This is a genomic window from Pseudomonas chlororaphis subsp. piscium, assembly GCF_003850345.1.
GTDB lineage: Bacteria > Pseudomonadota > Gammaproteobacteria > Pseudomonadales > Pseudomonadaceae > Aquipseudomonas > Aquipseudomonas piscium.
This window is the reverse complement of sequence record NZ_CP027707.1, coordinates 457,785-515,455: the sequence shown is the minus strand read 5'-3', so window position 1 is coordinate 515,455 and position 57,671 is coordinate 457,785. Positions and strand designations below refer to the sequence as shown.

52 protein-coding genes and 1 pseudogene (1 of these 53 only partly in view) are annotated in these 57,671 nt (G+C 62.8%); 22 read left to right on the top strand and 31 right to left on the bottom strand.

Annotated elements, in window-relative coordinates:
- Positions 1–64: 64 nt before the first annotated feature.
- The 6 genes from aroK to C4K38_RS02310 are packed head-to-tail and all read right to left on the bottom strand — an operon-like array spanning position 65 to position 5,430.
- Positions 65–583: a shikimate kinase AroK gene (gene aroK / locus C4K38_RS02335; RefSeq protein WP_009041824.1), complete on the bottom strand. Its 519-nt coding sequence runs from the start codon at positions 581–583 to the stop codon at positions 65–67.
- Between the two features lie 4 nt (positions 584–587).
- Positions 588–2,660, bottom strand: a complete 2,073-nt coding sequence (locus tag C4K38_RS02330; protein ID WP_053277123.1) for a type IV pilus secretin PilQ — start codon at positions 2,658–2,660, stop codon at positions 588–590.
- A 13-nt stretch (positions 2,661–2,673) separates the two neighbouring features.
- The gene (locus tag C4K38_RS02325) at positions 2,674–3,201 is read right to left on the bottom strand and encodes a pilus assembly protein PilP (RefSeq protein ID WP_053277122.1); all 528 of its coding nucleotides are present in this window, start codon (positions 3,199–3,201) and stop codon (positions 2,674–2,676) included.
- Positions 3,198–3,815 carry a type IV pilus inner membrane component PilO gene (locus tag C4K38_RS02320; protein WP_053277121.1) on the bottom strand — a complete coding sequence of 206 codons (618 nt, stop codon included), beginning with the start codon at positions 3,813–3,815 and terminating at the stop codon, positions 3,198–3,200. Before C4K38_RS02320 ends, C4K38_RS02325 begins: the two co-directional genes overlap by 4 nt.
- On the bottom strand, positions 3,812–4,378 hold the full coding sequence (locus C4K38_RS02315; RefSeq protein ID WP_053277120.1) for a PilN domain-containing protein: 567 nt from the start codon (positions 4,376–4,378) through the stop codon (positions 3,812–3,814). Before C4K38_RS02315 ends, C4K38_RS02320 begins: the two co-directional genes overlap by 4 nt.
- Positions 4,378–5,430: a pilus assembly protein PilM gene (locus C4K38_RS02310; RefSeq protein ID WP_053277119.1), complete on the bottom strand. Its 1,053-nt coding sequence runs from the start codon at positions 5,428–5,430 to the stop codon at positions 4,378–4,380. Before C4K38_RS02310 ends, C4K38_RS02315 begins: the two co-directional genes overlap by 1 nt.
- Before the next feature lie 216 nt (positions 5,431–5,646).
- Between C4K38_RS02310 and C4K38_RS02305 the strand changes: the two genes are divergently transcribed.
- Positions 5,647–8,082 carry a penicillin-binding protein 1A gene (locus C4K38_RS02305; RefSeq protein WP_164487031.1) on the top strand — a complete coding sequence of 812 codons (2,436 nt, stop codon included), beginning with the start codon at positions 5,647–5,649 and terminating at the stop codon, positions 8,080–8,082.
- Positions 8,083–8,204: 122 nt separating this feature from the next.
- On the opposite strand, the gene C4K38_RS02300 is transcribed toward C4K38_RS02305, so the two are convergent.
- The 3 genes from C4K38_RS02300 to rpmE all read right to left on the bottom strand — a co-directional run bounded on the left by C4K38_RS02300 (position 8,205) and on the right by rpmE (position 10,700).
- Positions 8,205–9,473: a malic enzyme-like NAD(P)-binding protein gene (locus C4K38_RS02300; RefSeq protein WP_053277117.1), complete on the bottom strand. Its 1,269-nt coding sequence runs from the start codon at positions 9,471–9,473 to the stop codon at positions 8,205–8,207.
- Positions 9,474–9,657: 184 nt separating this feature from the next.
- Complete coding sequence (locus tag C4K38_RS02295) at positions 9,658–10,440, bottom strand: thermonuclease family protein (RefSeq protein WP_053277116.1); 783 nt, start codon at positions 10,438–10,440, stop codon at positions 9,658–9,660.
- 41 nt (positions 10,441–10,481) lie between these two features.
- Positions 10,482–10,700: a 50S ribosomal protein L31 gene (gene rpmE / locus C4K38_RS02290; protein ID WP_009046593.1), complete on the bottom strand. Its 219-nt coding sequence runs from the start codon at positions 10,698–10,700 to the stop codon at positions 10,482–10,484.
- 169 nt (positions 10,701–10,869) lie between these two features.
- Here rpmE and C4K38_RS02285 point away from each other — a divergent pair, with 169 nt between their 5' ends.
- The 10 genes from C4K38_RS02285 to C4K38_RS02240 all read left to right on the top strand — a co-directional run bounded on the left by C4K38_RS02285 (position 10,870) and on the right by C4K38_RS02240 (position 23,684).
- On the top strand, positions 10,870–13,089 hold the full coding sequence (locus tag C4K38_RS02285; protein ID WP_053277115.1) for a primosomal protein N': 2,220 nt from the start codon (positions 10,870–10,872) through the stop codon (positions 13,087–13,089).
- Positions 13,090–13,280: 191 nt separating this feature from the next.
- Positions 13,281–15,017 carry an arginine--tRNA ligase gene (gene argS / locus C4K38_RS02280; RefSeq protein WP_053277114.1) on the top strand — a complete coding sequence of 579 codons (1,737 nt, stop codon included), beginning with the start codon at positions 13,281–13,283 and terminating at the stop codon, positions 15,015–15,017.
- A gap of 1 nt (position 15,018) precedes the next feature.
- A complete protein-coding gene (locus C4K38_RS02275; protein WP_053277113.1) occupies positions 15,019–15,738 on the top strand; it encodes an SPOR domain-containing protein in 720 nt (239 codons plus the stop codon).
- Between the two features lie 200 nt (positions 15,739–15,938).
- A complete protein-coding gene (gene hslV / locus C4K38_RS02270; protein ID WP_053277112.1) occupies positions 15,939–16,469 on the top strand; it encodes an ATP-dependent protease subunit HslV in 531 nt (176 codons plus the stop codon).
- A 57-nt stretch (positions 16,470–16,526) separates the two neighbouring features.
- Entirely contained in the window at positions 16,527–17,867 is a 1,341-nt protein-coding gene (hslU, locus tag C4K38_RS02265; RefSeq protein ID WP_053277111.1) for an ATP-dependent protease ATPase subunit HslU, read from the top strand.
- 75 nt (positions 17,868–17,942) lie between these two features.
- Positions 17,943–18,323, top strand: a complete 381-nt coding sequence (locus C4K38_RS02260; protein ID WP_053277110.1) for a gamma-butyrobetaine hydroxylase family protein — start codon at positions 17,943–17,945, stop codon at positions 18,321–18,323.
- A 258-nt stretch (positions 18,324–18,581) separates the two neighbouring features.
- Positions 18,582–20,261, top strand: a complete 1,680-nt coding sequence (gene phaC, locus C4K38_RS02255) for a class II poly(R)-hydroxyalkanoic acid synthase (RefSeq protein ID WP_053277109.1) — start codon at positions 18,582–18,584, stop codon at positions 20,259–20,261.
- Between the two features lie 96 nt (positions 20,262–20,357).
- Positions 20,358–21,215, top strand: coding sequence for a poly(3-hydroxyalkanoate) depolymerase (gene phaZ / locus C4K38_RS02250; RefSeq protein ID WP_053277108.1), 858 nt, complete (start codon positions 20,358–20,360; stop codon positions 21,213–21,215).
- 108 nt (positions 21,216–21,323) lie between these two features.
- The gene (phaC, locus tag C4K38_RS02245; protein WP_053277107.1) at positions 21,324–23,006 is read left to right on the top strand and encodes a class II poly(R)-hydroxyalkanoic acid synthase; all 1,683 of its coding nucleotides are present in this window, start codon (positions 21,324–21,326) and stop codon (positions 23,004–23,006) included.
- A 57-nt stretch (positions 23,007–23,063) separates the two neighbouring features.
- On the top strand, positions 23,064–23,684 hold the full coding sequence (locus tag C4K38_RS02240) for a TetR/AcrR family transcriptional regulator (protein ID WP_053277106.1): 621 nt from the start codon (positions 23,064–23,066) through the stop codon (positions 23,682–23,684).
- Positions 23,685–23,757: 73 nt separating this feature from the next.
- On the opposite strand, the gene C4K38_RS02235 is transcribed toward C4K38_RS02240, so the two are convergent.
- The 3 genes from C4K38_RS02235 to C4K38_RS02225 form a co-directional block, all read right to left on the bottom strand.
- Complete coding sequence (locus C4K38_RS02235) at positions 23,758–24,573, bottom strand: phasin family protein (RefSeq protein ID WP_053277105.1); 816 nt, start codon at positions 24,571–24,573, stop codon at positions 23,758–23,760.
- Positions 24,574–24,583: 10 nt separating this feature from the next.
- Positions 24,584–25,006 (bottom strand): phasin family protein, encoded by a 423-nt coding sequence (locus tag C4K38_RS02230; RefSeq protein WP_053277104.1) that lies wholly within the window; start codon positions 25,004–25,006, stop codon positions 24,584–24,586.
- A 209-nt stretch (positions 25,007–25,215) separates the two neighbouring features.
- Positions 25,216–25,491, bottom strand: coding sequence for a polyhydroxyalkanoic acid system family protein (locus C4K38_RS02225; protein WP_053277103.1), 276 nt, complete (start codon positions 25,489–25,491; stop codon positions 25,216–25,218).
- A 155-nt stretch (positions 25,492–25,646) separates the two neighbouring features.
- Between C4K38_RS02225 and ubiE the strand changes: the two genes are divergently transcribed.
- From ubiE to C4K38_RS32800, 11 genes and pseudogenes are all read left to right on the top strand, one after another.
- Positions 25,647–26,417 (top strand): bifunctional demethylmenaquinone methyltransferase/2-methoxy-6-polyprenyl-1,4-benzoquinol methylase UbiE, encoded by a 771-nt coding sequence (ubiE, locus tag C4K38_RS02220; RefSeq protein ID WP_007925879.1) that lies wholly within the window; start codon positions 25,647–25,649, stop codon positions 26,415–26,417.
- On the top strand, positions 26,417–27,040 hold the full coding sequence (locus C4K38_RS02215; protein WP_025808213.1) for a ubiquinone biosynthesis accessory factor UbiJ: 624 nt from the start codon (positions 26,417–26,419) through the stop codon (positions 27,038–27,040). The genes ubiE and C4K38_RS02215 overlap by 1 nt, the downstream gene beginning before the upstream one ends.
- Positions 27,037–28,641, top strand: a complete 1,605-nt coding sequence (gene ubiB, locus C4K38_RS02210) for a ubiquinone biosynthesis regulatory protein kinase UbiB (RefSeq protein ID WP_053277102.1) — start codon at positions 27,037–27,039, stop codon at positions 28,639–28,641. Before C4K38_RS02215 ends, ubiB begins: the two co-directional genes overlap by 4 nt.
- Positions 28,642–28,722: 81 nt before the next feature.
- Positions 28,723–29,115 carry a phosphoribosyl-AMP cyclohydrolase gene (gene hisI, locus C4K38_RS02205; protein WP_007925882.1) on the top strand — a complete coding sequence of 131 codons (393 nt, stop codon included), beginning with the start codon at positions 28,723–28,725 and terminating at the stop codon, positions 29,113–29,115.
- 2 nt (positions 29,116–29,117) lie between these two features.
- Positions 29,118–29,450, top strand: coding sequence for a phosphoribosyl-ATP diphosphatase (locus C4K38_RS02200; RefSeq protein WP_007925883.1), 333 nt, complete (start codon positions 29,118–29,120; stop codon positions 29,448–29,450).
- Positions 29,451–29,475: 25 nt separating this feature from the next.
- A complete protein-coding gene (locus C4K38_RS02195; protein WP_053277101.1) occupies positions 29,476–29,754 on the top strand; it encodes a twin-arginine translocase TatA/TatE family subunit in 279 nt (92 codons plus the stop codon).
- Between the two features lie 10 nt (positions 29,755–29,764).
- Positions 29,765–30,205: a Sec-independent protein translocase protein TatB gene (gene tatB, locus C4K38_RS02190; protein ID WP_053277100.1), complete on the top strand. Its 441-nt coding sequence runs from the start codon at positions 29,765–29,767 to the stop codon at positions 30,203–30,205.
- Entirely contained in the window at positions 30,202–30,996 is a 795-nt protein-coding gene (gene tatC, locus C4K38_RS02185; RefSeq protein WP_053277099.1) for a twin-arginine translocase subunit TatC, read from the top strand. The genes tatB and tatC overlap by 4 nt, the downstream gene beginning before the upstream one ends.
- A complete protein-coding gene (locus C4K38_RS02180) occupies positions 30,993–31,700 on the top strand; it encodes a 16S rRNA (uracil(1498)-N(3))-methyltransferase (protein WP_053277098.1) in 708 nt (235 codons plus the stop codon). The genes tatC and C4K38_RS02180 overlap by 4 nt, the downstream gene beginning before the upstream one ends.
- A gap of 166 nt (positions 31,701–31,866) precedes the next feature.
- Positions 31,867–32,880 (top strand): annotated as a pseudogene (locus C4K38_RS32805) (methyl-accepting chemotaxis protein); the annotation flags it as partial.
- 30 nt (positions 32,881–32,910) lie between these two features.
- Positions 32,911–33,783 carry a methyl-accepting chemotaxis protein gene (locus C4K38_RS32800; RefSeq protein WP_414860333.1) on the top strand — a complete coding sequence of 291 codons (873 nt, stop codon included), beginning with the start codon at positions 32,911–32,913 and terminating at the stop codon, positions 33,781–33,783.
- Between the two features lie 119 nt (positions 33,784–33,902).
- Here C4K38_RS32800 and C4K38_RS02170 read toward each other — a convergent pair whose 3' ends face one another.
- The 19 genes from C4K38_RS02170 to hutC all read right to left on the bottom strand — a co-directional run.
- Positions 33,903–34,637 (bottom strand): amino acid ABC transporter ATP-binding protein, encoded by a 735-nt coding sequence (locus C4K38_RS02170; RefSeq protein WP_053277096.1) that lies wholly within the window; start codon positions 34,635–34,637, stop codon positions 33,903–33,905.
- Positions 34,630–35,589 carry an amino acid ABC transporter permease gene (locus tag C4K38_RS02165; RefSeq protein WP_371860260.1) on the bottom strand — a complete coding sequence of 320 codons (960 nt, stop codon included), beginning with the start codon at positions 35,587–35,589 and terminating at the stop codon, positions 34,630–34,632. The genes C4K38_RS02170 and C4K38_RS02165 overlap by 8 nt, the downstream gene beginning before the upstream one ends.
- A 152-nt stretch (positions 35,590–35,741) precedes the next feature.
- Positions 35,742–36,539, bottom strand: a complete 798-nt coding sequence (locus tag C4K38_RS02160) for a transporter substrate-binding domain-containing protein (protein ID WP_053277094.1) — start codon at positions 36,537–36,539, stop codon at positions 35,742–35,744.
- Between the two features lie 339 nt (positions 36,540–36,878).
- Positions 36,879–39,449, bottom strand: coding sequence for a glucans biosynthesis glucosyltransferase MdoH (mdoH, locus tag C4K38_RS02155; RefSeq protein ID WP_053277093.1), 2,571 nt, complete (start codon positions 39,447–39,449; stop codon positions 36,879–36,881).
- Entirely contained in the window at positions 39,442–41,235 is a 1,794-nt protein-coding gene (locus C4K38_RS02150) for a glucan biosynthesis protein G (RefSeq protein WP_053277207.1), read from the bottom strand. The genes mdoH and C4K38_RS02150 overlap by 8 nt, the downstream gene beginning before the upstream one ends.
- Positions 41,236–41,512: 277 nt before the next feature.
- Positions 41,513–41,950 carry a D-aminoacyl-tRNA deacylase gene (dtd, locus tag C4K38_RS02145; protein WP_007925900.1) on the bottom strand — a complete coding sequence of 146 codons (438 nt, stop codon included), beginning with the start codon at positions 41,948–41,950 and terminating at the stop codon, positions 41,513–41,515.
- On the bottom strand, positions 41,947–42,918 hold the full coding sequence (pip, locus tag C4K38_RS02140; protein ID WP_053277092.1) for a prolyl aminopeptidase: 972 nt from the start codon (positions 42,916–42,918) through the stop codon (positions 41,947–41,949). The genes dtd and pip overlap by 4 nt, the downstream gene beginning before the upstream one ends.
- 255 nt (positions 42,919–43,173) lie before the next feature.
- Entirely contained in the window at positions 43,174–43,977 is an 804-nt protein-coding gene (gene hutG / locus C4K38_RS02135; RefSeq protein ID WP_053277091.1) for an N-formylglutamate deformylase, read from the bottom strand.
- Between the two features lie 10 nt (positions 43,978–43,987).
- Positions 43,988–45,193 carry an imidazolonepropionase gene (gene hutI, locus C4K38_RS02130; RefSeq protein WP_053277090.1) on the bottom strand — a complete coding sequence of 402 codons (1,206 nt, stop codon included), beginning with the start codon at positions 45,191–45,193 and terminating at the stop codon, positions 43,988–43,990.
- Positions 45,194–45,210: 17 nt separating this feature from the next.
- Positions 45,211–46,620 (bottom strand): amino acid permease, encoded by a 1,410-nt coding sequence (locus C4K38_RS02125; RefSeq protein ID WP_053277089.1) that lies wholly within the window; start codon positions 46,618–46,620, stop codon positions 45,211–45,213.
- Between the two features lie 154 nt (positions 46,621–46,774).
- The gene (hutH, locus tag C4K38_RS02120; protein ID WP_053277088.1) at positions 46,775–48,307 is read right to left on the bottom strand and encodes a histidine ammonia-lyase; all 1,533 of its coding nucleotides are present in this window, start codon (positions 48,305–48,307) and stop codon (positions 46,775–46,777) included.
- A gap of 158 nt (positions 48,308–48,465) precedes the next feature.
- The gene (gene hutH / locus C4K38_RS02115; RefSeq protein WP_053277087.1) at positions 48,466–49,989 is read right to left on the bottom strand and encodes a histidine ammonia-lyase; all 1,524 of its coding nucleotides are present in this window, start codon (positions 49,987–49,989) and stop codon (positions 48,466–48,468) included.
- A 98-nt stretch (positions 49,990–50,087) separates the two neighbouring features.
- Positions 50,088–50,918, bottom strand: a complete 831-nt coding sequence (locus tag C4K38_RS02110; protein WP_053277086.1) for a quaternary amine ABC transporter ATP-binding protein — start codon at positions 50,916–50,918, stop codon at positions 50,088–50,090.
- Positions 50,915–51,766: an ABC transporter permease gene (locus C4K38_RS02105; protein ID WP_053277085.1), complete on the bottom strand. Its 852-nt coding sequence runs from the start codon at positions 51,764–51,766 to the stop codon at positions 50,915–50,917. Before C4K38_RS02105 ends, C4K38_RS02110 begins: the two co-directional genes overlap by 4 nt.
- Before the next feature lie 71 nt (positions 51,767–51,837).
- On the bottom strand, positions 51,838–52,806 hold the full coding sequence (locus C4K38_RS02100) for an ABC transporter substrate-binding protein (protein WP_007925914.1): 969 nt from the start codon (positions 52,804–52,806) through the stop codon (positions 51,838–51,840).
- Positions 52,807–52,880: 74 nt separating this feature from the next.
- Positions 52,881–54,344: a purine-cytosine permease family protein gene (locus C4K38_RS02095; RefSeq protein ID WP_053277084.1), complete on the bottom strand. Its 1,464-nt coding sequence runs from the start codon at positions 54,342–54,344 to the stop codon at positions 52,881–52,883.
- Between the two features lie 117 nt (positions 54,345–54,461).
- Complete coding sequence (hutU, locus tag C4K38_RS02090; protein ID WP_009046561.1) at positions 54,462–56,144, bottom strand: urocanate hydratase; 1,683 nt, start codon at positions 56,142–56,144, stop codon at positions 54,462–54,464.
- Positions 56,145–56,616: 472 nt separating this feature from the next.
- Positions 56,617–57,189, bottom strand: coding sequence for a HutD/Ves family protein (locus C4K38_RS02085; protein ID WP_053277083.1), 573 nt, complete (start codon positions 57,187–57,189; stop codon positions 56,617–56,619).
- Between the two features lie 9 nt (positions 57,190–57,198).
- A protein-coding gene (gene hutC / locus C4K38_RS02080; protein WP_231103210.1) for a histidine utilization transcriptional repressor HutC crosses the window boundary here: on the bottom strand, positions 57,199–57,671 show its 3' portion. The gene runs 196 nt beyond the window's last position; the window shows 473 of its 669 coding nt (coding positions 197–669); its start codon lies beyond the right edge, outside the window — the gene reads right to left on this strand; the stop codon is at positions 57,199–57,201.

The window sequence follows — 57,671 nt, the reverse complement described above, 5'->3', positions numbered from 1 at the left end:
CCATGCGCCACAACCGCAAGCGATCATGGCAAGGCGCCGAGGATAGCGCATTTCGCGCTGCGCATTAACGGGGAGGCAGTTGCTGCAGGCGGTCCAGTATGTCCAGCACCACCATACGCGGTGGCCGCTCATCGGTTTCAACCACCAGGTCGGCGATTTCCCGATAAAGCGGATCGCGAATCGCCAGCAGGTCCCGCAGGGTCTTCGCCGGATCGGCCGTGCGCAGCAGCGGTCGATTGCGATCCCGGGCGGTACGACCGACCTGCTGCTCCACCGAGGCATGCAGATAGACCACGCGCCCCCCGGCATGCAGCGCCAGACGGTTGGCTTCACGCATCACCGCGCCGCCGCCGGTCGCCAGGACCACGCCATCGGCGGAGCACAGCTCGGCGATCATGGCCTGTTCCCGATCACGAAAGCCCGGTTCGCCTTCCTTATCGAAGATCCACGGGATATTGGCGCCCGTGCGCAACTCAATTTCCTTATCGGAATCTTTGAATGGCAGACGCAGCTCTTTGGCCAGCAAGCGACCAATGGTGCTTTTTCCAGCCCCCATTGGCCCAACAAGAATCAAATTTCGCACAGAATCAATGACTCACAGCAATCGCCTGGTTGTTCATGATACGCGGAGTGAGAAATACCAGCAGCTCGGATTTTTTCTCCGACACCACGTCACGCCGGAAAAGTCGGCCAAGATACGGCACATCGCCGAGAAATGGCACCTTATCTACAACCTTGCTTTGCGTATTGGAGAAAACCCCACCGATAACGATGGTTTCTCCGTCGTTGATCAGGACCTTGGCGTTGACCTCGTTTTTCTTGATCGGCGGCACGTCCTGGACCTTGTTCAGGTAGTCCGGCTCGTCCTTGGTGACCTTGACCTCCATGATGATGCGGTTATCCGGGGTGATCTGCGGCGTCACCTCCAGGGACAGCGAGGCCTCCTTGAAGGACACCGAGGTCGCCCCACTGGAAGCGGCTTCCTGATAGGGGATTTCCGTACCCTTGAGGATCTTCGCCGTCTCCTTGTCGGACGTGACGACCTTGGGCTGGGAGACGATTTCACCGTTACCGGTCTTTTCCATGGCCGTCAGTTCAAGGTCCAGCAACACGTTGTCGGTGATGAAGGCGATACCCAGGCCGGAGGTATTGGCGGTGGCGCCCAGGTCGACGAAGGGTGAATTGCTGCTGGTACTGCCCGGCGTACCTATGGTGGAAGAGCCGTTGGTGCCGTTGCTGACCCCCGAGGCATTCCAGTTGCCCTGGTTCTGGATCGAACCTCCCCAGCGCACGCCCAGACTTTTGTCGTAGTCGACGTTAGCCTCGACGATCCGCGCCTCGATCATCACCTGGCGCACTGGGATATCCAGCTGGCTGACAATCCGCCGCAGCTCGTCCAGGCGCTCCCGGGTCTGGTAGGCAATGATGTTGTTGGTCCGTTCATCGACGGTAATCGAACCACGCTCGTCTGACTTGTCCTCGGCGCGGGTGACCGACTGGAACAACTTGGCGATTTCTGCGGCCTTGGCGTAGTTGACCTGCAGCAGTTCGCGCCGCAGCGGCTCCAGGTCGGCGATCTGCTTCTGTGACTCCAGTTCCTGGCGTTCGCGGGCGGCGATTTCATCGGCCGGCGCCACCAGCAACACATTGCCCACCTTGCGCTTGTCCAGCCCCTTGGTCTTGAGCACCAGATCGAGGGCCTGGTCCCACGGCACATTCTGCAGGCGCAAGGTAATGCCGCCCTGCACCGTATCGCTGGCCACCAGGTTGAGGTTGGTGAAGTCGGCGATCAGTTGCAGCACCGAGCGAACCTCGATGTCCTGGAAGTTCAGCGAGAGCTTCTCGCCGTTATAGGCCGAGCGCTCGGCGTTGCGTTTCTGCAGATCGCCCGAAGTCATCGGCCTGACGCTCACCGTGAGCTTGTTGTCCGTCTGGTAGGTCGAGTAATCGAAGGTGCCGCCGGGCTCGATGGTGATGATGGCCTTGCCGGACTCCGCCCGGGCACTGACGAACTGCACCGGGGTGGCGAAATCCTTGACGTCGAGCCTGACCCGCAAGGGCTCTGGCAGGCGAGCCTTGGCGAAGGTGAGAACGAGCTTGCCGTCGCGCTCCTGTATATCCGGGCTCATTCCCGAATCGGAGAGGTCGATCAGTACATTGCCCTCGCCCTGCTCGCCGCGCTGGAAATCCACGCTGCGAATCGACCGCCCCGCGGAAGCCGCGGCCTTGGCCCGCCCAGGCGCGACATCAGGCAGCCCCGGCGCACTCTGCGCCGCCGTCGCCCCCTGGCCGATCACCACAAACAGTTGATTACCGACAACCCTGGTGCTGTAGGGCGCCAACGCCACCAGGTTGACCACCACCCGGGTACGCTGCCCCGATTCGACCACCGTCACGCTGCGCGCATTGCCATTGCCCAGATCGCGGCTCTTGCTCACCAGCTGGCTGGCGACACCCGGCAGATCGAGGGCGATCCGCGCCGGCTGGTCGGTGGTATAACCCCGCGGTTCGGGCACCGGCCCATCGAAGGTGAGTTTCAACTCCAGGCGATCCCCCGGCAGTGCCGCGACATCCAGGGCCTTGAGGCTGGCCGCCATGACCATCGGTGAAAGCAACGCCATCCATAGCGCAATACCGAAGGCTGAAAAGATCCTGTTCATGATGCGAGTTCCACTATGAATGCTCTTTTAATGGAATGGTCCGTGGTCGCTCCAGCCACGCTCCCGCTCCATCGGGAACAATCTCGACCACGTCGACCTGTGAATCGCTGATCGCGACAATCCGCCCATCGTTTCGGCCCAGGTAGTCGCCGACCTTCAGCCGATGCACGCCACCGGCACCGCGCAACAGCGCAAAGAAGCCGGAGGCGTTGGAAAGAGTGCCCACCATCTCGAACTGCTCGATGCTGAAGCCCTCGAGATACTGCTTGCTGCGGTTCGGATCCGGCTTGACCCCGGGCAAGCCTGCCCCGCGTCCCGCCAGGTCCACCCGGACCGCCGGCTGAAACGGGCTGCGCAAGGGTGCGGCGTTATAAGTGAACGTTGGGTAAGACCTGAATGCCGGCATTGGTTCAATCTCACCGGGCGGCCGTAACCGCACCTCGTTCATATAGGCATCCAGATCGCTGAAGTCGTCATCGCCGCCACAGCCGGCCAGCCCGACAAGGATCAGCCCAAGCAGCAAGCCGCGAAGGCGCTTCATGGACGGGGCACCTTGTAGCGGTAAGTCCGGGCCAGAATGTTCATGCGTAGCTTCGAGCCAACCTCCGGCGTGACCGGTTTGATCTCGAAATCATGCAGGGTGACGATTCGCGGCAAGCCGGCCACGCCGCTGACGAAAGTCGCCAGCTCGTGATAGCCGCCGGTGACCGTGATCTGGATCGGCAATTCGACGTAAAACGGCTGGACCACCTCCGGCAACAACTTGATCTCTTCGAACTCCAGCCCGCTGCCAAGCCCGGTGCGACTGATGTCCTCAAGCAGGCCCGGCACCTCGGTATCGCTGGGCAGCTGGCGCAGCATAAGGTCAAAGGCAGTTTCCATGGCCTTCATCTGTTCGGTGTAAGGCCCCAGGTTGGCCACCAGGCGCGCCTTGCTGGCGAACTGCTGTTTCAGTACGGCCTCATCTGCACGACGCTGGTCGAGTTGTAGCAACAGATCCTTGAGGTACAGGTTGTAGCCGAGGGTCAGCACCAGCAGCATGACCAGCGCCGCGATCACGCCTTTGACCAGCGCCGGCCACGCCCCCATGTTGCTCATTTCCAGCTCGCCGAGATCGATCCGGCACATCTGCACCCACCCGCCGGACAGGCTCATTGCCCGCCCTCGCCCATGGCGGGCCGGGCCTGATGGACGGTCAACTGAAACACATTGACCTGGTCGGCGTTGTCCGCCCCGGCGGCCTTGACCTCCGTCAAGCTCGGCGCGTCGAACCAGTCGGAGGCGTCCAGGTTGCGCATCAGGTCCGAAACACGGTGGTTCGATTCAGCCGCCCCGGTGATGGAAAGAATCTGCCCGCTCATCCTCACATCGGTGAAATACACCCCGTCCGGCAAGGTGCGGGCCAACTGGTCGAACACCCGCGCGCTGGTGGAGCGATTGCCTTGCAGGTCCTGGATGATCTTCATCCGCTCCACCAGTTGCTCGCGATGCAGCTTCAGCTCGCCGATCTTGGCGATTCGCTGATCGAGCAAGGTGATCTGCGCCCCAACGTGGTTGTTGCGTGCCAGCTGCCTGTCGATCGCCCGGTCGATGATCCTGTCGCCCGCAAACAGCGCACCCAGGGCCACCGCAGCAGCAGCAGCCAGGGCCAGGAGAAAGTGGCGACGCCGCTGTTCACGCCGCGCCTCGCGCCAAGGAAGAAGATTGATCCGCGCCATCAGTCGAAACTCCGCAAGGCCAGGCCACAGGCGATCATCAGGGACGGAGCCTCGCTGGCCAGGGCCGCGGCGTCGACCTTGCCGCCGATGCTCATGCCGACGAAGGGATTGGAGATCAACACGGGCAAGCCCAGGCGCTGCTCGATCAATGGCGCAAGCCCCGGAACCGAGGCGCTGCCGCCCGCCAACAGGATGGAGTCGACCTGGCGCTGCGGACCGGAGGCCTGGAGAAACTGCAACGAGCGCGAAACCTGCTGTACGACCGCCTCCTGAAAGGGTTGCAGCACCTCACTGACGTAGTCGTCCGGCAGGCCGCCCTGCTTTTTCGCCAGGTCGGCCTCTTCTATCGACAGCCCGTAACGACGCTGGATGTGCTCGGTCAGTTGGTGCCCGCCAAACAGCTGCTCGCGGGAATAGATGATCTGCCCTTCATGCACAACGCTCAGAGTGGTCAGGGTGGCTCCGATATCGACCAGCGCCACGGTCCGGTCAACCGGCGACCCGGCCGCCAGGGCGAATGAGCGCTCCAGCGCGCAGGCTTCCAGGTCCACTACCCGCGCCGTCAGCCCGGCGAACTCGAGCGCCGCCTCGCGAACTTCGATGTGCTCCTTGCGACAGGCCGCCAACAGCACATCGACCCGTTCGGGATTGCGGGCCGAATAGCCGAGGACGTCGAAATCGATGGAGGCCTCGTCCAGCGGATAGGGAATGTACTGGTCGGCGTCAACCTTGAGCTGGCTCTCCCGATCGTCATCGGAAAGTCCGGCCTCCATCTCGATGACCTTGCTGATCACCGCCGAACCGGCCAGCGCCAGCGCCGCGTGCTTCGCTCCCGGCCGGACCCTGGCCAGCAGGCGAGACAGGGCATGCCCCACCCCTTCGGGTTCGACGATGTTTTTCTCGACCACGGCGCTGGCCGGCAACGACTCCACCCCATAGGCCTCGACCCGAAAGCGGTTGCCGACCCGGCTCAACTCAAGAAGCTTGACCGAGGTGGAGCTGATATCGATCCCCAGAAGGGAACTCGCCTTTTTACTGAAGAGTCCTAGCACTACCAATTCCCTATGACTATCCGTGACTTACGGACTCTGGAATATCCATTGCGTTCAATCACCACGTCTTGACAGACGGGCAAATGACGCCCTCGACGGAAAAATGCTTATAATGCCCAGCGATTTTTCCGCGATTTATCTGCTGCGTGAGCCGATTCCTGACTGTGAATACCTGACGCCTAATTCATTCCTTTCTCTGGAAATCCAAAAGCCTTGATTCGTCTGCTGAAGTTTTTCGGGTGGTCCATCGTCGCTGTGTTCTGCGGGCTGCTCCTCGCTCTCTCCGGCGCGTTTCTCTATCTTAGTCCTGGGTTACCGTCGGTAGAGGCGCTCAGAAGTATCCAGTTGCAGATTCCCCTGCGGGTGTACAGCAGCGACGGCAAGTTGATCGCAGAATTTGGTGAAATGCGCCGTACTCCGATCCGTTTCGCCGACATTCCCCCCAACTTCATCAATGCGTTACTAAGTGCTGAAGACGACAATTTCGCCAATCACTACGGCGTCGATCCCAGCAGCCTGATGCGTGCCGCGACCCAGTTGGTCAAGAGCGGACACATCCAGTCCGGCGGCAGCACCATCACCATGCAGGTGGCAAAGAACTTCTTCCTGAGCAGCGAACGCAGCTTCTCGCGCAAGACCACCGAGATCCTCCTGGCCCTGCAAATCGAGCGCCAACTGACCAAGGACGAGATCCTCGAGCTGTACGTCAACAAGATCTACCTGGGTAACCGTGCCTACGGCATCGAGGCCGCGGCCCAGGTGTACTACGGCAAGTCGATTCGCGATGTCAGCCTGGCGCAGATGGCCATGATCGCCGGCCTGCCCAAGGCCCCGTCGCGCTTCAACCCGCTGGCCAACCCGGCGCGCAGCAAGGAGCGCCGCGACTGGATCCTCGGGCGCATGTACAAGCTCGGCAAGATCAGCGAGGCCGATTACCAGGCTGCCGTGGCCGAGCCGCTGAACGCCAGCTATCACGTACCGACGCCGGAAGTGAACGCACCCTACATCGCCGAAATGGCCCGCGCCGAGATGGTCGGTCGTTATGGCAGCGACGCCTACACCGAAGGTTTCCGCGTCACCACCACGGTACCGAGCGATCTGCAGGAACTGGCCAACACCGCCGTCCATGAAGGCCTGATCACCTACGACCAGCGCCACGGCTACCGCGGCCCCGAATCGCGCCTGCCCGGCAAGACCCACGCCGCCTGGGCCCAGGAGTTGACCAAGCAGCGCAGCATCAGCGGCCTGGAGCCGGCGATCGTCACCCAGGTCGACAAGAATGGCCTGCAGGTACTGACCCGCACCGGCGAAGAGCATGTGGGCTGGGACAGCATGAAATGGGCGCGCCCGTTCCTGAACACCAACAGCATGGGCGCAGCGCCCAAGCAGCCGAGCGATGTCGCCCAGGTCGGCGACCTGATTCGCGTGCAGCGCCAGGCGGACGACTCGCTCAAGTTCCGCCAGATCCCGGTCGTTCAGGGCGCGCTGGTGTCCCTCGACCCGCAAAACGGCGCCATTCGCTCGCTGGTGGGCGGTTTCGCCTTCGAGCAAAGCAACTACAACCGGGCACTGCAGGCCAAGCGCCAACCCGGCTCCAGCTTCAAGCCATTCGTCTATAGCGCCGCGCTGGACAATGGCTACACCGCCGCCAGCCTGGTGAACGATGCACCGATCGTGTTCGTCGACGAGTACCTGGACAAGGTCTGGCGTCCGAAAAACGACACCAACACCTTCCTCGGCCCGATCCGCATGCGCGAGGCGCTGTACAAGTCGCGCAACCTGGTTTCGATCCGCCTCCTGCAAAGCCTGGGCGTGGACCGCACCATCGACTACATCAGCAAGTTCGGCTTCAACAAACAGGACCTGCCGCGCAACCTGTCGCTGGCCCTGGGCACCGCGACCCTGACCCCGATGGAAATCGCCACCGGCTGGAGCGTGTTCGCCAACGGCGGCTACAAGGTCACTCCGTACATCATCGACAAGATCGAGAGCCGCAACGGCGAAACCCTGTTCACCGCCAACCCGCCGAGCGTACCGGTTGGCGACACGGCCAGCAGCGGGATCGCGGCACCGACAGAACAGAGCTTCACGGTGAACAGCGTCCCTGGCGAAACCCCGAGCCAGGCCCCTGTGCAGGCGCCCGCGGTGGCCGAACGCATCATCGACGGCCGCACCACCTACATCCTCAACAGCATGCTGGAAGACGTGATCAAGCTCGGTACCGGGCGACGCGCCCTGGCCCTGGGCCGCACCGACCTGGCCGGCAAGACCGGGACCACCAACGAATCCAAGGACGCCTGGTTCTCCGGTTACAACGCCGACTACGTGACCACGGTCTGGACCGGTTTCGACCAGCCGGAAAGCCTGGGCCGCCGCGAGTACGGCGGCACCGTGGCCCTGCCGATCTGGATGAACTACATGGGCGCCGCCCTCAAGGACAAGCCGGCCCATACCCAGGCCGAGCCGGAAGGCATTCTCAGCCTGCGGGTCGATCCGGTCAGCGGCCGCGCCGCGACACCGGGCACGCCGAACGCCTACTTCGAACTGTTCAAGAGCGAAGACACACCGCCTTCGGTCAACGAACTGGGCAATGGCTACGCCCCTGGCAGCCCACTGCCGGCGGACGAGTCGGCGCCGATCGATCTGTTCTGACCGCCTGATAACCGCAGCGCAGCCAATCGCGGGCAAGTCGGATCACTCCGATCTACGGCAATACCCACAAAAAAGCCCCGGCTCTCGCGAGCCGGGGCTTTTTTGTTCAACGCGTCTTCGGCTTAGCCGTTGAACACGTCATCCACGCTTTTCAGCGGGTAGTTCTTCGGATACGGCAGGGTCGCCACGCCGGTCTCGATCGCGGCCTTGGCCACAGCGTCGGAGATCACGGTGATCAGACGAGCATCCATTGGCTTCGGAATGATGTACTCACGGCCGAACTCCAGCTTGATGCCGCCGTAGGCGTCGCACACTTCCTGAGGCACCGGCAGCTTGGCCAGTTCGCGCAGGGCGTTGGCCGCGGCCACTTTCATTTCTTCGTTGATGCGCTTGGCGCGAACGTCCAGGGCACCACGGAAGATGAACGGGAAGCCCAGCACGTTGTTGACCTGGTTCGGGTAGTCCGAACGGCCGGTGGCCATGATCACGTCGCTACGGGTGGCGTGCGCCAGTTCCGGGGCGATTTCCGGATCAGGGTTCGAGCAGGCGAACACGATCGGGTTGGCGGCCATGGAGCTCAGGCCCTCGGCGCTCAGCAGGTTCGGGCCGGACAGGCCAACGAACACGTCCGCGCCTTTCAGGGCGTCAGCCAGGGTGCGCTTGTCGGTGGTGTGGGCGAAGACCGCCTTGTACTGGTTCAGGTCATCGCGGCCGGAGTGGATCACGCCGGTACGGTCGACCATGAAGATGTTTTCGATCCGCGCGCCCATGCTCACCAGCAGCTTCATGCAGGAGATGGCGGCGGCGCCGGCGCCCAGGCAGACGATCTTCGCGTCCGACAGGGTTTTGCCAGCGATTTCCAGGGCGTTGATCATGCCGGCCGCGGTCACGATAGCGGTGCCGTGCTGGTCATCGTGGAATACCGGAATGTCGCACTGCTCGATCAGGGCGCGCTCGATCTCGAAGCACTCTGGCGCCTTGATGTCTTCCAGGTTGATGCCACCGAAGGTGATGGAGATGCGCTTGACGGTGTCGATGAAGGCTTGCGGGCTTTCGGAGTCGACTTCGATGTCGAATACGTCGATGCCGGCGAAGCGCTTGAACAGCACACCCTTGCCTTCCATCACCGGCTTGGAAGCCAGCGGGCCGAGGTTACCCAGGCCGAGAATCGCGGTGCCATCGGAAATGACTGCAACCAGGTTGCCCTTGCCGGTGTATTTGTAGGCCAGTTCAGGATCGCGGGCGATTTCGCGTACTGGTTCGGCTACGCCGGGGCTGTAGGCCAGCGACAGGTCGCGGGCGGTAGCGGTGGCCTTGGTGAGCTCGACACTCAGTTTCCCTGGACGGGGATTGGCGTGATATTCGAGAGCGGCAGTTTTCAAATCAGACATGTGGGCATTCCGCTTTTTACTGTTGGACAGACGGACCGCCGAGGATACTCGTGTCGCAAAGTCCTCACAAGACTGACCGGTCACCCCTGTCAAGGCCCGTAGGCTACGACTTTGGGCCAAGAGCCACGGAACACAAGGGATAGACTGTTCACAATCGAAATAAAAAATGTCTACAATTTTTTATTTATTGAACCAGCTGGAACATTCCGGGATGGGTCAACGGCAACATCCAGCGCGCCTGACCTGATTTCAAGCCACCCTTGCGTGAACGGTCGAGCACCCAGCCGCGCGCCTCGATCTGCTGCCCCGGCAGGCGATCCAGCTGCGCAACATCGAATTGGTCAAGCAGATTGGGTGCAATGCGCAATACAACCGAATCCTGCAATTCGATCCAGACGCCGCCCCGATTGCGTTGCACCTTGCTCACCCGGCCACTGAGCAGCGCAAATCCGGACGCCTTTATCTGATCCGCTTTCAGTACAGACGATTGCCGCCACAGCCCCAGCCGGGCCTGCCGAGCGCTACGCTCGGCGGCTTGCTGGCAGCTGAACAAATCGACGTTCGGTGCTACCGCCACCTGGTATCCCAAGCCTTCGGCAAGCAATTGCGCTTCAAGGTTGGCGCCATCGGCGCCATAGACATGGGCCAGGGTTCGCCCATAGTGATCTTTGCTTTCCCGACCCGGGAGCAGGCCGACCCGACCGTTGCTGGCCTTCACCAGTGCCTGCAGGCGCTGGCGGGCGGCAACCGCGAAGGGCTCGTCGGTGCGACCTTTTTTACCCAGTTCCGGCGCATTGAGGCCGATCATGCGCACGCTGCGCCCATCGGTGAGGCGCAAGGTATCGCCATCGACCACCCGCTGGACCTGTACGGAGGCCAGCCCAACCGGCGCCGGGCAGAATGCCTGGGCACTGGAGAGCCAAATCGCGGACATAAAAAAGGCGCCCGCAAGGGACGCCTTTTTCATCAGCGAGGAGAAGCTGGAACAGCTTTCCAGACCGATCAGCCTTAGGCCTTTTTCGCGCCGAAAGCGCCGAAACGGTCGGCGAACTTCTGAACGCGGCCGCCGGTATCCAGAGTCTTCTGCTTACCGGTGTAGAACGGGTGGCACTCGTTGCAAACGTCGATCGCCAGCGGCTTAGCGTAGGTCGAACGAGTTTCGAACTTGTTGCCGCAGCTGCAGGTTACGGCAACTGCTGGGTATTCTGGATGGATATCGGCTTTCATGGTGTCTTCCTCAGGCTAGCGTGCCGCCACCCAACACTATTGTTGAATACCGCACGTAATTAGGCCGCGGATTCTACCAGACCTTTGCGATCACGCAAGCTGTCCCTCGCACCGACCGTCTGCTAGGCTCCGGGCCTTCTTCACCGCCCGTTCAATGAGATTTCCCCGCGTGCCCGACGCCATTTTGCGCCTCGCCCTGCCCTCGCCCCTGCGCCGCCTGTTCGACTACCGGGCCCCGGCCGGTGTGCGGCGTACCCAACTGCATCCGGGCATGCGCCTGCGAGTACCGTTCGGTCGCCGGGAGATGATCGGCATCCTGGTCGAGGTCACGGACAGCAGCGAAGTCCCCGCCGAGAAGCTCAAACCGGCACTGGCCCTGCTGGACGCCACCCCGCCGCTGCCGCCCGCGCTGTTCAAGCTGTGCCTGTGGACCGCGCAGTACTACCAGCACAGCCTCGGCGACACCCTGAGCTGGGCGCTCCCGGTCCTGTTGCGCCAGGGCGAACCGGCCGAGGCCCGGCAGGAACGCTTCTGGTCGGTCAGCCCCGGCGCCAGTCTCGACGACCCACGCATCGCCCGCGCCCCGCGCCAGCGCGAAGCCCTGGCGACCCTGGCCCAGCACCCTCACGGTGTCGCCCACCAGTTGCTGAGCAAGCTGATACTGAGCAAGGACAGCCTGGACCTGTTGCTGGCCAAGGACCTGGTACAGGTGGAAGTCCGCCGGCATGCCCCGGGCGAGCGCCACGAACATTGGCTGGCCCAGCCGGAACTGCCGCTCAACAGCGAACAACGCGCCGCCTATGAGGCGATTCGCTCCGGCTTCGACAGCTATCACGCGTTCCTGCTGGCCGGGGTCACCGGCAGCGGCAAGACCGAAGTCTATCTGCAGCTGATCCGCGAAACCCTGGAAGCCGGCAAGCAGGCGCTGGTGCTGATCCCGGAAATCAACCTCGGCCCACAGACCCTGGCGCGCTTCGAACAACGCTTCAACGCCCGCATTGCACTGCTGCACTCGGCGGTCAACGACCGCGAGCGCCTGGATGCCTGGCTGGCGGCCCGCGACGGCGAGGCCGACATTATTATCGGCACCCGCTCGGCGCTGTTCACGCCGATGAAGAACCCTGGGCTGATCATCATCGACGAAGAGCACGACGGTTCCTATAAACAGCAGGAAGGCCTGCGCTACCACGCCCGCGACCTGGCCCTGGTCCGCGCCCGCCAGGAAAACATCCCCATCGTGCTGGGCTCCGCCACCCCATCGATGGAGAGCCTGCACAACGCCTACACCGGCCGTTATGGCCTGCTGCGGCTGAACGAGCGGGCCGGCGGCGCCAAGCAGCCGCGCTTCCTGCGCCTGGACGTGAAGAGCCGGCCGTTGGACAGCGGCATTTCCGGCCCCATGCAACAAGCCATCGGCCAGACCCTGGCAGCAGGCCAGCAGGTGCTGGTGTTCCTCAATCGCCGCGGCTTTGCGCCGACCCTGCTGTGCCACGACTGCGGCTGGATGTCCGAGTGCGAACGCTGCGACGCGCGGATGACCGTGCACCAGCGCTATGGCGAGCTGCGCTGCCACCATTGCGGCCACTCCGAACGCGTACCGCGGCATTGCCCGAAATGCGGCAAGGTCGACCTGCGCCCGGTCGGCGCCGGCACCGAGCGCGCCGAAGAACGGCTGGCGATCCTGTTCCCGGACTACCCGGTACTGCGGGTCGACCGCGACAGCACCTCGCGCAAGGATGCGATGAACCAGTTGTTCGCCACTATCCAGAAGGGCCAGCCCTGCATCCTCGTCGGCACCCAGATGCTCGCCAAGGGGCACCACTTCCCACGGGTAACCCTGGTCTCGATCCTCGATGCCGACGGCGGCCTGTTCTCCGGCGACTTCCGCGCCAGCGAACGCATGGCGCAGCTGATCGTCCAGGTCGCCGGCCGGGCCGGGCGAGCCGAAGAGCCGGGCAAGGTGATCATCCAGACTCACCTGGCCGACCATCCGCTGCTGGTGCAGCTGACCGAACAGGGTTACTTCGCCTTTGCCGAACAGGCCTTGAGCGAACGCCGCGCCGCCGGCCTGCCGCCGTTCGCCCATCTGGCCCTGCTACGTGCCGAGGCGCACAAGCCCGGACAAGACGAAGGCTTCCTCGACGAAGCCTGCAGCGAGGCCGAACGTTTGCTGGCCCAGATGAACCTGGGCGGCATCGAGTTGCTGGGGCCGGTACCGGCGCCCATGGAGCGCCGGGCCGGGCGTTACCGCGCGCAACTGCTGTTACAGGCCAATGCCCGGGCGCCGCTGCACAAGCTGCTGAGTCACTGGCTGTTGGTGCTGGAACAGATGCCCAGCGGGCGCCAGGTACGCTGGTCGCTGGATGTTGACCCTGTGGACCTGTATTGATAGAAAAACCGCCATCTCAGGCAAGCGCGCCTCTGTAGCAGCGAGGCTTGCCCGCGATATGGCCCGAATAGTCACCGCATATCCACAAGCGGCCCGCTATAGTTGGCAAGCCCGTCTTCGCAACGGATAATGCCCAGTTTTTCCACCTGCGCATCGAAGCGCCGCCGCGCCAGCGGTTGAAAGAGAAGACCATGAAAGACACCATTCGCCAGCTCATCCAGCAAGCCATCACCCAACTCGTCACCGAAGGTGTGTTGCCAGAAGGCCTGACGCCGGCGATCCAGGTAGAAAACTCCCGCGACAAGACCCACGGCGACTTCGCCAGCAACATCGCCATGATGCTGGCCAAGCCGGCCGGCATGAAACCACGCGACCTGGCGGAAAAAATCATCGCCGCCCTGCCCGCAGACGAGCAAGTCAGCAAGGCCGAGATCGCTGGCCCTGGCTTCATCAACTTCTTCCAGAACACCCAGGCCCTGGCCACCCGCCTGGACGCCGCCCTGGCCGACGCCCACCTCGGCGTGCGCAAGGCCGGCGCGTTGCAGCGCACCGTGGTCGACTTGTCGGCACCGAACCTGGCCAAAGAGATGCACGTCGGCCACCTGCGCTCGACCATCATTGGCGACGGCGTGGCGCGGGTCCTGGAGTTCCTCGGCGATACCGTGATCCGTCAGAACCACGTCGGCGACTGGGGCACCCAGTTCGGCATGCTGATGGCCTACCTGCAGGAAAACCCGATCACCAGCGACGAACTGTCGGACCTGGAGAACTTCTACCGCGCCGCCAAGCAGCGCTTCGACGAATCCGAAGAGTTCGCCGACCGTGCCCGGGGCCTGGTGGTCAAGCTGCAGGCCGGTGACGCGGACTGCCTGGAGCTGTGGACCAAGTTCAAGGACATCTCCCTGTCCCACTGCCAGAAGATCTACGAACTGCTGAACGTCAAACTGACCATGGCCGACGTGATGGGCGAAAGCGCCTACAACGACGACCTGATCAACGTGGTCAACGATCTCAAGGCCAAGGGCCTGCTGGTCGAGAGCAACGGCGCCCAGTGCGTGTTCCTCGACGAGTTCAAGAACGCCGAAGGCGAGCCGCTGCCGGTGATCATCGTCAAGGCCGATGGCGGCTACCTGTATGCCACCACCGACCTGGCCGCCGTGCGCTACCGCAGCGGCAAGCTCAAGGCCGACCGCGCGCTGTACTTCGTCGACCAGCGTCAGGCCCTGCACTTCCAGCAGGTGTTCGCGGTGGCCCGCAAGGCCGGCTTCGTGACCCACCCGATGGAAATGGAACACATGGGCTTCGGCACCATGAACGGCGCCGACGGCCGTCCATTCAAGACCCGCGACGGCGGCACCGTGAAGCTGATCGACCTGCTGACCGAAGCCGAAGAACGCGCCTACAGCCTGGTCAAGGAAAAGAACCCGGAGTTGGCCGAGGCCGATCTGCGCAACATCGCCAAGGTAGTGGGCATCGACTCGGTGAAATACGCCGACCTGTCCAAGCACCGCACCAGCGACTACAGCTTCAACTTCGACCTGATGCTGAACTTCGAAGGCAACACCGCGCCTTACCTGCTGTACGCCTACACCCGTGCCGCCGGTGTGTTCCGCAAGCTGGGCAAGGACTTCAGCGAAGTACAGGGCCAGATCAGCCTGGAAGCCGCCCAGGAACTGGAGCTGGCGGCCAAGCTGGCGCAGTTCGGCGAAGTGCTGAACGGCGTGGCCGACAAGGGTACGCCGCACATCCTGTGCACCTACCTGTACGACGTGGCCGGGCTGTTCTCCAGCTTCTACGAGAACTGCCCGATCCTCAGTGCCGAATCGCCGACGCAGATGCAGAGCCGCTTGCGCCTCACCGAGCTGACCCGTCGTACCCTCAAGCAAGGTCTGGAGTTGCTGGGCCTGAAAGTTCTGGAGCAAATGTAAGTTGGCTGCCAAGAAAAAACCTGCACCCAAGCGTGGCGCCAGCCGTTACCAAGCTCCTGCAAAGCAACCGATCCCGGGTTGGTTGTGGATGGCCATCGGCCTGGCCGTGGGCGCCTTCATCGTGTTCCTGATGAAGCTGGAGCCAGGCAAGGGCGCTGACAGCGTCAAGCGCGAGCGGTTGGAGCAACAGAAAACCACCAAGATCGCCGAGGCCAACAAGACCCCGCCGAGCCCACAGCAACCGGTGAAGCCGAAGTACGACTTCTACACCCTGCTGCCGGAATCGGAAGTGATAGTGCCGCCGGAAGCCGTGCCGGAAAAAACCCTGCCAACGCCGCAGACCGCGCCGGTGGTTCCGACCACGCCGGTGACCCCGGCGGAAGCAGCCAAGATCGACACCGCGCGGGCCCAGGCTGCCCTGGCCGGCATCACCCCGCCGCCCGCACCACCGGTGGCACAGGTGGCAAAGGCCGCGCCGGTGACCAAGTTCTTCCTGCAGGCTGGTTCCTTCCGCAAGCAGGCCGATGCCGACAAGGTCCGCGCACAGATCATCCTGCTGGGGCAATCGGTGTCCGTCGAGTCCGGCACCGTCAAGGACGAGACCTGGTACCGCGTACTGGTCGGCCCGTTCAGCAACCGCGAACAGCTGACCACCGCGCAGAAGCAACTGGCCGGCGCCGGCTTCAGCAACCTGCTGTTACAACAGCGCCAGAGCCGCTAAGACAGCCAATCGCGAGCAAGTCCGCTCCGCATTCCCTGCAGGAGCGAGGCTTGCCCGCGATGGCGTCCTCCCTGGCGCCCACTCTCCCGCCAGGAAATACCGCTCGTCCCACAACCCCCGCCGCAGTTGAAAAACCCCACGCCACCCCCATATGAGTTTCCATCAGGGCATTTTCGCCCCGCAGCGTGGAGACTCTCCCCTTGACCACCATCGTTTCAGTCCGCCGCTACGGCAAAGTCGTCATGGGCGGCGACGGCCAGGTTTCCCTCGGCAACACCGTGATGAAAGGCAACGCGAAAAAGGTTCGTCGCCTGTATCACGGCCAGGTCATCGCCGGCTTTGCCGGGGCCACCGCTGACGCCTTCACCCTGTTCGAACGTTTCGAAGGCCAGCTTGAGAAGCATCAGGGGCACCTGGTACGCGCCGCCGTCGAACTGGCCAAGGAATGGCGCACCGACCGCTCCCTCAGCCGCCTCGAAGCCATGCTCGCGGTCGCCAACAAGGACGCATCCTTGATCATCACCGGCAACGGTGACGTGGTCGAACCGGAAGAAGGCCTGATCGCCATGGGCTCCGGCGGCGCCTACGCCCAGGCCGCGGCCAGCGCCCTGCTGAAGAAAACCGACCTGTCGGCCCGCGAAATCGTCGAAACCGCCTTGGGCATCGCCGGCGACATCTGCGTATTCACCAACCACACCCAGACCATTGAGGAGCAGGATCTCGCGGAATAAGCCTGTTTCGGCCATCGCGCCACGGCATTCATTCTTGCTTGAGGACCGCCAATTACTATGCCCATGACTCCCCGCGAAATCGTCCACGAACTCAACCGCCATATCATCGGCCAGGACGATGCCAAGCGCGCCGTCGCCATCGCGCTGCGTAACCGCTGGCGCCGCATGCAGCTGCCTGAAGAGCTGCGTGTCGAAGTGACCCCGAAGAACATCCTGATGATCGGCCCGACCGGCGTCGGCAAGACCGAGATCGCCCGGCGCCTGGCCAAGCTGGCCAACGCTCCGTTCATCAAGGTCGAAGCGACCAAGTTCACCGAAGTCGGTTATGTCGGCCGTGACGTTGAATCCATCATCCGCGACCTGGCCGATGCCGCGATCAAACTGTTCCGCGAGCAGGAAATGACCCGCGTCCGCCACCGCGCCGAAGACGCCGCCGAAGAACGCATCCTCGATGCCCTGCTGCCACCGGCGCGCATGGGTTTCAGCAACGAGGACGCCGCCCCGGCCCAGGACTCCAACACCCGCCAGCTGTTCCGCAAGCGCCTGCGCGAAGGCCAGCTGGACGACAAGGAAATCGAGATCGAAGTGGCTGAAATCAGCGGCGTCGACATCTCGGCTCCACCGGGCATGGAAGAGATGACCAACCAGCTGCAGAGCCTCTTCGCCAACATGGGCAAGGGCCAGCGCAAGAACCGCAAGCTCAAGATCAAGGACGCACTCAAGCTGATCCGCGACGAAGAAGCCAGCCGTCTGGTCAACGATGAAGAACTCAAGGCCAAGGCCCTGGAAGCGGTCGAACAGCACGGCATCGTGTTCATCGATGAAATCGACAAGGTTGCCAAGCGTGGCAACTCCGGTGGCGTCGACGTCTCTCGTGAAGGAGTGCAGCGCGACCTGCTGCCGCTGATCGAAGGCTGCACCGTCAACACCAAGCTGGGCATGGTCAAGACCGACCACATCCTGTTCATCGCTTCCGGCGCGTTCCATCTGAGCAAGCCGAGCGACCTGGTGCCCGAGCTGCAAGGCCGTCTGCCGATCCGCGTCGAACTCAAGGCGCTGTCGCCGGAAGACTTCGAGCGCATTCTCAGCGAGCCTCACGCCTCCCTGACCGAGCAATACCGCGAGCTGCTGAAAACCGAAGGCCTGACCATCGAGTTCCAGGCGGACGGCATCAAGCGCCTGGCGGAGATCGCCTGGCAGGTCAACGAGAAGACCGAGAACATCGGTGCCCGTCGCCTGCACACCCTGCTCGAGCGCTTGCTCGAAGAAGTGTCGTTCAGCGCCGGCGATCTGGCCAGCGCCCACAACGAAGAGCCGATCCGCATCGACGCCGCCTACGTCAACAGCCACCTGGGCGAATTGGCGCAGAACGAAGACCTGTCCCGTTATATCCTGTAACGAGCACGTCCCCGCGGCAGCGAGCTTGCTCGCTGCCGCGGGGATTCCTTGTACAGACGGACCGCAGGCTGCCCCATGACCACTCGACTTCCCACCGCCATCAACCTGCACAAAGCCTCGAAGACCCTGACGCTGACTTACGCGCCAGACGAGGTCTATCACCTGCCCGCCGAATTCCTGCGGGTGCACTCCCCCTCCGCCGAGGTCCAGGGCCACGGCAAACCCATCCTGCAATTTGGCAAGATCGGCGTCGGCCTGACCAAGGTCGAACCGGCCGGTCAGTACGCACTGAAACTGACCTTCGACGACGGGCATGACAGCGGCCTGTTCACCTGGGACTACCTGTACCAGTTGGCGGTGCGTCAGGACGATCTGTGGAGCGATTATCTTGCTGAACTTCAAGCCGCCGGAAAGTCCCGCGACCCAAATGAGTCTATCGTCAAGCTGATGCTCTAGATCAGACCTCTGACGCTTTAGAGGGCATTTTCTAGATTCATCTGTTTGAATGCTGGGCTGCATGGCCAACGATTGGCCTGCTTGCGAAAAAAATTAAACTCGGGTAACCAATGGAGCTGGCAAGTTCCCTGCAGTGTTCTCTGAACAAAAAAGCAGTAATGCAGAATCAACGGTCACCCGAGCAGTAGTACCTGGCATCTTTGCTGTGTGACTACACAGCAGGTCCGGTACTCGTCTCAGGACAATGGAGCGTCGTAGATGAGTAACAAGAATAACGATGACCTGAAACGCCAAGCCTCGGAAAACACTCTGGGCCTGAATCCTGTCATCGGTTTACGTCGGAAAGATCTGCTTACCTCTGCTCGAATGGTGCTGACCCAGGCCATCAAACAACCGCTGCACAGCGCCAAACATGTGGCCCATTTCGGCGTCGAATTGAAGAACGTGATGTTCGGCAAATCGACGCTGCAACCGGAGGGCGATGACCGTCGCTTCAACGATCCGGCCTGGAGCCAGAACCCGCTGTACAAGCGTTACCTGCAAACCTACCTGGCGTGGCGCAAGGAGCTTCACGACTGGATCGGCCACAGCAACCTCTCCGAACAGGACATCAGCCGCGCCCACTTCGTCATCAACCTGATGACCGAGGCCATGGCGCCGACCAACACCGCCGCCAACCCGGCAGCGGTCAAACGCTTCTTCGAGACCGGCGGTAAAAGCCTGCTCGATGGCCTCTCCCATCTGGCCAAGGACCTGGTGCACAACGGCGGCATGCCGAGCCAAGTCAACATGGACGCCTTCGAGATCGGCAAGAACCTGGGCACCAGTGAAGGCGCGGTGGTGTTTCGCAACGACGTGCTGGAATTGATCCAGTACCGTCCGGTGACCGAGCAGGTGCACGAGCGCCCGCTGCTGGTGGTCCCGCCACAGATCAACAAGTTCTATGTCTTCGACCTCAGCCCGGACAAGAGCCTGGCGCGCTTCTGCCTGCGCAACGGCGTGCAGACCTTTATCGTCAGTTGGCGCAACCCGACCAAGGCGCAGCGCGAGTGGGGCCTGTCGACCTACATCGAAGCGCTGAAAGAAGCGGTCGACGTGGTCATCGCCATCACCGGCAGCAAGGACGTGAACATGCTCGGTGCCTGCTCCGGCGGCATCACCTGCACCGCGCTGCTGGGGCACTACGCGGCCCTGGGCGAGAAGAAGGTCAACGCCCTGACCCTGCTGGTCAGCGTGCTCGATACCACCCTCGATACCCAGGTGGCGCTGTTCGTCGACGAGCAGACCCTGGAGGCCGCCAAGCGTCACTCCTATCAGGCCGGTGTGCTGGAAGGTCGCGACATGGCCAAGGTCTTCGCCTGGATGCGACCCAACGACCTGATCTGGAACTACTGGGTGAACAACTACCTGCTGGGTAACGAGCCGCCGGTGTTCGACATCCTGTTCTGGAACAACGACACCACCCGGTTGCCCGCTGCCTTCCACGGCGACCTGATCGAAATGTTCAAAAACAACCCACTGATCCGCCCCAACGCACTGGAAGTGTGCGGCACGCCGATCGACCTGAAGCAGGTCACCGCCGACATCTTCTCCCTGGCCGGTACCAACGACCACATCACCCCGTGGAAGTCCTGCTACAAGTCGGCTCAGCTGTTCGGCGGCAAGGTCGAATTCGTCCTCTCCAGCAGCGGGCATATCCAGAGCATCCTCAACCCGCCGGGCAACCCCAAGTCGCGCTACATGACCAGCGAAGAGATGCCGGCCAACGCCGACGACTGGCAGGAAAACTCGACCAAGCACACCGACTCCTGGTGGCTGCACTGGCAGGCCTGGCAGGCGGAGCGCTCAGGCAAACTGAAAAAGACGCCGAGCATTCTCGGCAACAAGGCGTACCCAGCGGCCGAGGCGGCACCGGGTACTTATGTCCATGAACGTTAACCGATAGCAGGCCTGTAGGAGCGAGCCGCTTGCGATAACGCAGCTCCACAAGCGACTCTCTCCTGCAGGCAACGATTCCACCGACAGGGCCAAGGCATGCCTCAACCGTTCATCTTCCGCACCGTCGACCTGGATGGCCAGACCATCCGCACGGCGGTACGTCCCGGCAAGCCTCACTTGACACCCTTGCTGATCTTCAATGGCATCGGCGCCAACCTGGAGTTGGTGTTCCCGTTCGTCCAGGCTCTGGACCCGGACCTGGAAGTCATCGCCTTTGACGTACCGGGCGTTGGCGGCTCCTCGACGCCGAGCCACCCCTACCGCTTTCCCGGCCTGGCCAAGCTGACCGCGCGCATGCTCGATTACCTCGACTATGGGCAGGTCAATGTGGTGGGTGTGTCCTGGGGCGGGGCACTGGCCCAGCAGTTCGCCTACGACTACCCCGAACGCTGCAAGAAACTGGTGCTGGCCGCCACTGCCGCGGGCGCCTTTATGGTGCCGGGCAAACCCAAGGTGCTGTGGATGATGGCCAGCCCGCGGCGCTACATCCAGCCCTCCCATGTGATTCGCATCGCCCCCCTGATCTACGGCGGCTCGTTCCGCCGCGATCCCAACCTCGCCGCCGAGCATGCCAGCAAGGTCCGTTCAGCGGGCAAGCTGGGCTACTACTGGCAGCTGTTCGCCGGCCTCGGCTGGACCAGCATCCACTGGCTGCACAAGATCCACCAGCCGACCCTGGTGCTGGCCGGCGACGACGACCCGCTGATCCCGCTGATCAATATGCGCATGCTGGCGTGGCGGATTCCCAACGCCCAGCTACACATCATCGACGACGGGCATCTGTTCCTGATTACCCGGGCCGAAGCCGTCGCGCCGATCATCATGAAATTCCTCGAGGAAGAGCGACAACGGGCAGTGATGCACCCGCACCCGACACCGTTCAGCGGTACGTAGCAAAAAGCGTCTGCCGACAGGATCGTCGCGCGCGCAGGATGGTTCAGGACCGACTATGGTGTTTGTCTTGGTGTGCTTGTTGATGGCTTGACGAAGGAGTGTTGAAGCATGCGAGACAAACCAACGGCGGGCTCGTTGCCCACGCCCTCCACCTACATCACTGCGCAGAGTGCCATCACCGGCCTGCGCGGCCGTGACCTGCTGTCGACTCTGCGCAGCGTGGCCACCTACGGCCTGCGCAACCCGGTGCACAGCGCCCGCCATGCCGTGGCGCTGGGTGGTCAATTGGGCCGTGTACTGCTGGGTGAAACACTGCACAAACCCAACCCCCAGGACAGCCGGTTCTCCGATCCGACCTGGAGCCTGAACCCGTTTTACCGACGCAGCCTGCAGGCCTATCTCAGTTGGCAGAAGCAAATCAAAAGCTGGATCGACGACAGCGGCATGAGCTTGGACGACCGGGCCCGCGCGCACTTTGCCTTCAACCTTCTCAACGATGCGGTGGCACCGTCCAACACCCTGCTCAATCCGCTGGCGATCAAGGAAATCTTCAACTCCGGCGGCAACAGCGTGATCCGTGGCATCGGTCATCTGGTCGACGACCTGCTGCATAACAATGGCCTGCCCAGCCAGGTTGCCAAACAGGCCTTCGAGGTCGGCAGGAGCCTGGCCACCACCCCCGGCTCGGTGGTGTTTCGCAACGAGCTGCTGGAACTGATCCAGTACAAGCCGATGAGCGAAAAACAGTACGCTCGGCCCCTGCTGGTAGTGCCGCCACAGATCAACAAGTTCTATATCTTCGACCTCAGCCCCGCCAACAGCTTCGTGCAGTTCGCCCTGAAAAACGGCCTGCAGACCTTCATCATCAGCTGGCGCAATCCCGACGTCCGGCATCGCGAATGGGGCCTGTCGAGCTATGTCGAGGCTGTGGAGGAAGCCATGAATGTCTGCCGGGCGATCACCGGCAGTCGTGACGTGAACCTGATGGGTGCCTGTGCCGGCGGCTTGACCATTGCCGCCCTGCAAGGCCACCTGCAAGCCAAGCGACAACTGCGCCGAATCTCCAGCGCCACCTACCTGGTCAGCCTGTTGGATAGCCAGCTGGACAGCCCGGCGACCCTGTTCGCCGACGAGCAGACCCTGGAGGCAGCCAAGCGCCGCTCCTATCAACGGGGCGTGCTCGACGGTCGCGACATGGCCAAGGTCTTCGCCTGGATGCGGCCCAACGACCTGATCTGGAATTACTGGGTCAACAACTACCTGCTGGGCAAGGAGCCGCCGGCGTTCGACATCCTCTACTGGAACAACGACAACACCCGGCTGCCGGCTGCCTTTCATGGCGACCTGCTGGACTTCTTCAAGCACAACCCGATGGGTCACCCCGGTGGCCTGGAAGTGTGCGGCACGCCAATCGACCTGCAAAAAGTCACGGTCGATAGCTTCAGCGTCGCCGGAATCAACGACCACATTACCCCCTGGGATGCGGTGTACCGCTCGACCCTGCTGCTGGGCGGCGAAAAACGCTTCGTGCTGTCCAACAGCGGACACGTGCAGAGCATCCTCAACCCGCCGAGCAACCCCAAGGCCAACTACGTCGAAAACGGCAAGCTCAGCAGCGACCCGCGAGCCTGGTACTACGACGCCAAGCACGTCGACGGTAGCTGGTGGACGCAATGGCTGGAGTGGATCCAGCAGCGTTCCGGCGCCCAGCGCGAAACCCTGACGACCCTGGGCAACCAGAATTACCCACCGATGGAGGCGGCGCCTGGCACCTACGTGCGCGTCCGCTGAATTTCCCCGCGCCGCGACCCTCGGGCCGCGGCCTGACTGAACAACCAAGAAGACTGGATGAAGACCCGCGACCGGATACTCGAATGTGCCCTGCAGTTGTTCAATCACAAGGGCGAACCCAATGTCTCGACCATGGAAGTTGCCAACGAAATGGGGATCAGCCCCGGCAACCTCTACTACCACTTTCACGGCAAGGAGCCGCTGGTCCTCGGGCTGTTCGAGCGCTTCCAGAATGAGCTGGCACCCCTGCTCGATCCACCCGCCGATGTGCACCTGGCTCCCGAAGACTACTGGCTGTTCCTGCACCTGATCGTCGAGCGCCTGGCGCACTACCGCTTCCTGTTCCAGGACCTGTCCAACCTGGCCGGACGCCTGCCGAAGCTGGCCAAGGGGATTCGCAACCTGCTCAACGCCCTGAAGCGCACCCTGGCCTCGCTGCTGGCCAGGCTCAAGGCTTCGGGACAACTGGTCAGCGATACCCAGGCACTGGGGCAACTGGTGGAACAGATCACCATGACCCTGCTGTTCTCGCTGGACTATCAACGCATTCTCGATCGCGAGGGCGAGGTACGAGTGGTGGTCTACCAGATCATGATGCTGGTGGCGCCACACCTGTTGCCACCGGCGAAACTGGCTACCGAACAAATGGCCCTGCGTTACCTCGACGAGCAGGATTGATCGGCGCCGCAAGAACCCCAAACAAAAACGCCCGACCTTTGCAGGCCGGGCGTTTTTGTATGTCCCGAAAAACTCAGGACTGACTGGTTGGCGTCGCGGGTGCTGGCGCGGCAGTCGGGGTGACGGCAGGGGTTAGCGCCACTGCGGAGTTCGCAGGGCTGATCGGTGCTGCCGGCTTGGCGGCAACCACTGGCTTCGGTGCTGCGGCCTTGGGTGCTGCCGGTTTTTTCACTGCTGGTTTTTTCGCCGCCGGTTTCGCAGCGGGCTTGGCCGCTGGTTTTGCCGCTGGCTTGGCGGCTACTGGCTTGGCGGCAGGTTTTGCAGCTGGCTTGGCCGCCGCAGTTTTGGCTGCCGGTTTCGCGGCAGGCTTGGCTGCTGCTTTGGCCGGAGCCTTGGCTACCGGTTTGGCTGCTGCTTTAGCCAGAGGCTTGGCCGCCGGTTTGGCCGCTGCAGTCTTGGCCGCGATCGGAGCCACCTTGGCGCCTGTGAGTTTTTCGATCTGTTTGGTCAGGGTGTCGACCTTGCTGTGCAGCGCCTTCACTTCATTGCGGCTAGGCACGCCCAGACGCGAAATGGCACTGTTCAAGCGCTTGTCGAATGCACCTTCCAGCTCGTCCCACTTGCCCAGCGCGCGGTCCTTGACGCCACTGATGCGCGATTTAGCCGAACTCGCGGAGCCCTTGGCGGCGTCGACGGTTTTGCCGACAGCGCTTTTGGTGAGCTTCTCGGCTTTCTCGCCATCCTTGACCAGCGACTCGAAAAGCTTGCTGCCGTCAGTGTCGATTTTCGAGTACACGCCTAAACCAGCAAGCCAGATTTTACGGGAGTAGTCTTCGACCTTCCCGATCCACGAGCTGCCTTCTTTTTCAGTATTCTTTTTACCAGCCATCCCGTTCTCCTTAATGTTTACGCGCGACACGTTCGAGCAATGCCGTCAGCTCATCGAGCTTAGCAGAGAGTGTCTCAACGTCATGTTTAGACGGAATGCCGATGCGATTCAAGGCACTTGCGACGCGCGTGTCAAAAGCCTTCTCGACTTTATCCAGCTGCACTTCGACTTTGCCTTTGAGACTGGTGACATCCCCCTTCACGTTATCAATCTGACTGTTGGCGGCCTCAAGTTGTTCAGTCACAACTTTTTTGCCTTTCTTTTCAACAGTTTGACCGGCTTTAACGAGCTCTTGAAAGTACTCGCTGCCCTCCTGGCCGACCTTGGTGTAGGCACCCAGGCCTGCCAGCCAGATCTTGCGGGCATAGGATTTGACTTCACTCAGAGTGGTTGATGCAGCATCAACTTTTTTCTTCAGAATTGCTTTGGCCATGGTGCACCTCACGCGCAGAAGGTTTGAGGAACTGCCCGCAGGAAAGTGGGCTCATGCACAAAGTAGTGAGAAAAATTAGAATCGGCACCCTAACCAATGTCATAAAAAGGTGGAGGGGTTACTGGAGATAACCGGCTCGCCTGCGATGTTTTTCCAAGTGTCATGACAACACCCGAAATCACCGGCAAGCCGACTTCTGTGCAAGCGACTCAGACCAGGGCTTTATCCAGCGCCTTTTCGATTTCCGACTTGATCATGCCGCTCATGGCGGACATCAACAGGCCCAGCTCGACATCGACCCTGATCGAATCATCACCCACCAGCACCGCACCTTTGACCCCCGAACGCTTGAGGTTCAGGGTATCGCCCGACCACTGCGGCTCCAGGCCATACTGATCGGCCAGTTTCTGCGCCAACTGGTCAGCCTTTTCGCGGGCTGCTTCCTTACCCAGGCAGTGGGCACGCTCAACACTAATACGGGCCATTGAATGACTCCTGTTTTATCGGGACTTGCCTGAAGCGTCTTGAGCTGCGCTGCGTCAAAACGCCCCGGCGCTTCACTATCTTACATTCAGCCTTGCCAAGACAAAGACCGCCACCGGGATTAGAATGTCCCGCATTCTCTTTTGGTGACAGCGATATGACTGATCAGCGCAAAGGCAGCGATGCCGAACCCACCACTCACTTCGGCTTCAAAAATGTTCCGGAAAGCCAGAAGGCGGAAAAAGTCGCTGAGGTGTTCCACTCGGTGGCCGCCAAGTACGACCTGATGAACGACGTACTGTCCGGTGGCATGCATCGCCTGTGGAAACGCTTCACGATCGAATTGTCCGGCGTTCGCCCTGGCAATCGCGTGTTGGACATCGCCGGCGGCACCGGTGACCTGACCCGCAAGTTTTCCCATCTGGTAGGCCCTACCGGCCAGGTGGTGCTGGCGGACATCAACGCCTCCATGCTCAAGGTCGGTCGCGACCGCCTGCTCGACAAGGGCGTGGCCGGCAACATCGAGTTCGTCCAGGCCGACGCGGAAAAGCTGCCGTTCCCGGACAACCATTTCGATGTCGTGACCATCGCCTTCGGCCTGCGTAACGTGACCCACAAGGAAGATGCCCTGCGCTCGATGCTGCGCGTGCTCAAGCCCGGTGGCCGCCTGCTGGTGCTGGAATTCTCCAAGCCGACCAACGCGCTGATGTCCAAGGTCTACGACGCCTACTCGTTCGCCTTCATGCCACTGGCCGGCAAGCTGATCACCAACGACTCGGAAAGCTATCGCTACCTGGCCGAATCGATCCGCATGCACCCGAACCAGGAAACCCTGAAGTCGATGATGGTCGAGGCCGGTTTCGATCGCGTGACCTACCACAACATGACCGCGGGCATCGTCGCCCTGCACCGCGGCATCAAGCCCTGATGTTGTTCAGCGGCCTGCTTGCCAGCGTCGAACACGGCCTCAACCGTGTACTGCGTCTCGACAGCACGGCTTTGCCACGCTTGCAGCATTTGAACGGCAAGGTCATCGCCGTCGATTGCCGCAGCCCGAGCGTGCAGCTGTTCGTCATTCCCGGTGATGAGGGCCTGACCCTCGCCACGCATTGGGCGGCCGACGCCGACTGCACCCTGCGGGCGCCGGCTTCGAGCCTGGTGCGCCTGGCCCTGAGCCAGGACAAGACCTCGGTGCTGCACAGCCCCGAAGTCGAGCTGGAAGGCGACAGCGGCGTGCTGCTGGAACTGGCGGCCATCCTCCAGGACCTGGAGCTGGACTGGGAGTACGAACTCTCGCGCTGGCTCGGTCCGGTGGCCACCCAGCTGTTCAGCGGCCATATCCGTAGCCGCGCGCGCTGGTATCGCCAGGGTTTCGCCAGCCTGAACCAGAACCTCGCCGAGTACCTGGCCGAAGAGTCGCGCACCCTGGTGGGCCAACGCGAAGCCGAAGCCCGTTTCAGCGAACTGGACCGGGTCAAGCTCGACCTGGAACGCCTCGAGGCGCGCTTCGAGCGCCTTTCCCGATCCCTTGACCCAAGCGATAACGCATGAAGCTGCTTGCCGTCCGCCGTTTGTTGCGCATCCAGCGCGTCGTGATCCGCTACCGCCTCGATGACCTGCTGTTCGCCCTGCCCCTGCCCTGGTTCCTCCTGGCACTGCGCTACGTCTTGCCCTGGCGCTGGTTCCCGCGCAAACAGCTGGAACTGACCCGCGGCGCCCGTCTGCGCCTGGCCTTGCAAGACCTGGGGCCGATCTTCATCAAGTTCGGACAGATTCTCTCCACCCGTCGCGACCTGCTGCCCGAAGACATCGCCGATGAGCTGATGCTGCTGCAGGACCGCGTGCCGCCCTTCGACTCGAAGACATCGGTGGCACTGATCGAGGAGCAACTGGGCAAGAAAATCGGCGACGTGTTCAGCCGCTTCGATATCGAGCCCCTGGCCTCTGCCTCGGTGGCGCAAGTCCACGCCGCCCAGCTCAAGAGCGGCGAAGAAGTGGTGGTCAAGGTCATCCGCCCGGGCCTCAAGCCGGTCATCGCCCAAGACCTGGCCTGGCTGTTCATCCTCGCCCGCGCCGCCGAAAAGGTCTCGGCCGACGCTCGTCTGCTGCACCCGGTGGACGTGGTCAGCGATTACGAAAAGACCATCTACGACGAACTCGACCTGTTGCGCGAAGCGGCCAACGCCAGCCAGCTCAAGCGCAACTTCGAAGGCTCGCCGCTGCTCTACGTGCCACAGGTCTACTGGGACTGGTGCCGGCCGAAAGTGCTGGTCATGGAACGCATCTACGGGATCCAGGTGACCGACCTGGCCACCCTGGCCGACCAGCGCACCGACATGAAAATGCTCGCCGAGCGTGGCGTGGAGATCTTCTTCACCCAGGTGTTCCGCGACAGCTTCTTCCACGCCGACATGCACCCGGGCAACATCTTCGTCAGCACCGTGCAGCCCTGGAGCCCGCAGTACATTGCCATCGACTGCGGCATCGTCGGCAGCCTGACCCCGGAAGACCAGGACTACCTGGCCCGCAACCTGTTCGCGTTCTTCAAGCGCGATTACCGGCGCGTGGCGCAGTTGCACATCGATTCGGGCTGGGTGCCGGCAGAGACCAAACTCAACGAATTCGAAGCGGCGATCCGTACCGTGTGCGAGCCGATCTTCGAAAAACCGTTAAAAGATATTTCCTTCGGCCAGGTGCTGATGCGCCTGTTCCAGACCGCTCGCCGCTTCAACATGGAAGTGCAGCCGCAGCTGGTGCTGCTGCAAAAGACCCTGCTGAACATCGAAGGCCTGGGCCGCCAGCTGTACCCGGAGCTGGACCTGTGGAACACCGCCCAGCCGTTCCTCGAACGCTGGATGCGCGATCGCGTCAGCCCGAAAGCCTTGCTGGGCAACCTGCACAGCCAGGTCGAGCAACTGCCGCACCTGGCCAACATGACCCGCGACCTGCTCGAACGCATGTCCCAGCCCCATGCCCAGGACCCTTCGCCCACCTGGAAACGACGCAAGGACGACTGGTTCCTGCGTCTTCTCGGCGCGGCGCACCTGGGCGGTGGCGCGATCCTCGCGGCCGGTGGACCGCTGCACGAACTGGGTCACTGGCCGGCCGGCATCATGATGGCCGTGGGCTTGTATCTGGTCGTGCGCCGATAGCCAGCCGGGCTAGCGGCTGGCACACTGTTTCCCATCGCCGAGGCTCGACGAGCGCGTCGAGCCCTGTTGTCGGAGTCGAAGATGAAAGATTGGCTGGACGAGATCAAATGGGACGCTGACGGCCTGGTGCCAGCCATCGCCCAGGATCACAAGACCGGGCGCGTGCTGATGATGGCCTGGATGAACCGCGAGGCGCTGAGCCTGACCGCTGCCGAAAACCGTGCCATCTACTGGTCACGTTCGCGTGGCAAGCTATGGCGCAAGGGAGAAGAGTCCGGGCATGTGCAAAAGCTTCATGAAATGCGCCTGGACTGCGATGCCGACGTCATCATCCTGATGGTCGAACAGATCGGCGACATTGCCTGCCACACAGGCCGCCAGAGCTGCTTCTACCGCGTTTATGAAAACGGCGACTGGAAAACGGTCGATCCGGTACTCAAAGACCCGCACGCGATCTATCAAGCAGGACACTGAACATGAGCGATACCCTGACCCGTCTGGCCCAGGTGCTGGAAGAGCGCAAAGGCGCCGCCGCCGACACTTCCTATGTCGCCAGCCTGTACCACAAGGGCCTGAACAAGATTCTGGAAAAAGTCGGCGAGGAGTCGGTGGAAACCATCATCGCCGCCAAGGACGCCGCCCACAGCGGCGACTGCAGCGATGTGATCTACGAAACCGCCGACCTGTGGTTCCACACCATGGTCATGCTCGCCCAGCTGGGGCAGCATCCGCAGGCCGTTCTCGATGAACTGGACCGGCGCTTCGGTTTGTCCGGACACGCCGAGAAAGCCTCGCGTCCGTCCGCCTGAACATCATTTAGAGAGGAAACGCAGCATGGGCATTTTTGACTGGAAACACTGGATCGTCATCCTGGTTGTCGTGGTGCTGGTGTTCGGCACCAAGAAACTGAAAAACCTCGGCACCGACGTCGGCGAATCGATCAAGGGCTTTCGCAAGGCCATGAACGACGACGAAAAACCCGCCGAGCCTGGCGTGCCACCGACCGCCCAGCCTGCTCCGCCGGTCCAGCCGCAAAACGCTCCGCTGAACCAGCCGCACACCATCGACGTGCAGGCGCAAAAAGTCGAAGAGCCGACCCGCAAAGACTCGTGAGCACTGACTAATGTTTGGTATCAGCTTCTCTGAACTGCTGCTCGTCGGCCTGGTGGCCCTGCTGGTGCTCGGCCCCGAGCGTCTGCCGGGCGCCGCGCGCACGGCAGGCCTGTGGATCGGCCGCTTGAAGCGCAGCTTCAATGCGATCAAGCAGGAAGTTGAACGGGAAATCGGTGCCGATGACATTCGTCGGCAACTGCACAACGAACACATTCTGTCGCTGGAACAGGAAGCGCGGAAAATCCTCAACCCGACCCAGCAACAGCCGACACCGGTCGAGCCCGTGGCCGAACAGAGCATTCATGCGCCCGCCGCGGCGCCTGAAGCGCCAGCCAGCGCGACCACGGCGAGCCCCACTGCCGCAACTGCACCGGCCGAACCGGCTGCGCCCGTGACAACACCTGTCACGCCAGCCCCCCACGACCCTACTTTGCCGCCGCGAGCCCCATGAGCGATATTCCGGAAAACGACCAACATATGCCGCTGGTGTCGCACCTCACCGAGTTGCGCACCCGGTTGCTGCGCTGCGTGGCGGCGATCTTCCTGATCTTCGCCGGGCTGTTCGCCTTCACCCAGCAGATCTACACCATCGTCTCCACGCCGCTGCGCCAGTACCTGCCGGCGGGCGCAACGATGATCGCCACAGACGTGGCGTCGCCGTTCCTGACCCCGCTCAAGCTGACGATGATGGTCTCGCTGTTCCTGGCGATCCCGGTGATCCTGCACCAGATCTGGGGTTTCATCGCCCCCGGCCTGTACAAGCATGAAAAGCGCATCGCCGTACCGCTGCTGGTCTCCAGCATCCTGCTGTTCTACATCGGCATGGCCTTCGCCTATTTCCTGGTGTTCCCGCTGATCTTCAAGTTCTTCGCCGCGGCCACCCCGGCCGGCGTGGAAATGATGACCGACATCACCAGCTACCTCGATTTCGTCATGACCCTGTTCTTCGCCTTCGGCGTGGCGTTCGAGATCCCGGTGGCGGTGGTGCTGCTGGTGTGGATCGGCGTGGTCAACGTCGCCTACCTGAAGAAGATCCGCCCGTACGTGATCATCGGCTGCTTCGTGGTCGGCATGATCCTGACCCCGCCGGACATCTTCTCCCAGACCTTGCTGGCAGTACCGATGTGGCTGCTGTTCGAGATCGGCATCCTGTTCGGCAGCCTGATCAGCAAGCGCGGCGACCATCCGGATGACCAGCCGGCTGAAGACCACAACGACCAGCCGCCAGCGACCCAAGCATGAACCTGCTTCTGCTTGAGGAGGCCGACTTCATCGCGGCCGACCGGGTGATCCTGCGCGATCGCCGCCTGACCCACATGCAGGAAGTCCATCGTGCCGCGGTGGGCGACAGCCTGCGGGTCGGCCGTATCGGCGGCCTGATGGGCTCGGCCGAGCTGCTGCGCCTGGAAGCCCAGGAAGCCGAGCTGCAAGTCAGCCTCGACCAGCCGCCGCCGACCAAGCTGCCCCTGACCCTGGTGCTGGCCCTACCCCGCCCGAAAATGCTCCGCCGGGTGCTGCAAACCGTCGCCGCCATGGGCGTGCCCCGGTTGGTGCTGGTGAACAGCTACCGGGTCGAGAAGAGCTTCTGGCAAACCCCTTTCCTCGAACCCGAGGCGATTCGCGAGCAATTGATCCTCGGCCTGGAACAAACCCGCGACAGCGTGCTGCCGGAAGTGGTCATCGAAAAGCGCTTCAAACCCTTCGTCGAAGACCGTCTGCCAGCGCTGGTCGAAGGCACCCTCGGCCTGGTCGGCCATCCTGGCCAGTACCCGGCCTGCCCTCGTGGCCTGGATGAGCCGGTGACCCTGGCCATCGGCCCGGAAGGCGGCTGGATCCCCTACGAAATCGACCTGCTGGGCAAATCCGGCCTGCAACCGGTGCAGCTCGGCGAACGCATCCTGCGGGTCGAAACCGCCGTCACCGCCCTTCTCGCCCGCCTCTTCTAATCAGCCCCCACTACCGTAGGAGCGAGGCTTGCCCGCGATAGCCGTGTGCCTGACACGACGCCATCGCAGGCAAGCCTCGCTGCTGTTACACGGATGCTTCAGATTAATCTGACGCAGCCGATAGCTTTGGTACAAAACCTATTAATAGCCCAAGGGAGTTCGCGGCATGTACCGTTGGTTAGCCCAGAGTCTGGGAAATGTGAGCGTCAACCTCAAACTCGGCGTTGGCTTCGGCCTGGTGCTGCTATTGACCCTGCTGATTACTGCGACCGGCTGGATGGGCCTGGGCAACGTGATCGATCGCGGCGACAAGCTGGGCTATATCTCCAGCCTCAACGAACTGACCAAGGACCTGCGCAACGCGCGCCTGGACTATGAAATGCGCCGTGGCGAACAAGGCCCGGGGCCGGTCAGCGAGCTGCTGAACAAGCTCGACGAAGGCTTGCAAGTGGCGCGCAAGATGCTGGAAATGCCTGAAAGCATCGCCATGATCGACCAGCAGATCGCCGCCGTCAGCGAGTACAAACTGGCCTTCGCCGACATCACCCGCGCCACCGCCAGCCGCGAAGCCGCCCGCGCCAAACTGGGCGCCACCGCCGATAACGCCGTGGCCCGGGTGGCCGAAGTGGAAAAATCCATGCTGCAGGGCGACAGCGTGGCGCAATTCAACAGCGTCATCGACCTGAGCAAGCTGATCCAACAGGCGCGCTTCCAGGTCCGCGGCTACACCTACAGCGGCAAGGCCGAGGCCGAACAGCCGGCGCTGGACGCCATCGACAATGCCCTGAACAACCTCGCCAGCCTGCCGGCCAAATTGCCGGACCAACACCTGGCCAACCTGCAACAGGCCACCGACGCCCTGAAAGGCTATCGCTCCGCGGTCAGCGAGTTTCGCGACTCCCAGGTGGCCAGCGCCGCCGCCCTCAAACGCATGGCGGCCCAGGGCGATCGCCTGATGGAAGTCAGCAAGCAGCTGACCGCCGCGCAAACCCAGAAACGCGACAGCGACGCCGCCCAGGCCAGAAGCACCCTGGCCATCGTCACCGCCCTGGCCCTGCTGTTCGGCCTGGTTGCCGCCTGGAGCATCACCCGGCAGATCGTCATCCCGCTGCGCCAGACCCTCAAGGTGGTCGAGCGTGTCGCCTCGGGCGATCTCAGCGAGAACCTGCAGGTCGAGCGTCGCGATGAGCTCGGCCAACTGCAACGAGCCATGCAACGCATGACCCTGAGCCTGCGCGAACTGATCGGCGGCATCAGCGATGGCGTCACCCAGATTGCCAGCGCCGCCGAACAGCTGTCGGCGGTGACCGAGCAGACCAGCGCCGGGGTCAACAGCCAGAAAGTCGAGACCGACCAGGTCGCCACCGCGATGAATGAAATGGCCGCCACGGTCCAGGAAGTCGCGCGCAACGCCGAGGAAGCCTCGGAAGCAGCGGTCGCCGCCGATCAGCAGGCCCGCGAAGGCGACAAGGTGGTCGGCGAGGCGATCGCGCAGATCGAACGCCTGGCCGCCGAGGTCGGCAACTCCACCGCCGCCATGGGCCATCTGAAGCAGGAAAGCGACAAGATCGGCAGTGTGCTCGACGTGATCAAGTCGGTCGCCCAGCAGACCAACCTGCTGGCCCTCAACGCCGCCATCGAAGCCGCCCGCGCGGGTGAAGCCGGTCGCGGTTTCGCCGTGGTCGCCGACGAGGTGCGCAGCCTGGCGCAGCGTACCCAGAAGTCCACCGAAGAGATCGAGGGGCTGATCGTCGGCCTGCAGAACGGCACCCAGGAAGTGGCCAACATCATGGACAACAGCCGCAACCTGACCGACAGCAGCGTCGAGCTGACCCGCCGTGCCGGCGGCTCGCTGGAAAACATCACCCGCACCGTCTCGGCGATCCAGGCGATGAACCAGCAGATCGCCGCCGCGGCCGAGCAGCAGAGCGCGGTGGCCGAGGAAATCAACAGAAGCGTGCTGAACGTGCGCGACGTGTCCGAGCAGACCTCGGCAGCCAGTGAGGAGACAGCGGCCTCCAGCGTCGAGCTGGCGCGCCTGGGGACCCATCTGCAGACCCTGGTCGGGCGCTTCCGGGTTTGACCCGAGCCGGTTCGGCTTAAAACCGGTGCAATGCAATCGCGGGCAAGCTCCGCTCCCACAGATAAAGGTCATCTGTAGGAGCGAGGCTTGCCCGCGATAGGTTCTAGCTAACGGAAAACCTACAGGACCTGACGCAGAAACGCCTGGGCCCGCGGGTCTTGGGGCGCATCGAAGAACGCCGCTGGCGAGGCGTCTTCCAGCAGTTTGCCGTGATCGAAGAACAGCACCCGGTCCGCCACTTCCCGGGCGAAGCCCATTTCGTGGGTCACGCAGACCATGGTCATGCCTTCCAGGGCCAGGGTCTTCATCACGTCCAGCACTTCGCCGACCATTTCCGGGTCCAGCGCCGAAGTCGGCTCGTCGAACAGCATGACCTTGGGTTCCATGGCCAGCGCCCGGGCAATCGCCACCCGCTGTTGCTGACCACCGGACAGGCGTGACGGAAATTCGTTGGCCTTCTGCGCAATCCCGACCTTTTCCAGCAACGCCATGGCCTTGGCCTCGCGCTCCTTCTTGCCGCGCTTGCGCACGACTTTCTGCGCCAGGCAGAGGTTTTCCAGCACGGTCATGTGCGGGAACAGGTTGAAGTGCTGGAACACCATGCCGACTTCGCGGCGGTAGGCATTCACATCGGTCTTCGGGTCGGCCAGTTGCAGGCCGTCGATGCTCACCGAACCGGAATCGAACTGCTCCAGGCCGTTGAGGCAGCGCAGGAAGGTCGACTTACCGGAGCCGGACGGGCCGATCACCACCAGCACTTCGCCCTTGGCCACGTTAGTGGTGACGTTATCCACCGCGCGGACCACCTGGCCCCGGGTGTCGAAGACTTTTACCAGATCGCGGACTTCAATCACTTTGCGCGAGCCTCCGCTCAAGCCGGCTGGCCATCTTCGACAGCGGCAGGTTGATCAACAGGTACAGGGCCGCCACGCAGAACAGGATCTCGAACGGCGAGAACGAGGTGGTGATGACTTCACGTCCGCTCTTGAGCAGCTCGGTGATGGCGATCACCGACACCAGCGAGGTGTCTTTCACCAGGCTGATGAACTGCCCGGCCAGCGGTGGCAGCACGCGCTTGAAAGCCTGAGGCAGCACCACGTGACGCATCGACTGGCTGGCGTTCAGGCCCAGGGAGCGGGCTGCCTCATTCTGGCCACGGGCGATCGACTGCACGCCGGCGCGGACGATTTCCGCCACATAGGCACCGGTGAACAGCGACAGCGCGGCGATCCCGGCGAACTCGCGGGACAGGTTCAGCACCGTGCCGATGAAGAAATAGAAAATGAAGATCTGCACCAGCAGCGGCGTGCCGCGCACCAACTCGACGTAGAGGGTCGACAGGTCCCGTAGCGTCGGGTTGTTCGACAGCCGGCAAAGCCCGGTCGCCAAACCGATGAACAGCCCCAGCACCCCGGACACCACCGACAGCCACAAGGTGGTCCACAAGCCCAGCAGCAGCGGCCCGGCCGCCCAGTGACGGGTCACGCCGATCACATCGCCTTCGGCCACATCGTCGCCACGGGCGACTTGCAGGCTGTTCTCATCGACCGTCAGCAGTTGCTCGTCACCCGCGTCGTTGCGCAGCGTGACTTCGGCCTTGCCGCCTTTGCGCACCAACTCGCTGACGGTGGAGATGTCCGCCGCCCGCTGCGACTCCTCGGCCTGGTAGGCGAAGTACTGCGGTACGCGGTTCCAGCGCCATTCGTAGGACATCAGCGAGGTGGCGTAATACAGCGCGCCGGCCAGGCCGATCAGCACCAGCACGGTCAGTACGTGCCAGGGCCATTGGGCTTTTTTATGTTTGATCACTTTGCAGGTTCCAGCTGTTTGCAGCGGGGAGGTTCGGTATTGCCGATCAGGACGCCATCGCGAGCCGGCTCGCTCCTACAGGGATTGCGTGAATCTGCAGGAGCGAGGCTGGCCCGCAAATGGGGCGACTCGGTCTGTCTGACCGAGTGTTATTCCATGTCCTTGAGCCACTCGGTGCTCTTGAACCACTTGTCATGGATACGATCGTAGGTGCCGTCTTCGTGGATCTGGTGCAGGAAGTTGTTGATGAAGTTGATGCTGTCGTAGTCACCCTTCTTCAGGCCGAATGCCAGGGGCTCGTAGGTGAACGGCTTGTCGAGGAACAGCAGCTTGCCGTTGCCGACCTTGCTCAGCGCCACCACGTTGTACGGGGCGTCGTAGATGAAGGCGTCAGCCTTGCCGTTGACCACGTCGAGCACGGCTTCCTGCTCGTTGTCGTAGCCGTGGTACTTGGCCTTGGCGATCAGCTTCTTGGCGACCATTTCGCCGGTGGTGCCCAGCTTGGAGGTGATGCGGTAGTCGGCGGTGTTCAGGTCTTTATAGGACTTGATGGTGCCTTCCAGCTCCTTGCGGATCAGCAGGGTCTGGCCAACCACGATGAAGGGCTCGCTGAAGTTCAGGCGCAGGTTGCGTTCCTGGGTCAGGGTCATGCCGCTGCCGATCATGTCGAACTTGTCGGTCAGCAGGGCCGGGATGATACCGTCGTAGCCGGTGGAAACCAGCTCCAGCTTGACGCCCATGGCCTTGGTCATGGCCTTGAGGATATCGACCTCGAAACCGATGATCTCACCGCGCTTGTTGGTCATCTCGAACGGCATGTAGGTCGGGTCCATGCCGACTTTCAGCGTGCCGCGCTTGACCGCATCATCGATGGCGCCAGCCTGGGCTGCATTGACCGCCACCATTGCCGTGACGCCGAGCAGCAGCATCGAGAGATACTTCTTCATCTTCAAGTCCCCTGAACCCATTTTATTGTGAGGCGAACCCGCGACAGGTTTTCCCTGGAAAACCGACGGATACGGGCATCAGGAATGCCCGCTCGCAGCAATTCGGGGTGCGATGCTAACTCACCCGTCCGTTTGCACAAGGGTTTGACCAGGATTTGTTGTTACAGAGGGGGCGACAATCTCCCTGTAGCCGCTGCCGCAGGCCGCGATCGACGCGAAGTGGCGCTGCGCTATCGATCGCAGGAAGGCCCTGCGGACCTTATCGCAGCCTGCGGCAGCGGCTACAAAAGCAGCCCACAAACAACAACGCCCTTGAGAGTGCTCTCAAGGGCGTTGTCATCAGGCCGGTTGGGCGATTGCCGCTTGCGGTCGCAACGGCAACAACGGTGCATGAGGGTCTTCATCCACCGATTGCCGCCAGGCGCTCAGCCAGTCGGCATGGCCTTCGCTCCAGACCTGCTCGTGCAGGCGGGCCAGGGCCACCGGGTCGCTCAGCAGCGCCAGGCGCTCGCCGTTATTCAGCGCCGCCGGCCCCACTTTCAGGGCATGCCGGACACGTTCGATACGCAGCCACTCGATCGGCTCGGCCAGACCGTGGCGGGACGTCGCCAGGGCACAGGCCAGGGCGTTCTGCTGCGGATCGACCACCGCCCGGATGAAGCCGTCGTTCAGCGCATGCCAACGGTTTTCATGGGTGTACTGGTCGGTGGACAACAGTTCCTGTGGCGGTGCGTATTCCTCGGGGATCAGGAACAGGCTTTCGTCACGGGACTTCAGGCCCAGGCCGACCCGACTGGAAATCACCGACACCGGGATCGACAGCATCAGCGAACCGACGATCGGCACCAGCCACCAGAGGAAGCTCGGGTTCAGCCAGATCACCAGCAGCGCCCAGAAGAAGCCCAGCAGGGTCTGCGGACCATGACGGCGTACCGCTTCGCTCCACGGCGTGGAATCGTCGTCACGTTGTGGCGAGTTCCAGGTCGCGGCCCAGCCAAGGAACGCGGCCAGTACGAAACGGGTGTGGAAGATCATCCGTACCGGCGCCAGCAGCATGGAGAACAGCATCTCCAGCAGCATCGACAGGGTCACCTTGAACTTGCCGCCGAACTCTTTCGCGCCCTTGGCCCAGATCAGGATGATGCTCAACAGCTTCGGCAGGAACAGCAGCACGATAGTGGTCGAGAACAGCGCGATCGCCTTGTCCGGATGCCATTGCGGCCACAGCGGGTAAAGCTGGCGCGGCTCCAGGAAGTACTGCGGCTCCATCAGGGTGTTGACCGCCAGCAGGGCCGTCGACAGCACCAGGAAGAAGAACCACAAAGGCGCCGACAGGTAGGACATCACCCCGGTGAGGAACACCGCACGGTGCACCGGGTGCATGCCCTTGACCAGGAACAGGCGGAAGTTCATCAGGTTGCCGTGGCACCAGCGACGGTCACGCTTGAGTTCGTCCAGCAGGTTCGGCGGCAGTTCTTCATAGCTGCCCGGCAGGTCGTAGGCAATCCACACGCCCCAGCCGGCGCGACGCATCAGCGCCGCTTCGACGAAGTCGTGGGACAGGATCGCACCGGCGAAAGCACCTTTACCGGGCAACGGCGCCAGGGCGCAGTGCTCGATGAACGGCTTCATGCGGATGATCGCGTTGTGGCCCCAGTAGTGGGATTCGCCCAGTTGCCAGAAGTGCAGGCCGGCGGTGAACAGCGGGCCGTAGACGCGGGTAGCGAACTGCTGCATGCGCGCATACAGGGTGTCCATGCCCGAGGCTTTCGGCGCGGTCTGGATAATGCCCGCGTCCGGCGTGGCTTCCATCAGGCGCACCAGGCTGGTCAGGCATTCGCCGCTCATCACGCTGTCGGCGTCGAGCACCACCATGTACTTGTAGTCGCCGCCCCAACGACGGCAAAAGTCGTCGAGGTTACCGCTCTTGCGTTTCACCCGGCGGCGACGGCGGCGATAGAAGATCTTGCCGAAACCCTTGGTTTCACGGCAGACGTCCAGCCAGGCCTGTTGCTCGGCCACGCAGATATCGGTGTCGTTACTGTCGCTGAGCACGAAGAAGTCGAAGCGGTCCAGGTCACCGGTGGCCGCGACCGACTCGAAGGTCGCCCGCAGGCCGGCGAATACCCGCGGCACGTCTTCGTTGCAGATCGGCATCACCAGTGCGGTGCGCGCGTCTTGCGGAATCGGCTCGTTGCCGGCGCTTTTGCCGGAAATGCGGTATTTGTCATGCCCGGTGAGCAGCTCGAGGAAGCCCATCAGCGCGGTCCAGAAACCGGCCGAGACCCAGCAGAACAGGATGCCGAACATGATCAGGATGCTGGTCTGCAGGGCGTACGGCAGCACCTGGGTGGCGGTCTGCATCAATGGCTGATGCATGACTTCTTCCAGGTCGACGAACGACCAGCCCTGGTACGGCATGATGCCTTTCATGTACCAGCCGGCCACTATGGTCTGGCCGAGCATCAGCACCAGCAGGATGTAGCGACGGATCGAGCCCACGGTGCGCCAGCGCGCCGCCGGGAGCACCCGCTCATCCTTCGGCGGTGCCGGCGGGTTGGTGCGCCCGGTCAGGCGCCGCCAGCCACGCACCAGGATATTGGTGCGCCAGGGCTCGGGAACCACCTTGGTCCGACGGATCGGCGGCGTGGCCTTGAGGCACACGCGACCGCTGGCGTCGAGCGCCAGCATCTCGGCATCGATCAGTTCCTCGGCGGAACTCAGGGTCAGCCGGCGGCCCACCGAGGCCTGGGCGGCATCGGCAGGCGCGTCGAACGTCGCCGACGACAGGCGTTCGTGCAGTTCACTGAAGGACTTGCAGCCCGCGAGTTCCGCGCGCTGCTCATCGGTCATTGGCAGGTGCGCCAGATACTCGGCAAGAGTCTCTGGCTGTACTTGAGAGTTACTCATCGGCAGGCAACTGGTAGCTCCAGGTCTCGGTCAGGACTTGCTCGGTCGGGACAGATTCCGGTGTGGCTGGGGCCGCCTCGGCAGCAGCAGGCTGCTTGGCGTCTTTGTGGTTCTTGGCGTCCTTGGCCGGCTTGGCTTCGGCTTGCTTGGCATCCGCCTCTTTCTTCTCCTGCTGCTTGGCGGCGACTTTGTCGGCCTTGGCAATGGAGGCGCTGGAGGCTGGCGATACGGCCTTGGCCGGCTCGACAGGGGTGGCGTTCTTGACCAGGGCCGCACGCATCTCGGTGGATTTGCTCGCGTCCTTGATCTTCATCCGCAGGGTCAGGCGCCAGCCCTTGGTTTCAGGGTTGTAGCGCACGCTGTTTTCCACCAGCTCGGCGTTGTCGCCGACGCTGACCTGGCTGCGCACCTCGGTATCTTCCGGCAATGCCGCCAGGGACGGACCTTCGAAGTCCACCAGGTAGGCCACGCTGCCGTCCGGCTGGCGGATCAGGTTGGATTGCTTGACGTCACCGGTGGAACGCAGGGTCTGCTCGACCCAGGAGCTGTCCGGCGAATGCAGGGAAGCTTCGTCCATGGTCCAGTGCAGGCGGTAGGCGAAATCGAACGCCTGGCCTGGCTCAGGCTGCTTTTCCGGGCTCCAGAACGCCACGATGTTGTCGTTGGTTTCGTCCGCGGTCGGAATCTCTACCAGGTCGACAGTGCCTTTGCCCCAGTCGCCCTTCGGCTCGATCCAGGCGCTTGGGCGCTTGTCGTAGCGGTCGTCGAGGTCTTCGTAATGGCTGAAGTCGCGGCCACGCTGCAGCAGGCCGAAACCACGCGGGTTCTCTACCGAGAAGTTGCTCACGGCCAGGTGTTTCGGGTTGTTCAGCGGACGCCAGATCCACTCGCCGTTGCCGGCATGGATCGACAGGCCGCTGGAATCGTGCAGCTCACGACGGTAGTTGAGGACTTTCGACGGCTGGTTGGCGCCGAACAGGAACATGCTGGTCAGCGGGGCGATGCCCAGCTTGCCGACCTTGTCACGCAGGAACATCCGGGCCTTGACGTCGACGATGGTGTCGCTGCCCGGACGCAGGGTCAGGCGATAGGCGCCGGTAGCACGCGGCGAATCCAGCAGGGCGAAGATCACCAGGTGCTTGTCGGTCGGCTTGGGTTGCTGGATCCAGAATTCGGTAAAGCGCGGGAACTCCTCACCGGACGGCAGCGCGGTGTCGATAGCCAGGCCACGGGCCGACAGACCATAGACGTGACCCTTGCCGACGACGCGGAAGTAGCTCGCGCCGAGCATGGTCATGATTTCGTCCTGCTTGTCCGCCTTGTTGATCGGGTACAGCACACGGAAGCCCGCATAACCGAGCTGTTCGGTGGCTTTAGGATCGAACTTGAGGTCGCCGAAGTCGAAGCGAGTCGAGTCGTATTTGATTTCTTCGACGGTGTTCGTGGTGATTTCGTTGATTTTCACCGGCGTGTCGAAATGCATGCCCTGATGATAGAAGGACAGCTTGAATGGGGTTTTCTGCTTGGCCCACTCGGCCTTTTCAGGCAGGAAGCGGATTTTCTGATAGTCCGCGAACTTCATCTCACGAAATTCGTTCGGCAGGTTACTGCGCGGAGCCTCGTACTTCTGCCCGGCCAGATCCTTAGCCTTGGCCGATACATCATCCAGATTGAATGCCCAGAGTTGGCCGGCGCTAAGCAGGCAAAGCAGCGCAGAGCCCGTCACCAGTGCGTTTCGTAACCGTTTGGCAGACAATTTTGGTGCATTACAGGGACTAACAATCACGAGCAACCCTCGCCGAAAACAGATCAAAAAACCAACGGCCAGCTATCTATATGCCAGGTTGGCGAGCATTGTTCCGACTCCGATGGGGCTAAATGATTCCCCAAACGGTCCCGAACAAGTCTCTACCTAAGTCAAAAACGGACCAACGAACGCTGATCCCCGTAGCGCGCGATTATCTAGTAGCCCGCGTTACAACGCATCAGGGGCAACCAAGTATTTATCGCGAAAAACGCCTATTTTCGGCCGGTTCCGGCCGAAAAAGATGTTTCAAGCACTTTCAGGTCTGTAACAGGAAGGTTACCGGGCCATCATTGACCAGATGGACCTGCATATCCGCCCCGAAGCGCCCTGATGCTACTTTGCCATGCAACTGTTGCGCCTTGCATAGCAGATAGTCAAAAAGTTCTTCGCCGAGGGCCGGCGGCGCCGCTGTGGAAAAGCTCGGGCGCAGGCCGTTTTTGGTGTCCGCGGCCAGGGTGAACTGCGAGACCAGCAGCAAACCGCCGTCCACATCGGCCAGGGACAGATTCATCTTGCCCTCGGCATCACTGAATACCCGATAGTTAAGCAGCTTGTGCAGCAGTTTGTCGGCACTGGCCCGGGTGTCTTCGGGCTCCACCGCTACCAGCACCAGCAAACCCTGATCCACCGCACCGACGATTTCTCCCGCCACCTCGACCCGCGCGCCGCGTACGCGCTGCAACAGCCCCTTCATGCTTCTTCGGGCGGCAGGTCGAGCAGGCGCCGGGCCATCTGATTAGCGGCGCGCACCAGGGCATCGGTGATGCCCGGTTCGGACGCGGCGTGACCGGCATCGCGGATCACCTGCAGTTCGCTGTTCGGCCAGGCCTGGTGCAATTCCCAGGCGTTGTCCAGCGGGCAGATCACGTCGTAGCGACCATGCACGATCACCCCTGGCAGGTGGGCAATCTTGCCCATGTCGCGAATCAGCTGGTTCGGCTCGAGGAACGCATGGTTGGTGAAGTAATGGCATTCGATCCGGGCGATCGACAGCGCGCGCTGCGGCTCGGAGAAACGATCGACCACCAGCGGGTTCGGCCGCAGGGTGGCGGTACGCCCTTCCCAGATCGACCAGGCCTTGGCCGCATGCATCTGGGCGATCTGGTCGTTGCCGACGAGACGCTTGTGGAAGGCGCTGAGCAGGTCGTCGCGCTCGTCCAGCGGGATAGGCGCCACGTAGTCCTGCCAGTAGTCGGGGAACAGACGGCTGGCGCCTTCCTGGTAGAACCATTCGATTTCCTGCGGACGGCACAGGAAGATCCCACGCAGAATCAGGCCATGGACACGTTCAGGATGGGTTTGCGCATAAGCCAGGGCCAGGGTCGAACCCCAGGAGCCGCCGAACACCACCCATTTTTCGATGCCCAGGTGCAGGCGGATCCGCTCGAGGTCGGCGACCAGGTCCCAGGTAGTGTTGTTTTCCAGGCTGGCGTGTGGGGTGGAGCGACCGCAACCGCGCTGGTCGAAGGTGATGATGCGGTACAGGTTCGGGTCGAAGTAACGGCGGCTCTGGGCATCGCACCCGGCGCCCGGACCACCGTGGATGAACACCACCGGCAAGCCTTCCGGGGAACCGCTCTCGTCGACATACAGTACATGGGGTTCATCGACAGCCAGATCGTGCCGGGCATAGGGTTTGATCTGCGGGTACAAAGTCTGCATTGCGCGCTCCGTAAGGGGTCGAGGTCATCCCTGGGGGGACTTCAATTATTCTGCCGTCCGGCATCATAAACCCGAATTACGGAATGAGCATGTCCTTGGAAAAAATGCGGTTGTTCCCCCCGGAAAGCCAGGCGCACCTGTAGCCGCTGCCGAAGGCTGCGCTCGACTGCGCAGCAGGCGCAGGATCTTGAGATCGCTGAAGGCCTTCGGCCTTATCGCAGCCTGCGGCAGCGGCTACAGGGTTTGCTGTCGGCTTCAGCGCCCGTAGCGCTGCTGCCCCCAGGCCAGCAGCCCTTGCAGCAGCTGCTTGAGCACCACCTGGGTCGGGGCCGCCAGATCGTCGCGGTAGCGGAACGGCTCGAACTCTTCCATGTAGGTGCTCTGCGCCAGCTCCAGCTGCACAGCATGGATGTTCTCGGCCGGGTCGCCGTAGTGCCGGGTGATATGGCCGCCCTTGAAACGGCCGTTGAGTACATGGCTGTAGTCGGCGTGACGGGCGCAGATCGCTTCCAGCTGGCTGGCCAGCTCGGCATCGCAGCTGGCGCCATTGAAGGTGCCCAGGTTGAAGTCCGGCAGCTTGCCTTCGAACAGATGCGGGATCAGCGAACGGATCGAGTGCGCATCGAACAGCAAGGCATAACCGAACTCGGCCTTCAGTCGCGCCAGCTCCTGCTGCAGGGTGCTGTGATAGGGCGTCCAGACCTGCTCCAGATAAGTGGCCCGCTCCTGCTTCGACGGCTCCAGTCCCTCACGGAACAGCGGCACGCCATCGAACAGCGTGGCCGGGTACAGCCCGGTGGTGGCGCCGACATATAAAGGCTTGTCGTCGGACGGGCGATTGAGGTCGATGACAAAACGCGAATATTCGGCCGCCAGGGTACTGGCGCCCAGCTCCTCGGCGAAGGCGTAGAGTCGCGGGATGTGCCAGTCGGTGTCCGGCAGGCTTTGCGCCTCGGGGATCAGCCCGGCCTCGACCGCTGGTGTCAGGCGCAGGCCGGCGTGGGGCATGCTGATCAGCAGCGGCACCCGGCCTTGTTTGAAGTTCAGAACCTTATCCACAACCCTTCTCCTATAAATCCACTTCAACGCCGTGGCGCACGACGCGTTTTTCCAGGTCGCCGCCCAGCCAATAGGCCAGGTCGGCGGGACGATCGATCTGCCAGGCAACGAAGTCCGCCACCTTGCCCGCCTCCAGCGAACCGTGGGTCCGCTCCATGCCCAGCGCGGTGGCCGCATGCAGGGTCACGCCGGCCAGGGCTTCTTCCGGGGTCATGCGGAAACAGGTGCAAGCCATGTTCAGCATCAGGCGCAGGGACAGCGCCGGCGAGGTGCCGGGGTTGAGGTCGCTGGCCACGGCGATTTTCACCCCGTGCTTGCGCAGCGCGTCCATCGGCGGCAGCTGGGTTTCGCGCAGGAAATAGAACGCGCCCGGCAACAGCACGGCGACTGTGCCGGCCTCGGCCATGGCGATGGCGTCTTCCTCGGTCATGAACTCCAGGTGGTCGGCCGACAGCGCGTGATAACACGCCGCCAGGCTGGAGCCATGCAGCGACGACAGTTGCTCGGCATGCAACTTCACCGGCAAGCCGAGCTTCTGCGCGGCGATGAACACCCGCTCCACCTGCTCCGGCGAGAACGCCAGGTATTCGCAGAATGCATCCACCGCATCCACCAGACCCTCGGCCGCCAGGGCCGGGAGCATTTCGGCGCAGATGTGCTCGATATAGTCGTCCGAACGCTCGGCGTATTCCGGTGGCAAGGCGTGGGCCGCCAGGCAGGTGCTGCGCACGCTGACCGGCAGCTCGGCGCCCAGGCGCCGGATCACCCGCAGGATCTTGCGCTCGCTGGCCAGGTCCAGGCCGTAGCCGGACTTGATCTCGACGCTGGTCACGCCGTCGCGCAGCAGGCTTTGCAAACGCTTGCGGGCGCTGTCGAACAGTTCGTCCTCGCTCGCCGCGCGGGTCGCCCGCACGGTGCTGGCGATACCGCCACCGGCCGCGGCGATTTCGGCGTAGCTCACCCCTTGCAGGCGTTGCTCGAATTCGCCGCTGCGGTTGCCGCCGAACACCGTATGGGTGTGGCAGTCGATCAGGCCCGGGGTAACCCAGGCCCCCGCCAGGTCATGCCGCTCGACATAGTCGCCGGCCGGGACCTGGTCGCGCGGGCCGATCCACTCTATGAGCGCTCCTGACGTCACGATGGCGGCATCCTCGATAATCGAGTAAGTGCCTTGCGCCATGCTTGCAACGTGGCAGTGTTGCCAGAGAGTTTTCATCCTGGGGCTCCATTAGGTTATCGATGAGAAAAAGAAGGATCGCGATTGACCAGCGCGGCCTGCCCGGCAGCGGGCTTGACCCAGATCAGGTACGCCAGCACCAGCAGAGCGATCCACACCACGCCGACGATCAGCGCCGCCTGGGTGTCCGGGAAGTAGCCCAGCACACCGAAGATAAACAGCATGAAGGCAATCGCCGCCATCGGTGCGTAAGGCCAGAACGGAACCGGGAATTTCAGCTGTGCCACCTGCTCAGCCGTCATGGAGCGACGCATGGCCACCTGGGTGAAGAGAATCATCAGCCAGACCCAGACCGTGGCAAAGGTCGCGATCGAGGCGATCAGCAGGAAAACGTTCTCCGGAATCAGGTAGTTCAGCAATACCCCCAGCAGCAAGGCAATGCTCATGACCACCACGGTCATCCACGGCACGCCGTAACGTGACAGCTGGGCGAAGCCCTTCGGCGCATGCCCTTGCTGGGCCAGGCCGTACATCATGCGACCGGCACCGAAGATATCGCTGTTGATCGCCGAGACTGCCGCCGAGATCACCACGATATTGAGGATGGTCGCTGCCGAGCCGATCCCCAGGTTGGCGAAAATCTGCACGAACGGGCTGCCCTGGCTGCCGATCTGCTGCCAAGGGAAGATAGCCATCAAGACGAACAGGGTCAGTACGTAGAACAGCAGGATGCGCAGCGGCACCGCGTTGATCGCCTTGGGCAGAACACGTTCCGGATCCCGGGCTTCACCCGCGGTGACGCCAATGATTTCAATACCACCGAAAGCGAACATCACCACCGCGAACGAGGCGATCAGGCCACCGACACCGTTAGGCATGAAACCGCCGTGCTCCCAGAGGTTGCTGATGCCGGTGACCGCCGAAGCCGATGAGCTGCCGATACCGAACAGCATGATGCCGAAACCGCCAAGAATCATGGCAACGATGGCGCCGACCTTGAGCAGCGACAGCCAGAATTCCATCTCGCCAAATACCTTGACGTTACACAGGTTCAACCCGCCGATCAGCGAAACGATGCCGAGTACCCAGATCCAGCGCGGCACGTCCGGGTACCAGAAGCCCATATAGATGCCGAAGGCCGTGACATCGGCCAGGCCGACGATGACCATCTCGAAGGCATAGGTCCAGCCCAGCAGGAAACCCGCCATCGGCCCCAGGTAGGTGCTGGCGTATTGGCCAAAGGAGCCGGACACCGGGTTGCGCACGGCCATCTCGCCCAGCGCGCGCATCACCATGAACACCGCGGCGCCACCGATCAGGTAGGCCAGGAGGACCGCGGGACCAGCCATCTGGATGGCCGAGGCAGAACCATAGAACAGCCCGGTGCCGATCGCCGACCCCAGCGCCATGAAGCGAATATGTCGGGCGGACAGCCCGCGTTTCAATCCTTGAGCTTGCTGTTGCATTTCTCGTTCCTAATTATTTTTATCGGAGAAAACCCAAACCACCCGTAGCCGATGCCGATGCACGAGGCTGCGATGGGCTGCGCAGCAGCCCCCGACGGCGGTCCTGCGGACCGCTTCGCAGCTTCGTACCTCAGCAGCGGCTACGGGCATGGGGTTACAGGCTCGGCAGCAACTTGGCCGGCAGCAGCTCGTTCAGGCAGCGGGACGCCAGCAACTCGCTCGCAGCGTTGATGTCCGGGGCGAAGAAGCGGTCCTTCTCGTAGTACGGCACTTTGCTGCGCAGGGTAGCGCGGGCCTTTTCCAGCTTGGTCGAAGTCTTCAGGCCGTCGCGCAGGTCCAGGCCCTGGCAGGCCGCCAGCCATTCCACGGCGAGGATGCCACGGGTGTTTTCGGCCATTTCCCACAGGCGCTTGCCAGCGGCGGGCGCCATGGACACATGGTCTTCCTGGTTGGCGGAAGTCGGCAGGCTATCCACCGAGTGCGGGTGGGCCAGCGCCTTGTTTTCGCTGGCCAGTGCCGCGGCCGTCACCTGGGCGATCATGAAGCCGGAGTTGACCCCGCCATTGGCCACCAGGAACGGCGGCAGCTGGGACATGTGCTTGTCCATCATCAGCGAGATGCGGCGCTCGCTCAGGGAGCCGATTTCCGCGATCCCCAGGGCGATATTGTCGGCAGCCATGGCCACCGGTTCGGCGTGGAAGTTACCGCCGGAGATCACATCGCCCTCGGCGGCAAACACCAGCGGGTTGTCCGACACGGCGTTGGCTTCGACCACCAGCACCTCGGCCGCCTGGCGGAATTGGGTCAGGCAGGCGCCCATGACCTGTGGCTGGCAGCGCAGGGAGTACGGGTCCTGCACCTTGTCGCAGTTCTGGTGCGACTTGGAGACTTCACTGCTGTCGCCCAGCAGGTCGCGGTAAGCCGCGGCGGTGTCGATCTGGCCTTTCTGGCCACGGGCGGCATGAATCCGCGCATCGAACGGCGAACGCGAGCCCAGCACCGCCTCGACAGTCAGGCCGCCACAGGCCAGGGCGCCGGCGAACAGGTCTTCGCCCTCGAACAGGCCGCGCAGGGCAAAAGCGGTGGAAACCTGGGTGCCGTTGAGCAGCGCCAGGCCTTCCTTGGCCGCCAGGGTCAGCGGCTTGAGACCGGCCACGCTCAGGGCTTCGGTGGCGTTCAGCCATTGGCCTTTGTAACGGGCCTTGCCTTCACCCAGCAGCACCAGGGACATATGGGCCAGCGGCGCGAGGTCGCCGGAAGCGCCCACCGAGCCCTTGAGCGGGATATGCGGATAGACCTCGGCGTTGATCAGGGTGATCAGCGCGTCGATCACCTGGCGGCGGATACCGGAGAAACCACGGCTCAGACTGTTGACCTTGAGCACCATGATCAGGCGCACCAGGGCGTCGTCGATCGGCACGCCGACACCGGCAGCATGGGACAGCACCAGGGAGCGCTGGAGGTTTTCCAGGTCTGCGCTGGCGATGCGGGTCGAGGCCAGCAGGCCGAAACCGGTGTTGATGCCATAGGCGGTGCGGTTCTCGGCGAGGATCTGCTCGACACAGGCGACGCTGGCGTCGATCTGCGCCGTGGCGCTGTTGTCGAGGCTGAGGGTTACCGGCTGTTGGTAGACGGCTCGCAGTTGAGCCAGGGTCAGTTGGCCGGGAATCAGATTTAGCGCAGTCACATTTATGCTCCTTTTGAGAGTTTGTTATTAACTACCAGTCGCTCCGGAAGCTTCCGTTGTCCGTCGCAGCCCGCCGTTTGTGAGCGAGTGGCGCCTTGGCACGCTGGTTTTTCGTGGAAACCGTTGTCTTGGAAAATCCTGTTCTTGCAGGGCGCGGCTCAGTGCACGCCCGGTAAAACCTCCTGCAGCAAGGCCGGAGCCTTGAGCAGCGCCGCCGCGCTGGCGATGTCCGGGGCCAGCCAGCGATCCTGGTCATAGGCCGGAACCCGCTGGCGCAGCAGCTTCCAGGCCGCATCGGTGCCGGCGCCGAAACGCTGCTCCTTGAGAAACTCGAAGGCCTGGGCCGCCAGCAGGTATTCGATGGCGAGGACCTGGGTGCAGTTTTCCAGCGCTCGGGAAAGCTTCAGCGCGGCGTTGGTGCCCAGGCTCAGGTGGTCTTCCTGCAGGCCGGAGGTGACGTAGTTGTCGAGCACCGCCGGTTGCGCCAGCTGGCGGTTTTCCGCGCACAGCGAGGCAGCGACGTACTGGACGATCATCATTCCGGAGTTGACCCCGGGGTTGCTCACCAGGAACGCCGGCAAACCGCTGACATGGGGGTTGATCAAACGATCCAGGCGCCGCTCGGCGATCGAGCCGATCTCGGCCATGGCGATCGCCAGCAAGTCCGCCGCCAATGCCACCGACTGGCCGTGGGGGTTGGCCTGGGACATCACCCGGTAGTTGTCCGGAGTGCCCAGCACCATCGGGTTATCGGTGACAGAGTTAAGCTCGGTTTCGACCTGCTGCGTCGCGTGCGCCAACTGATCACGGGCGGCGCCGTGAACCTGCGGGATGGAACGGATGCTCAGGGCATCCTGGGTGCGGATGCCTTTGCTGGTAGCAATCACTTCGCTGCCGTCGAGCAAGGCGCGCAGGTTGATGCCGACCTGCTGCATGCCCGGGTGCGGCTTGAGCGCGATGATCTCGGCATCGAACGCGGCGATCTGCCCGCGCTGGGCCTCGAAGCTCATGGCGCCGATCACGTCGGCCCACTGCAGCAGGCGTGTGGCATCGGCCAGGGCCAGGCAGCTCAGGCCGGTCATGCACGGCGTGCCGTTGACCAGGCACAGACCGTCCTTGGCCCCCAGTTGCACCGGCTTCAGGCCTTCCGCCGCCAGCGCCTGCTCGGCCGATACGACCTGCCCGCGATAGCTGACCTGGCCGACACCGAGCAAGGCGATGCTGATATGGGCCATGTGGGTCAGGTAACCCACCGAGCCCTGGGACGGCACCTGCGGGGTAATACCGCGATTGAGCAGGGCCAGCAGCGCCTCGACCACCCGACGATGCAGGCCGGACTTGCCGTGGCTGTAGTTGACGACAGCCGCGCAGATGATCGCCCGGGTCTGCTCGTCGGCCAGCGGCGCGCCCACGCCACAGGCATGGCTGAGTAAGGTGTTGCGCGACAGCTGGCTGAGCTGTTCGTCCTGCAGCGAAACGTTGCACAGCGCGCCAAGACCGGTATTGATGCCATAGGCGCGTTCGCCGCTGACGACGATGCGCTGGACGATGGCCTGGGCATTCTCGATACGCGCCCAGGCCTGGGCCGACAGCTCGAGCTGCGCGCCATGCCGGGCTACGGCGACCACATCCTGCCAACGCAACGGGGCGTCGGCGATAACGATTTTTTCAGCCTGCGACATCTTCGACCTCACGGGTACAACCTGAACATTGATGCAGCTTTACCGCCGCCTTCGCGGGCAAGCCTCGCTCCTACAGAGAAGAGGCCCGCCCCAAGCCTTTAAACCACCGCCGCGCGCCGCTGCACGAAGCGGTCGACGTACTCGTCCGCCGGCGAATGCAGGATCTCTTTCGGCGTGCCGACCTGGATCAACCGGCCGTCCTTGAGGATCGCGATGCGGTTGCCGATGCGCACGGCCTCGTCGAGGTCGTGGGTAATGAAAACGATGGTTTTGTGCAGGGTCTTTTGCAGCTCCAGCAACTGGTCCTGCATCTCGGCGCGGATCAGCGGGTCGAGGGCACTGAAGGCCTCGTCCATCAGGATGATGTCGGTGTCCGCCGCCAGGGCGCGGGCCAGGCCGACGCGCTGGCGCATGCCACCGGACAGCTGGTGCGGGTACTTGGCCTCGTAGCCCTTGAGCCCCACGGTGTTGATCCAGTGCTGCGCGCGTTCGGCGCAGACTTCCTTGCTCTCGCCGCGTACCTTGAGGCCATAGGCGGTGTTTTCCAGCACGGTCTTGTGCGGCAGCAGGCCGAAGCTCTGGAACACCATGCTGATCTTGTGCCGACGAAATTCGCGCAGGGCTTCCATGTCGTATTGCAGGATGTCCACGCCGTCCACCAGGATCGCGCCGCTGGTCGGGTCGATCAGGCGGTTGAAGTGGCGCACCAAGGTGGACTTGCCGGAGCCGGACAAGCCCATGATCACGAAGATCTCGCCGGTGCCGATGCTCAGCGACAGGTCATTGACCCCGACCACGCAGCCGGTCTCGGCCAGCACCTGGTCCTTGGTCTTGTTCTGGCGAATCATGTTCAGTGCGTCGGCCGAACGGTTGCCGAAAATCTTGAAGACGTTTTTGACTTCGATCTTGCTTACGGTTGCGTTGTTCATTTGCTCACCTCATGGCGTGGACGACCATAGGCTTGGGTAATACGGTCGATGACCACGGCCAGAATCACGATCGCCAGGCCGGCTTCCAGGCCACGGCCGACGTTGAGGGTCTGGATCCCCACCAGCACGTCTTCGCCCAGGCCACGGGCACCGATCATCGAAGCGATCACCACCATCGACAGGGCCATCATGGTGGTCTGGTTGATCCCGGCCATGATGCTCGGCAGGGCCAGCGGCAGTTGCACGCCGAACAGTTGCTGCCAGCGGTTGGCGCCGAAGGCGTTGATCGCTTCCATGACCTCGCCGTCTACCTGGCGAATACCCAGGTCGGTCAGGCGGATCAGCGGCGGCGCGGCGTAGATCACGGTGGCGAAGATCGCCGGCACCTTGCCCAGGCCGAACAGCATCAGCACCGGGATCAGGTACACGAAGCTCGGCATGGTCTGCATGATGTCCAAGAGCGGCATCAGCACCGAACGCAGGCGATTGCTGCGCGCCGAGAGGATGCCCAGGGGAATGCCGATCAGCACCGAAATGAAGGTCGCCACCAGCATCAGCGCCAGGGTCTGCATCAGCTTGTCCCACAGGCCGACCGCACCCACCAGGAACAGCAGGCCGACGATCACCGCGGTGGTCGCCAGCTTGCGGGTCGAATGCCAGGCGATGCCGCCGACGATCGCCAGCATCAGCCACCAGGGCGCCAGGCGCAGCAGGCCTTCGAGGTTGACGATGGCCCACAGCAGGGTGTCGGAGATGTGGCGGAACACATCGCCGTAGTTGGTCACCAGCGAATCGACCCAACCGTTGACCCAGTCGGCGATGGAAAAGGTGAAGCTTTCAGGAAACATAAAGAGACTCTCGATCAAGTGGGTTGTGGTGAAGCTCCCGGCTACCGCTCAGGCAGCCGGGAAGGCTCTACCTACAAGGCCGCGTCGATTTTCTTGGCTGCGTCGTCGCTCACCCATGCGTGCCAGACTTCAGGATGTTCCTTGAGAAAGATTTTCGCCAGTTTCGGCGACTCGATACGTTCCTTCGCCATGCGGCCCAGGTTCTGGTTCAGCAGGTCGATCGGCAGGTTGACCTTTTCCAGCACGGCCACCAGCTCAGGCGCTTCCTCGTGGAAGGTCTTGGACAGGCCGACCTTGATGGTCACGCTCTTGTCCACGCCCGGTTTTTCTTCCAGCTTCACCAGGTCGACCTGGCCCATCAGCGGGGTTGGCGACCAGTAGTAGAACAGGATCGGTTCGCCACGCTTGTAGCTCGACAGCACCGCGGCATCCAGCGCCGGGCCGGTGCCTGGGCGGAAGTTGGTGTAGCTGCTTTCCAGGCCGTAGCTTTTCAGCATCTCGCTGTTGTCCAGCTCGCAGGTCCAGCCGGCCGGGCAGTTGTAGAAACGGCCTTTGCTCGGTTCTTCCGGGTCCTTGAATACGCTGGCGTACTTGCCCAGGTCGGCGATGTTCTTCAGGTCCGGGGCCTTGGCTTCCAGCTTGCGCTTGGCATCGCCCTCGATCACGTAGCGCGGCACGTACCAGCCTTCGATGGCGCCCACCACCGGAGCGCCGACGCCGACCACCTTGCCGGCCTTCTCGGCCTTGTTCCAGACCTCGCTGCGGCCGACCCACTCCTCGGCGAAAACCTGGATGTCATTGCTGCTCAGGGCGTTCTCCATGGTGATGGAGTTGCCTGGCAGGCTGTCGGTCTTGCAGCCGTAGCCCTTCTCCAGGACCACTTGCAGCACGTCGGTCAGCAACATGCCGCTTTCCCAGTTCAGGCCGGCGAATTTCACCGGTTTGCCGGACTCGCACCAGCCGGCCGCCTGGGTAGCGCCGGCGCTGGCCAACAGGCCCATGGAAAGCAAAGTGGTCAGCAGGGTCTTATTCATTTTCATTGTGTGACGCTCCCAATCATTGAAATGGATTACGGCAGTTAAGAGGCATCCAGCCCGTCCACGTCCAATCAGGTCTAGACCGCAGTAGCGCGGCCTGCCCCACTCAGCTTTTGTTCTGTGATCGAGTCCTGCTCTACCGGCAGGATCAGGCGATCGGGTACAGCGCCATGCCATTTCTTCGCGCAGACGTAATACAGCGCCGCGGGAACCACCAGGCCGACGATCCAGGAGATATCCACACCACCCAGGGCTTCCACCAGCGGGCCGGTGTAGAACTTGGTGCCGATGAACGGCAGCTGCACCAGCACACCGATCACATAGACGCTGATCCCGAGGATGTTCCAGCGGCCGTAGCGGCCGTTCGGATCGGCCAGCGCCGGCACGTCATAGTTCTCGCGGGTGATGCAGTAGTAGTCCACCAGGTTGACCGCGCTCCACGGGGTGAAGAAGGCCAGCAGGAAGAGGATGAAAGACTTGAACGCACCGAGGAACGAGTGCTGGCCGAGCAAGGCGATCAGGGTCGCGGTGCCGACGATGACCAGCACGAACACCAGGCGCTGCAAGCGCGTCACTTCCAGGTGGCCACGGAAGCCACTGATGATGGTGGCGATGCACATGAAGCTACCGTAGGAGTTCAGCGTCGAGATGGTGATCTTGCCGAAGGCGATGCTGAAGTACAGCAGCGCCGCGGTGGCACCGCTGCCGCCCAGGCCGACGATGTAGGCCACTTCGTGGCCGGCGAACTGCCCGTCGGCCATGGCCGCGGCGAACACGCCGAGCATCATCGCCACCTGCGCGCCGATCACCGAGCCTGCGCCAGCGGCGAGGAAGGTTTTCACCGAGGAAGTCTTGCTCGGCAGGTAGCGCGAATAGTCAGCCACGTAGGGGCCGAAAGCGATCTGCCAGGACGCGGCGAGCGACACCGCGAGCAGGAAGCTGCTCCAGCTGAAGTGGCGGATTTCCAGGAGTGCGCCGATGTCGGTCTGGCTCATCAGGCGACTGAACAGGTAAACGAAGGCGATCACGCCAATGACGCTGGCGGCGCGACCGATGAAATGGATCACCCGGTAGCCGAGCACCGTGACCAGCACGATGACGCTGGCGAAGATCAGGATGCCGACGCTGTCGCTGACCCCGAACAGCTGGCCCAGCGCCTGGCCGGAAAGCACGGTACCGGTGGCGGTGAAGCCCAGGTACATCAGGCAGACCAGGACGATCGGAATGGCCGCGCCATAGACGCCGAACTGGACCCGGCTGGAGATCATCTGCGGCAGGCCGAGCTTGGGCCCTTGTGCCGCGTGCAACGCCATCACGCCGCCGCCCAGCAGTTGACCGATAAGCAGGCCGATCAGCGACCAGAACACATCACCGCCCAGCACCACCGCCAGAGCGCCAGTGACGATGGCGGTGATCTGCAGGTTAGCCCCCAACCACAGGGTGAACTGGCTGTAGAGTTTGCCGTGGCGTTCGGTTTCGGGGATGTAGTTGATCGACCGCCGTTCGATCAGGGGTTTGGAGCTATCGCTGGCCGTGGACATCGTTATTGTTCTCCCGGGAGATTCTTGTCATGTCAAAGCTCTGCTACATGGACCGAGCCGCCGCATGACAGCGTGCGACGGCTCCTTCCCTGATCCTGGCGGCAAACCGCCGGGAGCTTACTTGCCAGTAATCATCGGCAGGTTCAGGCCCTGTTCCTTGGCGCAGTCGATGGCGATCTGGTAACCGGCATCGGCGTGACGCATGACACCGGTACCCGGGTCGTTATGCAGCACACGGGCGATACGCTCGGCCGCTTCGTCGGTACCGTCGCAGACGATCACCATCCCGGAGTGCTGGGAGAAGCCCATGCCGACGCCGCCGCCGTGGTGCAGGGAAACCCAGGTCGCGCCGCTGGCGGTGTTCAGCAGGGCGTTGAGCAGTGGCCAGTCGGACACGGCGTCGGAACCGTCCTGCATCGATTCGGTTTCGCGGTTCGGGCTGGATACCGAGCCGGAGTCCAGGTGGTCGCGACCGATGACGATCGGCGCCGACAGCTCGCCGCTGCGCACCATTTCGTTGAACGCCAGGCCGAGTTTGGCGCGCAGGCCCAGGCCAACCCAGCAGATACGCGCCGGCAGGCCCTGGAAGCTGATGCGCTCGCGCGCCATGTCCAGCCAGTTGTGCAGGTGAGCGTCGTCCGGGATCAGTTCCTTGACCTTGGCGTCGGTCTTGTAGATGTCCTGCGGATCGCCCGACAGCGCGGCCCAGCGGAACGGACCGATACCGCGGCAGAACAGCGGACGGATATAGGCCGGTACGAAGCCTGGGAAGTCGAATGCGTTCTCGACGCCTTCTTCCTGGGCCATCTGACGGATGTTGTTGCCGTAGTCGAAGGTCGGGATGCCCTGCTTCTGGAAGTCGAGCATGGCCTTGACGTGCACGGCCATCGATTGCTTGGCCGCCTTGACCACCGCCGCCGGCTCGGTCTTGGCGCGCTCGCGGTACTGCTCCCAGGTCCAGCCGGCCGGCAGGTAGCCGTTGAGCGGGTCGTGGGCGCTGGTCTGGTCGGTGACCATGTCCGGACGCACGCCGCGACGGACCATTTCCGGGAGGATTTCAGCCGCGTTGCCGCACAGGGCGATGGAGATCGCCTTGCCTTCGGCGGTGTACTTGGCGATACGCGCCAGGGCGTCGTCCAGGTCTTTGGCCTGCTCGTCGACATAACGAGTCTTGAGGCGGAAATCGATGCTGGTCTGCTGGCATTCGATGTTCAGCGAGCAGGCACCGGCCAGGGTCGCGGCCAGCGGCTGGGCGCCACCCATGCCACCGAGGCCGGCGGTCAGGACCCAGCGGCCCTTGAGGTTGTCGTTGTAGTGCTGGCGACCGGCTTCGACGAAGGTTTCGTAGGTGCCCTGGACGATGCCCTGGCTGCCGATGTAGATCCAGCTGCCGGCGGTCATCTGGCCGTACATGGCCAGGCCCTTGGCATCCAGTTCGTTGAAGTGTTCCCAGGTGGCCCAGTGCGGTACCAGGTTGGAGTTGGCAATCAGCACGCGCGGTGCGTTGCTGTGGGTCTTGAACACGCCGACCGGCTTGCCGGATTGCACCAGCAGGGTCTCGTCGTCATTCAGGTTGGTCAGGCTCTCGACGATCTTGTCGTAGCACTCCCAGTTGCGCGCGGCGCGGCCGATGCCACCGTAAACCACCAGCTCTTTCGGGTTCTCGGCGACTTCCGGATCGAGGTTGTTCATCAGCATGCGCAGCGGTGCTTCTGTCAGCCAGCTCTTGGCGGTCAGCTTGTTGCCGCGGGCAGCGCGAATTTCGACGTTCCGGTATTTCGTAGGTTTATTCTCAGTCACGAAAAAACTCCTCAGCGATCAATCCAAACCAACCCAGGCAGTGGGCGAGCGTGCCTGCGCGCAGTGCGCTGCGCAGCAAGCGAATCAGGGGGGACGTGGCGACTTATACGCATACGTCTTTACTTGTACATACAAGCATATGCAATCAAGCGGCCAACTCGCTGAATGAGCCTTCAAGAAAATCTTGGGAACAGTGGAGAGGCCCTTGGATCAAGGGTTTCAGCGTCGATTATTTTTTCGGGGAGGATGAGACAAGAGGAGGTCGCAGCTGTTACTTCGACATGGCCTTGCGCCATGCTGGGGCGTTCGGTAACAAATTGGTGCGCGAGGGAAACAACATCAGGGAGGGAGAGAAACAGGGGGTGGCTTTGTAGCCGCTGCCGAAGGCCGCAATAAGGCTCGAAGCGCCTTCCGGGCCCCGCAAGAGCGCGTCTGCTTCGGAGCCGACGCAGCCTGCGGCAGCGGCTACAGGTCAGATGGCAGTCAGCTCGATCACGCAGCAGGCGCCGCTGACGCTGACTTCCCGCAAACCGGGGTTATCGAGCAGTTGCAGACAGTCGTGGCGCTCCAGCAAAGCGGCGACACCGCCACCCAGGTCGGCGCGCATTTCATCGGCCACGCTGAACACCAGCACCGTACTGGCCTGGGTGAAGAAGCGCTGTCCACCCTGCAGCCATTGCAAGCGGGCGCTGTAGCGGTCCGGCGCGTAGATCAGGTTGAAGTCGCGAATCGGCCCGTCGATCAGGGTGCACGCGACCTGGCTGGCGCCACTGAAGGCAAAGGGGTCCAGCGGTAACAGCGCCCGGGTGTCCTCGCCATCCACGGCCAGAGTCATGCCCGCGCCTTGCAGCACGGTGATGATGCGTTGGTAGCCGGCGAAACTGGAGAAGCCGCCGGACTCACCGATATCGGCGATCGACAGCCGCCAGCCGAAACCCTCCAGGCCGACGCCGGCGTCCCGGGTGATCTCTTCGGTGCTGCCGCCGCCGTTTTTCCACGGCATGCGCGGGTAGTTGGCCGCGCGCAAAACGTTCAACTGAGTCATTGATGCCCCTTACTTATGAAACCGCCCTTCCAGGCTGTGACGAGAACCTGGGTGGATCAGGCGCGCGGCGGTCACCGGCTGGCGGCCGGACCAGGTCCGGCGGCGAATCAGCAGGCACGGCTCGCCGCGCTCGATCTGCAGCAACTTGCATTCTTCCGGCTCGGCCAGAATCGCCTCGACCACATGCTCGCCCTCGGTCAGCGGCGCGACCTGGTTCAGGTAGGCGTATGGGGTCTGCAGGGTAAAATCCTGCTTGAGGTAATCCGGCGCCACCAGCGCGTTGACGAAACGGTCCTCGATCTGCACCGGGATATCGTTCTCGAAATGCACGATCAGCGAGTGGAAGACCCTCTGCCCTTCGCGCATGTCCAGGGCCACGGCGCGCTCGGAACCGGCCGCCTCTTCACCCAGGGTGATGACTTTGCAGGTATGGCGATGACCGCGCGAGGCGATCTCGTCGGCGATGTTGTGCACCTCGAACA

Excerpts from the sequence above, each read along its gene's own strand:
- ubiB (WP_053277102.1), top strand. The coding sequence starts at position 27,037 with ATGAAGCTGCTTGCCGTCCGCCGTTTGTTGCGCATCCAGCGCGTCGTG.
- C4K38_RS02295 (WP_053277116.1), bottom strand. The coding sequence starts at position 10,440 with ATGAAAAAGGCGTCCCTTGCGGGCGCCTTTTTTATGTCCGCGATTTGG.
- C4K38_RS02260 (WP_053277110.1), top strand. The coding sequence starts at position 17,943 with ATGACCACTCGACTTCCCACCGCCATCAACCTGCACAAAGCCTCGAAG.
- mdoH (WP_053277093.1), bottom strand. The coding sequence starts at position 39,449 with ATGAGTAACTCTCAAGTACAGCCAGAGACTCTTGCCGAGTATCTGGCG.
- phaC (WP_053277109.1), top strand. The coding sequence starts at position 18,582 with ATGAGTAACAAGAATAACGATGACCTGAAACGCCAAGCCTCGGAAAAC.
- C4K38_RS02235 (WP_053277105.1), bottom strand. The coding sequence starts at position 24,573 with ATGGCTGGTAAAAAGAATACTGAAAAAGAAGGCAGCTCGTGGATCGGG.
- C4K38_RS32800 (WP_414860333.1), top strand. The coding sequence starts at position 32,911 with ATGCAACGCATGACCCTGAGCCTGCGCGAACTGATCGGCGGCATCAGC.
- C4K38_RS02325 (WP_053277122.1), bottom strand. The coding sequence starts at position 3,201 with ATGAAGCGCCTTCGCGGCTTGCTGCTTGGGCTGATCCTTGTCGGGCTG.
- dtd (WP_007925900.1), bottom strand. The coding sequence starts at position 41,950 with ATGAAGGGGCTGTTGCAGCGCGTACGCGGCGCGCGGGTCGAGGTGGCG.
- C4K38_RS02105 (WP_053277085.1), bottom strand. The coding sequence starts at position 51,766 with ATGTTTCCTGAAAGCTTCACCTTTTCCATCGCCGACTGGGTCAACGGT.
- C4K38_RS02200 (WP_007925883.1), top strand. The coding sequence starts at position 29,118 with ATGAGCGATACCCTGACCCGTCTGGCCCAGGTGCTGGAAGAGCGCAAA.
- tatB (WP_053277100.1), top strand. The coding sequence starts at position 29,765 with ATGTTTGGTATCAGCTTCTCTGAACTGCTGCTCGTCGGCCTGGTGGCC.
- C4K38_RS02300 (WP_053277117.1), bottom strand. The coding sequence starts at position 9,473 with ATGTCTGATTTGAAAACTGCCGCTCTCGAATATCACGCCAATCCCCGT.
- pip (WP_053277092.1), bottom strand. The coding sequence starts at position 42,918 with ATGCAGACTTTGTACCCGCAGATCAAACCCTATGCCCGGCACGATCTG.
- C4K38_RS02160 (WP_053277094.1), bottom strand. The coding sequence starts at position 36,539 with ATGAAGAAGTATCTCTCGATGCTGCTGCTCGGCGTCACGGCAATGGTG.
- C4K38_RS02180 (WP_053277098.1), top strand. The coding sequence starts at position 30,993 with ATGAACCTGCTTCTGCTTGAGGAGGCCGACTTCATCGCGGCCGACCGG.
- C4K38_RS02315 (WP_053277120.1), bottom strand. The coding sequence starts at position 4,378 with ATGGCGCGGATCAATCTTCTTCCTTGGCGCGAGGCGCGGCGTGAACAG.
- C4K38_RS02215 (WP_025808213.1), top strand. The coding sequence starts at position 26,417 with ATGTTGTTCAGCGGCCTGCTTGCCAGCGTCGAACACGGCCTCAACCGT.
- C4K38_RS02230 (WP_053277104.1), bottom strand. The coding sequence starts at position 25,006 with ATGGCCAAAGCAATTCTGAAGAAAAAAGTTGATGCTGCATCAACCACT.
- argS (WP_053277114.1), top strand. The coding sequence starts at position 13,281 with ATGAAAGACACCATTCGCCAGCTCATCCAGCAAGCCATCACCCAACTC.
- phaZ (WP_053277108.1), top strand. The coding sequence starts at position 20,358 with ATGCCTCAACCGTTCATCTTCCGCACCGTCGACCTGGATGGCCAGACC.
- C4K38_RS02225 (WP_053277103.1), bottom strand. The coding sequence starts at position 25,491 with ATGGCCCGTATTAGTGTTGAGCGTGCCCACTGCCTGGGTAAGGAAGCA.
- C4K38_RS02100 (WP_007925914.1), bottom strand. The coding sequence starts at position 52,806 with ATGAAAATGAATAAGACCCTGCTGACCACTTTGCTTTCCATGGGCCTG.
- phaC (WP_053277107.1), top strand. The coding sequence starts at position 21,324 with ATGCGAGACAAACCAACGGCGGGCTCGTTGCCCACGCCCTCCACCTAC.
- hutI (WP_053277090.1), bottom strand. The coding sequence starts at position 45,193 with ATGAAAACTCTCTGGCAACACTGCCACGTTGCAAGCATGGCGCAAGGC.
- C4K38_RS02240 (WP_053277106.1), top strand. The coding sequence starts at position 23,064 with ATGAAGACCCGCGACCGGATACTCGAATGTGCCCTGCAGTTGTTCAAT.
- C4K38_RS02095 (WP_053277084.1), bottom strand. The coding sequence starts at position 54,344 with ATGTCCACGGCCAGCGATAGCTCCAAACCCCTGATCGAACGGCGGTCG.
- hisI (WP_007925882.1), top strand. The coding sequence starts at position 28,723 with ATGAAAGATTGGCTGGACGAGATCAAATGGGACGCTGACGGCCTGGTG.
- hutH (WP_053277087.1), bottom strand. The coding sequence starts at position 49,989 with ATGTCGCAGGCTGAAAAAATCGTTATCGCCGACGCCCCGTTGCGTTGG.
- hslU (WP_053277111.1), top strand. The coding sequence starts at position 16,527 with ATGCCCATGACTCCCCGCGAAATCGTCCACGAACTCAACCGCCATATC.
- ubiE (WP_007925879.1), top strand. The coding sequence starts at position 25,647 with ATGACTGATCAGCGCAAAGGCAGCGATGCCGAACCCACCACTCACTTC.
- C4K38_RS02085 (WP_053277083.1), bottom strand. The coding sequence starts at position 57,189 with ATGACTCAGTTGAACGTTTTGCGCGCGGCCAACTACCCGCGCATGCCG.
- rpmE (WP_009046593.1), bottom strand. The coding sequence starts at position 10,700 with ATGAAAGCCGATATCCATCCAGAATACCCAGCAGTTGCCGTAACCTGC.
- C4K38_RS02125 (WP_053277089.1), bottom strand. The coding sequence starts at position 46,620 with ATGCAACAGCAAGCTCAAGGATTGAAACGCGGGCTGTCCGCCCGACAT.
- tatC (WP_053277099.1), top strand. The coding sequence starts at position 30,202 with ATGAGCGATATTCCGGAAAACGACCAACATATGCCGCTGGTGTCGCAC.
- C4K38_RS02330 (WP_053277123.1), bottom strand. The coding sequence starts at position 2,660 with ATGAACAGGATCTTTTCAGCCTTCGGTATTGCGCTATGGATGGCGTTG.
- C4K38_RS02320 (WP_053277121.1), bottom strand. The coding sequence starts at position 3,815 with ATGAGCCTGTCCGGCGGGTGGGTGCAGATGTGCCGGATCGATCTCGGC.
- C4K38_RS02195 (WP_053277101.1), top strand. The coding sequence starts at position 29,476 with ATGGGCATTTTTGACTGGAAACACTGGATCGTCATCCTGGTTGTCGTG.
- C4K38_RS02110 (WP_053277086.1), bottom strand. The coding sequence starts at position 50,918 with ATGAACAACGCAACCGTAAGCAAGATCGAAGTCAAAAACGTCTTCAAG.